Genomic DNA, 57671 nt, shown 5'->3' with positions numbered 1-57671 from the left:
GCTCGGAAAGCGGAGCTAATGTATACAAAAAGCTGAAAAAGCTGAAGAAAAGAGGCAAGATTAAGGTTAGAGGCAAGAGGTTCAAGCGACTTTTAGTTGCAGCCAAGAAGTATGGAAGCATGTTCCAGAGTTCTTTCTATATAGAGAAAGTTGCCTCTACATTCCAAAAGGACGAGCATCACGAACCAATATATGTATACAGATACAAGTGGGGCGAGAAGTCAGATGTGGTGGGCAAGACATATGCCAAGTACATCGGATCGGTGCATGGAATGGATGTAGATTGCCTTCTTGGAAGAAATGTTAAGGGCTATGGTTTCAGGATATATAGCAATAAGAATCTTCCTGGAAGAGAAAAGCTCACATATAGAATGCGACAGTATTTTAAAAATTTCTTCGAAGCCGGAAATCCTAATGGAATCGATAATAATGGATATACGCTTTACAATTGGACGCAGTGGACCAATAAGAAGAAATCTGCAAGGATCATGCATTTTACCGCGGATTCTGAAAATGCAATGACTTGGATGTCAAGACAGTATATTGATAGAAAGCGTTTGTTTAAATCATTCAAGAAGAATCTTTCTAAGACGCAGTATAAGATTCTTAGGTCCGAGGTTTTGAAGGATAAGTTTTACTATTAATACGGTATGGAGGAGGAACACATATGGTATTGAAGAAAATATTAGAAAAAGTAGAGTATTCGTTGATTTGCGGAAGTGTCGACATAGACATAGCTGACATTGCATATGATTCGAGAAAAGTAGTAGAATCAGGGATGTTTGTGGCACTTTACGGAAGTGTAGTCGACGGACATAAGTATATAGAAAGCGCCATCGATAAGGGGGCTGTCGCTGTTGTGGCAGAGAGAGATGTTGAGTCAACTCTTATCGAAAAGTGCAAGAAATCAGGAGTAACGCTTATCAGAGTAGAGGACGGAAGATATACTCTTGGAGTTATGTCTGCAGCATACTTTGATTATCCTGCCCAAAAACTGATTACTATTGGAATAACGGGAACTAAAGGTAAATCCTCTGTTGAGCATATGATCAAAGATATCATAGAGAAAAGCGGCGAGAAATGTGGAATCATAGGAACTATCGGTGCTTTTATAGATGGCGAATCCATACCTACGGAGAATACTACTCCGGAATCATATGAGCTTCACAAGATGTTTGCTCATATGGTAGAAAAAGGATGTAAGTATATGATTATGGAGGTTTCATCTCAGGGAATCAAGATGAATCGCGTTGCAGGAATATTCTATGATTATGGAGTATTTACCAATATTTCACCAGACCATATCGGTCCTAATGAACATGCTGATTTTGATGAATATTTGATGTATAAGTCAAAGTTGTTTGAGAATTGTAAGGTCGGAATATTTAACAAGGACGATGAGCACTTCGATGAGATTACGAAGAATGCAACTTGTGAGATTGTGACCTTTGGAAAAAGCGATGCGGACATGATAGCGACAGAAATAGAGCATGTTCAGGAGCAGGATTCTCTTGCGATGAAGTTTAAGGCCAGTGGAATTCTTCAGGGCGAGATTGTAGTTGGACTTCCGGGGTACTTTAATGTTTATAATGCTATGTGTGCAGCATGTGTAGGTGCCAAATTGGGAATCGATAAAGATGTAATATTACACGGGCTTGAGCATGTTAAGATTGCTGGTCGAGTTGAGAGTATTCCGACCGGCGGAAATTTTGCAGTTATCGTTGATTATGCACATAATGGAATTAGTACAGAGAGTGTCTTGAAGACACTTAGAGGGTATAACCCAAGAAGACTGGTTGCCATATTTGGATGTGGAGGCAATAGAAGTAAGCTCAGAAGATATGAGATGGGAGAGGCTGTAGGAAGATACGCCGATCTAGCTGTGATTACCAGTGACAATCCACGAACAGAAGATGTGAATAATATTGTTGAGGACATATTGGTTGGAATTGGTAAGACAGACGGGAAATATGAGATAATTATAGATAGAACTGAGGCGGTTAAGTATGCCATTGATAACGCTGAAGATGGAGATATCATCATTCTTCTCGGCAAGGGCCATGAGGATTATCAGGAGATAAATGGCGTGAAATACCATTACAGTGACAGAGAGGCCGTGCTTAGTGCCCTTGAGAACTAATAGATCGGAGAGATGATATGCCAAGGTTTTTTGTGGCGCAGGAGAGCGTATCTGCTGAAGATATCACTATCGTGGGAGATGATGTAAATCATATTAAAAATGTTCTTCGAATGCGCGAGGGCGAAAAACTTACCCTTACTTGTGGACGAGGTATTGATTATGAGTGCAGTATTCATCTGATTGGTGATGATTCTATCATATGTAAGATTGAGCAAGAAACTCCCGTTCAGACGGAACTTCCTGTGGAGATAGTGCTTTATCAGGCACTCCCCAAGGGCGACAAGATGGATCTGATAGTTCAAAAAGCTGTGGAACTAGGAGCTGCGAAGATTGTGCCGGTTAAGACCAAGAGATGTGTTGTCAAGTATGATGGCAAGAAATCTGCGAAGAAAGTAAGCAGATGGCAAGAAATCGCAAGGTCTGCAGCCAAGCAAAGTGGTCGGGGAATTATACCTGAAATTACGGATATAATGACATATGACATGGCACTTCAGTCAGCAGAAAAACTCGATATTGTTTTGTTCCCCTATGAGATGTGTGACATGACTCTTACTTCAGGGGCGATTATTAGGGATGCAACGGACAAAAGTTCGATAGGAATATTTATCGGACCCGAGGGGGGATTCGAGACTTCGGAAGTGGATCAGGCGACAGATGCTGGCGCTAGGACTATTTCACTTGGGAAAAGAATACTTAGAACTGAGACTGCGGGACTTGCTATATTGTCAATCCTCATGTTTATGATTGAAGATAAAAGTTTAGAAAGATAGATAAAGGTGATAGAATTGGAATGTTATTTGGATAATGCGGCTACTACTCAGGCGCTTCCTGAAGTTGCGGATGTAGTTAAAGATGTGATGTGCAATAGATATGGCAATCCGTCGTCTCTTCACAACAGAGGATTTGAGGCGGAGAAGATTATCAAGGATGCAAGGGAGAGTATAGCCAAAACTCTAAAGTGTAGTCCCGATAATATTATATTTACATCTGGGGGAACGGAAGGGAACAATATGGCCCTGGTTGGAGGAGCTTTGGCCAATCAGCGAGAGGGCAAACATATTATCACAACATGCTATGAGCATGCCTCAGTTTATCGCCCACTGATGTACCTTGAAGATAATATGGGCTTTGAAGTGACGTATCTTCCGGTTGATAAGAATGGAAGAGTTGAGTTAGATGCATTGAAGGATGCACTCAGGGAAGACACCATTATAGTTTCCATTATGCATGTCAACAATGAGATTGGCTCAGTAAATGATATATATGAGATTGGAAATATTGTCAAAGAGTATAACAAGAATATCATATATCATGTTGATGCGATTCAGAGCTACGGCAAGATTATGATTAATGCCAAGAGAAGTAAGGCTGATTTTATAACTGTTAGCGGACACAAGATTCACGGACCCAAGGGAACGGGCTTTGTGTTCAAATCTGACAATGTTAAGGTCCATCCGATTATCCACGGAGGTGGGCAGCAGAAGAACTTTAGGTCTGGTACGGAAAATGTTCCGGGGATTGCGGGACTTAAAGTAGCAGCAGATTTTATGTATGGCAATATGTCGGATCACGCGGAACATTTTTTCAAAATTAAGAAGATGTTGAAGGAAAAATGTGAATCCATTGAAGGGGTGACGGTGAATGCATGTGAGGAACTGGAGGCTACGGCTCCGCACGTCCTCAGCGTCAGTTTCGAAGGTGTGAGAAGCGAGGTGTTGCTCCACGCTCTCGAGGATAGAGGTGTGTTTGTGTCGTCGGGATCAGCATGCTCTTCTAACCATCCGGGAATTAGTCATGCGTTACAGGCGATAGGAGTGGACAAAAACTTGCTTGAATCCACAATTCGATTCAGCTTCTCTGTGTTTACTACAGCGGAAATGATAGACTATACTGTGGAGCAAATCGAGGATTTGCTGCCAATGTTGCGAAAATATGTCAAGAGATAGAATGGAGATTAAGATGATAAGTGCATTTTTGATAAAATATTCCGAGATTGGAATTAAGGGAAAGAATAGATACATTTTCGAGGATGCTCTGGTTAGAAGAATCAAGGAAAAGCTAGAGTATTGCGATGGAGAATTTGAAGTATCTAAGGAAAACGGAAGAGTATATATTGAGGCAAAGTCAGATTTTGACTACGATGAGGTTGTAGAGGAACTCCAAAAGTGCTTTGGAATTGCTCATATTTGTCCCGTTGTCTTGGTGGAAAACAAGGATTTTGACAATGTTTTGAAAGAACTTATCGATCACATGAAGGCGGAATTCGGTGATAGTGCGTTTACATTTAAGGTTTTTGCCAAGAGAAGTGATAAGAGCTATGCACTCAAAAGCCCGGATATATGCATGAAGGCAGGAGAAGTTATACTCAAGAACTTGCCTAATTCCAAGGTTGATGTTAAGAAACCTGAAGTAAGTGTAAATATAGAGATTAGACAGAAGGCATATGTCTATGTCAAGAGCTTTAAGGGACCGGGTGGTATGCCGGTTGGAACCAGCGGAAAGGCTATGCTTCTTCTCTCTGGTGGAATCGACAGTCCGGTTGCTGGATATATGATGGCCAAGAGAGGTGTCAAGATAGAGGCAGTTTACTTTCATGCGCCACCTTATACAAGTGAGCGCGCAAAGCAAAAGGTAGTTGATCTCGCTAGGATTATCAGTGATTATACAGGAGAGATTAACCTTCATGTGGTGAATTTTACGGATATTCAGATGGCTATATATGACAGATGCCCACATGACGAACTCACAATTATCATGAGACGATATATGATGAAAATTGCCGAGGATATAGCGAGAAAGACAGACTGCATGTCGCTTATTACGGGAGAGAGTGTTGGACAGGTTGCAAGTCAGACAATGCAGAGTTTGGTTGCTACCAATGCTGTCTGCACAATGCCTGTTTTCCGTCCGGTTATAGCATTTGACAAACAGGATATTATCGACATCTCTGAGAAAATCAATACTTTTGAGACGTCTATCCTTCCATACGAGGATTGCTGTACAACATTTGTTGCCAAGCATCCTGTGACAAAACCGGAAGTAAGCCAGATTGAGAGATCTGAGAGAAAGCTAGAAGATATAATTGATGACATGCTGGCGACAGCTATCGACAGTCGAGAGATTATAAATGTCAAGAAATAAATAAGGAAAGTAGACTTTTCTATAACAAAAAAGATGTGGGTTTAGCCCACATCTTCGTTATCAGAAACTCACACATATTGTCCTGTGCTTCGGCGCAGGACAACAAAAGTCAAACGGTTGAGTAATAACTACTCAACTATGAATGGCTGTATCTTCTCAAGGATTGTATCGATATCGCTATCACTATCACAATGAATGTTAAGGTCGATAGGCTTTGACAAATCCAAACTGAAAATACCCATAATCGACTTAGCATCGATAACATATCTTCCTGAAACTAAATCAAATTCGGCATCGAACTTAGTAACTTCGTTCACGAATGTTTTAACTTTATCAATGGAATTTAACGAAATTCTAACGGTTTTCATATAAAAACATCCTCCTTATTATTGCTAAAACTGTTTACAATAATATAGTATTATGGATTTCGCTTGTTGTCAATAGAAAAATTGAAAGGTGAGTAATTAAATGCGAGCAGCTTTTTTAACCCTTGGTTGCAAAGTAAACTATTATGAAACTGAAAAAATGATGAAACAATTCACAAAACTCGGTCACGATGTGGTGGAGTTTTCTGATGTTGCAGATGTTTACGTCATTAACACATGTACAGTTACCAATATAGCGGACAGAAAGTCCAGGCAGATGATTCACAGAGCTAAGAAAAATAGTCCGAATAGCATTATTGTTGCAACAGGATGTTATGTTGATGTGAATATGGACAATTTGCCCAAGGATTCCGGAGTTGACTTTTTCTTCTCCAATAAAGATAAAGCGAATATTGCAGAAAAGCTTATAGAGAGATTGCAAGAAGAGAGTAATCAAGACCAGAAAGTTGCAGAGATTATAAGTGTCGATTTTCAGGAACATGACGCACATACAGTTCAAGGGAGAGTGCGAAAGTATATCAAGGTTCAAGATGGATGCAACCAATTTTGTACATATTGCATGATTCCATTTGCCAGGGGACGAGGAGAGCTCGTTAGCACACCTGAGGACGTAGTTGTAAGTGAGATAGAAGAACTTGCCAATAATGGAACTAAGGAAGTTGTGGTGACGGGGATACATCTTTCCTCTTATGGTGTTGATTTTGTGGGTGCAAAAAACTTTGTAGAGCTCAAGGGCAAACCACTTTTGGAATTGTTAGAGAAGATAAATGCGATTAAAGGGATTGAGAGAATTCGATTGGGATCCTTGGAACCAAGAATTATATGTAAAGAGTTTTTAGAAGGCCTATCTAAGATTGATAAGATTTGCCCACACTTCCATCTGTCTTTGCAGAGCGGTTGTGATAGTGTGTTGAAGCGAATGAATAGACATTATACAACTGTAGAATACATGGAAAAGTGTTCTATGATTAGAGAATACTATGAGCATCCTGCCATTACAACTGATATTATAGTGGGCTTTCCGGGTGAGACAGACGAAGAGTTTTCTACAACTGTAAGATTCGTAGAAAACGTTGGTTTTGCCGATGTGCATGTATTCCCATATAGCATTAGAAAGGGAACCAGAGCTGCCAATATGCCAAACCAAGTTGATGGCAATATCAAAAAGGAGAGAACGGAGAAACTCATCAAGGTTGCATCTGACAAGAAAGTTGAATTCGAGGAATATTTTACAGGGAAAGAAGTAAGAGTTCTCCTTGAAGAAGTTCGCGAAGTCGACGGAGAAAAGTATATAGTGGGGCACAATGAAAGATATGTTATGTTTAGGATTCCTATTGCCAAGGCTGAGGAGAGTGGGTATGGAGTCAATGACATGATAAAAATAATTGTTTAGTTTTTGGCAGTGAAAATCTCATAATAAAAATGTTATGGATATTGGAAAAGATGCCAAAATTATCGGAAAAAGAAAAACTTTTTCGTCAATGTATACAACACGACCTATAAGTAAAAGGTTATATGATAGTGACTTATAACAAAAAAATTATTTGATATATTTTATTTTTTTTGTTAAAATATTATTATCAAATTTTTTATGTAGGAGGTCGTTAAAGTGAAGACAAATAGTAAAGTAGTCGCATTTGCCTTGGCGGGAGCCCTTGTGGTGGGAAATCTCGGAATGTCAGGCGCAGGTGTCGATGCAGCTAAGAAGGTAAAACTTAGCAAAAAAACAGTAAAAGTTGCCGCAGGCGCAAAAACATCTTTGAAGCTCAAGAATGTTAAGAAGAACAAGATCAAGAGCGTTAAAGTAAAGATGTCCAAGAAAGCAAAGAAGATTGCAAAAGTTTCTTGGAAGAAAAAGTCAGTTAAAGTAAACGTTAAGGGACTTAAGAAGGGTACAGCTAAGGTCACTCTTAAAGTAGCAGTTAAAGGAGTTAAGAAGGCTACAAACCTTAAGTTGAAAGTTAAGGTTTCAGCTAAGAAGGCTGCAAAGTCAAATACAGCAGCTACAAAGGCTCCAGCAGCTTCAGCAGCAGCTACTAAAGCTCCAGCAGCTTCAGCAGCAGCTACAAAGGCTCCTGTAGCTTCAGCAGCAGCAAGTGCAGCAGCAAGTGCAGCTCCTTCAGCAGCAGCAAGTGCAACTCCTTCAGCAGTAGCAAGCGTTGAGCCAACACCAGAGGGAAGCAAGCCGCCAGCCGTAACAGCTCCACCAAAGGTTGCAGTGGTACAGGATAATGTTGTTACATTTGGCCAGGAGACAACAGGTGAGTATGGACAGGTTACATTCAATGAGGATGGAACTGTTAACTTTAAGACAGATAAGCCAGCTGATGAAACAGGAACAGTTACAGGTTCTGTATTTAACAACGGATGTGTATTCTATCTTTCACCAGATAAGAAGAAAGTAAGCCTTGAGGGATATAAGTACGTCAAGTTTACACTTAAGCTCAGCGAGACTTCAGTTGACTCTGAAGGAAAACCTATGGAAGTATCTATGATTACTTTCTCAGGTGGAGAAGATCCAGGAAATTACTGGGATAAGCATGATACATGGGGAACAATGGTTGAGGCTAGACAGAATGCGGATGGCACAACAACATATATCTACCCAGTTAATGATGAGACTTTCTCAGCTCTTAAGAAAGCAACTGCAGTAGGATTCCTTATTAAGGCAACAGACTATGTTGGTGATTATACAGGAGAAGAGCCATATAAGCCGGCAGAGGCTACAGTATATGGATTCTCATTCAGCAATACACTCGAGGATGAGCCAGAGGAGACAGTTGCTCCAACAGAAAGTCCAGAGGTAGAGACTGGTGATCCAGTAAAGGTTGAAGATATTGACATTAAAATGGAGAGTTTGACAACAAATTTCCCAAGTGGTCCAATAGCTATCAACTTTGCTTCACAGCTTCCAGAGAAATTCGATCTCAAGTATTTCTCTTCTTGCAAGATTGATTTCGAGTGCAAGATTAAAGATGGTGAAGATGCATCAATCATGACTGGTGGAAAGCTTGCTCTTGCTAAGGAGAACGATCTTTCAGGATATAGTGATGGTTTGGCACTTACTTATGGATTGTCTGCAACAGGAACAAGCGCTACGATTGACCTTGCTGGAAAGAGCGGAAAAGCTGCTGGATTAAATGTTCAGCCATTTGATGCTTCATATGGATGGCCATCATGCCTTGAATCTGTAACGATCAAAGGAATTAAGTTTATTGCTAAAGAAGATACATTCTATCCAGTAGGAGATGAGCCAACAGCGGCTCCAACTCCAACACCTCTCGTGGCTACAAAATTTGTATACGAAGGTCTTGATACAAGCTGGATTGATTCAAACAAAAAGCTTGTAGCATTTACATTTGATGATGGTCCTGTAGGAACAAAAGAAGGTTCATCTTCAATGACAATTCAGAAAATCTTGAAAGAGAACAAAGTTCATGCAACATTCTTCTACATCGGAAGCAGAATTTCTGGTGAGCAAGGTGGAATGGATGAAGTTAAGCAGGCAGTGGCAAATGGTTTTGAAATCGGAAACCATGGTCCAGATTGGGATTCAGTATCAAAATATGAGACTAAGGAAGATCTCGAGGAAGCAGTAGGTGTTACTAATGCACTTCTTAAAGAGGCTTCAGGATACAGCAAGTTCCTCTTTAGAGCACCAAACCTTTCATATAGCCAGGTAATGTACAATTACATTGATATGCCTATGATTAACTGTGCAATTGATAGTAAGGATTGGGCTAATGCTACAAAAGATGAGATTATCACTAATGTTACAAAAGCACAGGACGGAGATGTAGTCCTCATGCATGCAACACAAGCTAATACAGTTGAAGCACTTCCAGAACTTATCAAGTACTTCCATGATAACGATTATGAAATCGTATCTGTTTCAGAGCTCTTTGCTATGAAGAACAAGGATTTGATGACAAATCACAAGTATGATTCAACAAGAGCTGCAGGCGTAAGACAGTAATATTTTATTAAATTTTCTAGTATATGAGGCGCAGTCTAATACGTTAGATTGCGCCTTGTCACAATTATAACACTTTTTAAGTGTATTATTTAAGAGAAATATACAAAAGACTAGCAATAGTCAAAAGTAGGAGGTAAAATGAAAATGAGAAGAAGTAACAAAGTATTGTCACTTGTGCTTGCAAGTGCTTTGGCAGTAGGATTGCTCGGAGCAGTGGATTCTGATGCGGCAAAAAAAGTTGCACTTAGTACCAAGAAACTGACTTTGAAAGTTGGAAAGAGCAAAAAGCTTAAGATTAAAAATTCCAAAAAGACAAAGTGGACAGTCAAATCAGGCAAGGGTAAAGTTGTACTTTCTAAGAAAACCAAGAAGAGTGTTGTGGTTAAAGGAAAGAAAGCTGGTAAGGCTGTAGTAGCTGCAAAGGCTTCAAATGGTAAAACTTACAAGTGTAACGTTGTCGTGAAGAAAGTGTCTGCGGCTAGCAAGTCAGTGAATGAAGCACCAACAACAGCGCCTGCAGTTAAGACAGCAGCGCCAACAACAGCTGCAAGTTCTGCGCCAACAGCAGTTGCCACAGAGGCACCTACAGTTGCACCGACAGAAACTCCAACAGTGGCTCCAACACAGACTCCACTTTTGGAAGGACAGTTTGTATTTGAGGGACTCGACACAAGCTGGATTGATCCAAGCAAAAAACTCGTGGCATTTACATTTGACGATGGCCCTATTGGAACAGCTGATGATAGAACAAGTATGATTATTCAGAAAGCTCTTCATGATAACGGCTGCCATGCAACATTCTTCTATATCGGAGGAAGAATCAAAGAAGGCGAGACAACAGACGAGATTAAGCAGGCTGTTAAGTACGGATTTGAGCCGGGAAATCACTCATGGGATACCAAATCTGTATCTGTATATGAGGATGAAGATGAAGTAGAAAAAATGGAGAAAATCCTTGGAGATACAAGTGCTAAACTCACAGAGGTTACCGGCTACAGCAAATTCCTCTTCAGAGCTCCAAATCTTTCATACAATAAGTTGATGATGGATCACGTTGGAATGCCTATGATCAATTGCGCAGTGGATAGCAAAGATTGGGATAAGGCAACAACAGAGCAGATTATCGAGAATGTTAAGAAAGCTCAGGACGGCGATATCGTACTTATGCACGAGACAGAGAGGAATACAGCAGAAGCTTTACCAGAGCTTATCAAGTACTTCCACGAGAATGGATTTGAGATTGTATCTGTATCTGAGTTGTTCGCAATGAAGAATAAGCCTTTGATTGAGAATTACGTATATGATTCTACAACCAAGGAAGGCGACAAGAGAGGTTGATCGTTGCTTAATCAGAACGATATGAATTCGTTAGATAAGTAAGAAGTTATGTTCAAGCGCAGATGCGTGCATCTGCGCTTGATGCTTAGAGAGGGCCATGTCGCATTCCGTGGCAGGTTGATACGGATGTTGATACGGATGAAATATCAAAAAGGCAAGAAACATCCGTATTGTGAGAAACCCGCGTCGCCAACTCGCATGCCGCCCCGCGCCATGCTCGTTACGCGCTGTCGCACTGAACCGTGCGCCACTCCGCGTCGCCAACTCGCATGCCGCCTCGCGCCATGCTCGTTACGCGCTGTCGCGCTATATACCATATCCCCCCAATCTAGCATCAAGAAAACAAGTTTTCTTTCGCTAGTTTGGAGGAATATGGTATGCAACGCTTGTAGAAACGCGAAAAAACTCTTGCGTAATCGGTACAGATATATTAAAATAAATACAGATGAAGAGTTCGATGTTAAGTAATTTTGAATACTAGGGAGGATGGAAATGCAAAACAACACAAATACACAACTATTCAATGTGGAAGTAGAGAAGGAATTAGATGTAAGCGATGTTATTGCATCTGTTTATGAAGCCCTTACAGAAAAGGGATATAATCCTGTTAATCAGATTGTTGGTTATCTTATGAGTGGTGATCCAACATATATAACAAGCCACAAAGGTGCTAGGAGTCTTATCATGCGTGCTGAGCGAGATGAGATAATCGAGCTTTTTTTAGAAGATTATATTGAAAATAATCTCAAGAAGTAAGGCGATAGACGGGTGAGATAATTGAGAATTATGGGACTTGATTATGGTTCGGTGACAGTTGGCGTTGCAGTAAGTGACGGATTGATGCTGACGGCCCAACCAGTTGAAACAATAAAAAGAAAAAGCGAGACTAAGTTGCGTCAGACTCTTGCGAGAATCTGTGAGATTATCGAAGAGTACGGGGTTGACAAGATTGTGGTGGGAAATCCAAAAAATATGAATAATACGTCGGGAGAACGTGTTGAACGGACGGCAGAGTTTTGCGAGAAATTAAGTCACAGGACCGGATTAGAAATTGTTATGTGGGATGAGAGGTTGACAACTGTGTCTGCGATGAATGTCTTAAAGGACGGAAAGGTCAGGAGAGAAGACAGAAAAGAATTCGTAGATAAGTTGGCAGCATCTATCATATTGCAAGGATATCTGGACTATCTAAAAAATCAAGAGATTAAGGAGTGAAGTGAACATTGGCTGAGAGAGAAGATAAGGTTGTTCTCATTGCTGATGATGGCAGCGAGGATGCTTTTTTTGTTGTGGAAAAAGCAGAGATTGCTGGGAGAACCTATTTGCTTGTGAGCGATAAGCCATCAGATTCAGAAGAGGATTCAGAGTGCCTTATTTTAAAAGAAGAGTTTGTCGATGACAATTCAGGGGAAATTGTATATGATATTGTGGACGACGAGAATGAATTGAGTATTATATCTAAATATTTTGAGGAATTGATTGAAGACATAGATATAACAGAATGAGATAGATCTAAGAGGTGAAAATTTGAAGAAGAATAAGAATAATGAAAACGCGAAGGTAAAGATAATTCCATTAGGGGGACTTGAGCAAATTGGAATGAACATTACCGCCTTCGAGACGGAAGATAGCATTATCGTTGTGGACTGCGGTCTAGCTTTCCCGGAAGACGACATGTTGGGAGTGGATCTTGTAATCCCCGATGTAACCTATCTTTTGGACAATAAAGACAAAGTAAAGGGCTTCGTAATTACACATGGACACGAAGATCATATAGGCGCACTTCCTTACATATTGCGCCAGATAAATGTTCCGATTTATGCAACAAAGCTGACAATGGCTATTATAGATCATAAGCTTGAGGAACATAATTTAGTAAATTGCGTTAGAAGAAAGGTTGTCACATATGGACAATATATCAATTTGGGAGATTTCCGAATTGAGTTTATCAGAACCAACCATAGCATCGCAGATTCTGCTGCGCTTGCGATTTACACACCGGCGGGAGTTATTGTACATACCGGAGACTTTAAAGTTGATTATACACCGGTATTTGGCGAAAGTATAGATCTTGCCAGATTCGGAGAATTGGGCAAGAAGGGTGTTCTTGCACTTTTGGCGGATAGTACCAATGTCTTGAAACCTGGTTTTACCATGTCTGAGAGGACGGTTGGAAAGACTTTTGATACTATATTTGATGAAAACGCCGGGCGAAGAATTATAGTTGCTACATTTGCATCCAACGTGGATAGAGTTCAACAGATTATTAATTCGGCTCATAAACACAAGCGAAAAGTTGTTATAGAAGGCCGAAGTATGGTAAATATTATCAATACGGCTATTGAGATTGGTTATATCAAAGCTCCGGATAATATTATGATTTCCGTGGAGGAGATGGCCAATTATACAGATGATCAGCTGGTGTTGATTACTACAGGAAGTCAGGGAGAGTCTATGGCGGCCCTTTCTAGAATTGCTGCTTCAATTCATAGAAAGATTACTATTAAGCCAACTGACCTGGTTATATTTAGCTCAACGCCAATTCCGGGAAATGAGAAAAGTGTTTCGCGTGTGATTAATGAGATTTCCATGAAGGGGGCTCGCGTGATTTTTCAGGATACTCATGTTTCAGGACATGCTTGCCAAGAGGAACTTAAGCTGATTTATTCCCTTGTCAGACCAAAATACGCCATTCCTGTTCACGGTGAGTACAGACACTTGATTAGGCACAGCGAGTTGGCGCAGGAGATGGGTGTCGAGAAAGACCATGTGGTTATTATGCACTCTGGAAATGTACTTGAAATCTGTGAGGAAAGTGCCAAAGTTGTTGATCAAGTACAAGCTCAGGGAATCATGGTAGATGGATTGGGAATTGGAGACGTAGGTAATATCGTACTTAGAGATAGACAGCATCTCTCGGAAAATGGTCTGATGGTGATTGCCATTGCACTTGAGAGAGGATCTAATCAGATCGTTTCAGGTCCGGATATAGTATCTAGAGGTTTTGTATATGTCCGTGAGGCCGAGAATCTCATGGATGAGTGTAGAGAAATTGTAAATATTTCTCTAGATAGAATTGCTGAACGCGGCATAACTGACTGGGGAAGTATGAAGTCAGAGATTAAGGATTCCCTCAATGATTTCTTGTGGAGAAAGATGAAGAGAAATCCTATGATTTTGCCGATTATTATGGAGGTTGACTGATAACCATGGAAAATGCTGGCAAGAAAAGCACCACGATGCTGTGGATATTCAAGGGACTTTTAGTGCTCTTGTTAAATGTTATATTTTATGCAATCGTTGTGCTTTGTGCTGTTGAAGTCTGCAAGTTCTCATATGAGTTTTCGCATGAGATATTTGGAGAAGTTATGTCTGAACCCGCTCCGGGTCGAGATATAGTATTCAAGATAGATAAGGATGAGGATGTGCTCAATATCTCCAAGCGTTTGGAATCACAACGTCTGATTAAGAGTGCATATCCATTCTACATCAAGATGAAACTTTCTATGAGTTCCACTACAGTTGTAGTTGCCGGTGAACACAGGCTTAATACGAGTATGACCAGCGATGAAATATGTGAGAAGATTTTGCGTGGAGTAGGACAATGAAAGAAGATAGAGCAGAGGTATACTTTGATACATTGCGTCCCAAGTATCCCGAATATATTAATAAGTTAGAGCTTGAGGCACTTCAGGATGAGGTGCCTATTATTCGCAGGGGGACAAGGGATATTTTGCGGTATTTATTGAGAACGCATAATTGCAAAAATATTCTTGAACTTGGAGCTGCCGTTGGATATTCGGCACTCGTGATGAGTGAACAAACCTCGAGAGATGCACATGTTACTACTGTAGAAAAGGTTCCGGCTAGAATAAAAAAGGCGAGAGAAAACTTTGCTAAGTATGATCGGGACAATAAGATTACCTTGTTAGAGGGTGACGTTTATGATGTGTTAGATAAGCTAGTAGAAGAAGGAAGAGAGTATGACTTTATCTTCCTTGATGCAGCTAAAGCACAATACCTTGGCTTTCTGCCCAACATCTTAAAACTCCTTAAAACCGGCGGTCTACTGGTGTCGGATAATGTGCTCCACGAAGGAGATGTGCTAGAATCTCGTTACTTCATCAGGAGGAGAGATAGAACTATACATGAGAGAATGAGAGAATATCTCAAAGTAATTACAAACCATCCGCAACTTGAGACTATTTGTCTGACAGAAGGCGATGGTACAACCATTAGTGTGAAAGGTGAATGATATGGATAAAAGACCAGAAATCCTTGCTCCGGCAAATAGCTTGGAGGTTCTTAAGACAGCTGTAGAATACGGTGCCGATGCAGTTTACATAGGTGGGGAGATGTATGGACTCCGCGCCAAGGCAACCAATTTTTCTCTTGAAGAAATGAAGCAAGGTGTCGAGTACGCCCATGCAAGGGGGAAAAAAGTATATGTTACAGCCAATATAACTGCGCATAACCGCGACCTTGAGGGAGTCAAGAAGTACTTTGAGGAGCTAAAGGAAGTGGGAAATGATGCACTTATCATCTCGGATCCGGGAGTATTTACCATTGCGAGAAGTGTTTGCCCTGAAATCGAGATTCATGTAAGTACACAAGCAAATAATGTCAATTACATGACATTTAATTTTTGGAAAGAGCAAGGGGCGACGCGTGTTGTGACAGCACGTGAGCTTTCTCTCAAGGAGATTGGAAATATTAGGGCCAATATTCCTGATGATTTGGAAATCGAGACATTTGTTCATGGGGCAATGTGTATTTCATATTCGGGAAGATGCCTTCTCAGCAATTATTTTACCGGTCGTGATGCAAACCTAGGCGCTTGCACACATCCATGCCGCTGGAAATACTATATTGTTGAAGAGAAGAGACCTGGCGAATACCTTCCAATCGAGGAAAACGAGCGCGGGACATATATATTCAATTCTAAGGATTTGTGCATGATCGAGCATATCCCGGAATTGATTGAAGCGGGCATAAATAGTTTTAAGATTGAGGGAAGAATGAAGACAGCACTCTACGTGGCCACTGTTGTGAGAACATATCGCATGGCGGTGGACGATTACTTGAAGGATCCGGAATTATATAAGAAAAATCTTCCGCTCTATAGGGAAGAAATCGCAAAGTGCACCTATAGACAGTTTACTACTGGATTTTTCTTCGGACCAACTACCCATGAAACCCAGATATATGATAGCAATACATATGTCAGAAGCTATATATACCTTGGCACTGTACATGGCGTGGAAGAGGATGGAACAGGCTGGATTCAGCAAAAGAATAAGTTTTCAGTGGGCGATACAGTAGAACTGATGAAGCCAGATGGTACCAATACTACATCAAAGGTTTTAGAGATGTGGGATGAGTGGGGTGCGAATGTGGAATCATGTCCGCATCCACAGCAAAGAATTCGTGTCAAGCTTGAAGCACCATTAAATGAGTTTGACATTATTAGAAAAAAGGATGAAATTTCAGAGGAGTAGGTGTGATATGATAAAACTTGACAAGGCTATAATTCAGCAAGGTATTAAAAATAATGCCGGAGTTATAGTCCTAGATGAGATTGACTCTACAAACGTAGAATTAATGAGAATGGCCCGTGAGGGCGTAAAACCGGGAAGTTTTTTGTTGGCAGAATCTCAGACCAATGGAAAAGGACGCATGGGAAGGGAATTTTTTAGTCCCTATGGCACCGGTCTTTATATGAGTTTTTTGGTGAAAGCGCCAGAAGATACAATGGACATATTGTCCATCACAACGGCAACATCAGTGGCGGTATCTCGTGCTATAGACGAATGCTTGGGTATTTCTACTCAGATAAAGTGGGTTAACGACATCTACTACAAAAGTAGAAAGGTGTGCGGAATCCTAGCAGAAGCAGTGGTTGTGGAAAATGACATCGATTCCATAGTGGTTGGAATTGGGATAAATACATCCACGGAATATTTTCCTTCGGAACTTGAGGGATATGCCGGAGCCCTGGGAGTTTCGGAAATCGACAGAAATCAATTAGCTGTGTCGGTTTATAATAATTTTTTCGATATTTTGGATAAATTTCCGGCCAGAGATTATATGGATGAGTATCGTGAAAAATCACTTGTCATCGGGAAAAATGTGAGATTTTTAGAAGATGACAAGTGGAAAGATGGTTTTGTAGTTGATGTTGATGACATTGGAGGACTTGTGCTTCAGGTAGATGATGGCGGAGTCAGAAGGCGGAGAGTTATAAGAACCGGTGAAGTCAGTGTAAGAATCAAAGAATAAATGTAAAGGAGCTGAGTACCAGCATGTTTGCCGGTATATCAGCTCCTTTTAAGGAAGTTAACAAATATATATAATAATTCTAGTAAGCTTGATTAACCCATAATAATTGTAACATCAACCTTCTTCTTAGAAGGATCATATGGTATTACATTAGTTCCGCTATAGGTCTTGCCATCTACGACTATTTCCTTAACACCTTTCTGAACATTATCTGGGTTCTTGACCTGGATGCTATATTCAACATCGCGGTACTTTCTTGTAATCTCAAAATCTCCAAAGTTTGATGGTACACAAGGATTGATACTTAGACCATCGAGAGTTGGAGCTACTCCGAGAATATAGTAAGATACGTTCATGAATGTCCAAGCAGCTGTTCCGGTGAGCCAACTATTCTTGGCCTGTCCGAAGTGCTTGGCATCTTTTCCTGCAATCATCTGAGAGTAAACATATGGCTCAGTGCAGTGAATCTCACTGATTTCTTCCAGATAAGCAGGACATGTTTTCTTATATATTTCAAATGCTCTGTCGCCACGGCCAATCTGAGTTTCCGCCGCTGATACCCAAGGGTTGTTATGGCAGAAGATTCCGGCATTTTCCTTATATCCAGGTGGATAAGAAGAAATCTCGCCGAGGTTTTCATAGTATCTGGTATATGCCGGTTGCAACAAAACAATACCATATTTGGTGTCGAGTTTTTCTTTGACAGAATCAAGAGCTTTTTCAGCTTTTCCGTTGTCTACGCCGATTCCGGCAAGTACACAGAATCCCTGTGGCTCGATATAAATCTGTCCTTCTTCGCATTCCTTGGAACCAACTTTTTGTCCAAATGCATCATAGGCTCTTACGAACCATTCTCCATCCCAACCGTCTTTTTCTACGGCCTCTATCATCTTGTCTATCTCACCAAGAGCACGATTTGCTTCATCCTCTTTGCCGATTGCTTTGCATATATCGGCATACTCTCTTCCGTACTTGACAAACATTCCTGCGATAAATACAGATTCAGCTACAGGCCCTTCACTTGGTCCGAAGGTCTGGAAGGACTCGCCCGGCTCCTTGGAGAAGCAGTTGAGATTTAGACAGTCATTCCAATCGGCTCTTCCGATAAGTGGAAGATTGTGTGGGCCTTTGTGGTTTACGATATAGTCAAACGATCTGGTTAAATGTTCGAACAATGATGTAGCAACCGTGCTATCATTGTCATAATCAACCATCTCATCGAGAATACTATAGTCTCCGGTTTCTTTTAGGTATGCTGAAACACCGGCAATTAGCCAAAGTGGATCGTCGTTGAAGCCACTTCCGATATCGCTGTTGCCCTTTTTGGTAAGTGGCTGATATTGATGATAAGCACTACCGTCCTGGAACTGGGTTGAAGCGATGTCGATGATACGCTGTCTGGCTCTATCAGGAATGAGATGAACGAAACCGAAGAGATCCTGACAAGAATCTCTAAATCCCATACCACGGCCTATGCCTGATTCGTAGTATGAAGCGGATCTAGACATATTGAAAGTTACCATGCATTGGTATTGGTTCCAAATATTTACCATTCGGTTGAGTTTCTCATCCTTGGACTTGACAGAGAAGCGGGAGAGAAGCTGTTCCCAGTGATCACATAATTCTTGAAGAGCTTTATCTACCTGCTCGGTTGTCTGGTACTTGCTAAGCATCTCCTTGGCCGGTTTCTTATTTATGACATCGGGTGCTTCAAATTTGTCATCAACAGGATTCTCGCAGTATCCCAAAACAAATACAAAAGTCTTGCTCTCGCCCGGAGCGAGTGTGACATTTAACTGATGTGATCCAATCGGATACCATCCGCTGGTAATGGAATTGTTGGCGGAACCTTTTTCTATCACTTCCGGAGAGTCAGGTCCACGATATGCACCGATAAACTCGTCGCGACTTGTATCGAATCCATCAATATCCGCGTTTACAGAGAATATTGCATAGTGATTTCTTCGCTCGCGGTACTCTGTCTTGTGATAAATTGTGGAGCCGACAACCTCAACTTCTCCAATATTAAGATTTCTCTGGAAGTTGGTCATGTCGTCCATTGCATTCCAAAGACAGAATTCAACATAAGAGTAGAGCTGAAAATTCTTGGTGTTATCCGACTTGTTTGTCAACGTAACTTTGTTGATTTCACAATTATCGTTAACGGGAACAAATGCGGTCACATTGGCCCTAAGACCATTTTTCTCGGAATTGAACTTGCTATAACCCATTCCGTGTCGACACTCATAGGAGTCGAGTGGAGTCTTGGTAGGCATCCATCCCGGGTTCCAAATCGTATCACCATCTTTTACATAAAAGTAATGACCGTTATTGTCATATGGCATACTATTGTAACGATATCTCGTCACTCTTAGCAACTTTGCATCTTTGTAAAAGCTGTATCCACCGCATGTATTCGAGATGAGTGAGAAAAATTCATTGCTACCCAAGTAGTTAATCCAAGGTAATGGAGTCTTGGGTGTTGTAATTACATATTCCTTATTAGCGTCATCAAAATAACCATATTTCATAGTAAAATATTCCTCCTAAATCTCTTAAAAGTAAAGAATAGCTTGTTTTTTTCTTTCTCAACAATCCGAAAACGATTTCGTAATACGTACATTATATCGGATATATTGGATAAAATCAAGACCTTTTTGTGCGATTCACACAAAAAATTTAAAAAATCTGTTGACTATGTGTGCAAAGTGTGATAAAGTTAAACTACGAAAACGATTAAGAAGTTAGCGATACGACATGTTGTCTAACTTGTAAAAAATGTTTAGAATGAGGATTTAAGATGGTATCATTAAAAGATATTTCATCGGAGTGCGGCGTATCTGTTGCGACTGTGAGTAAGGCACTTAACAATCGCGGTGATATAAGCGAGGCCACGAAGGAAAGAGTATGTGAGGTAGCTAAGAGACTTGGGTATTTACCTAATTCGTCAGCGAGAGCTCTGAAGACAAAGCACACTTACAATCTCGGAGTGCTTTTCGTTGATCAGGCTAATTGTGGATTGACACATGCATATTTCTCTCATGTTTTAGACAGTTTCAAGAGAGGAGCTGAACGCGAGGGATATGATATTACGTTTATAACCCAGCGAACGGGTAAGTCCACATTATCCTATTATGAACACAGTAAATATCGCGGAGTCGACGGTGTAGTTATAGCTTGTGTCGATTTTACAGACGAAGCTATCATTGAATTGGCCAACAGTGATATTCCTGTTGTGACAATTGACTATACGTTCCCTAATCGGACAAGCATATTATCAGATAATCGAAGTGGAATGAGAAAGATTATTGATTTTGTTGTTCGAAAAGGGCACAGAGATATTGCATTTATTCATGCTGCAGATTCTTTTGTTGCTCAGGAAAGACTTAAGACTTTTTACGGAGCAATGGAGGAAGCACATATCCCTATAAGGGAAGAATTGGTGCGCGAGGGAGTGTTTCACGACCCCGTTAATTCAGCACAAATCACGAATGAATTATTGGCGCTTGATAACAGGCCGACCTGTATCATTTATCCCGATGATTTTTCTTGTGTTGGTGGGTTTAATACTATTAAGAACAGTGGGTTGTCTGTACCTGACGATATTTCGATTGTCGGATATGATGGTCAGAGAATCGCTGAGCTCATTGAACCACGCTTGACGACATACAAGCAGAACACAGAAGAAATCGGTATGCAAGCTGCAAGACGATTGATTGAGACTATAGAAAAACCAGGTGATGTCGCAGTTAATAGTATTGTAGTGCAAGGGGAATTTGTAGAGGGAAGCACAGTTGGAGAGCTTCGGTAATTACATAGAAAACAAATTTTTTAAATTAGGAGGAACAGTTCTTATGAGAAAGAAATGGTTAGCATTGGCTTTGTCAATGACAATGGTTGCAGGATGTGTAGCAGGATGTGGAAATAATGCATCAAATAACACATCTACGAATTCAGGAAATGACAGTTCAAAGTCATCTGATAGCGCAGAAGTGAGCTTGCTCGAAGATGGAGGTGGAAAGGTTCTTAATGTCTGGAGTTGGAACGGAGATTTCCAAAAGATGTTGGAAGATCACTATCCAGATCTTAAGGATGGAAAAATTGGAGATGTAAAAGTTAATTTTGTAGTTAACCCGGATGAGTATCAGTCAAAGCTTGACAAAGCTCTTGAAGGAAACGCAGATGCATCAGCAGAAGATAAGGTTGATCTCTTCTGTGCTGAGGGTGACTATGTAGCTCGTTATAAATCAGCTGCACGTGACGTAGCAGTAACCAATGAAGAACTTGGAATCACATCTGATGATACCAAAAACATGTATGAGTATACACTCAAGACTGTAACAGACGAGAACGGCAAGGTTCGTGGACTTTGTAACCAGTCTAACCCATCAGGAATTGCATATCGTCGCTCAATTGCCAAAGATGTATTTGGAACAGATGATCCAGATGAAATCGGCAAAAAACTTACAACTTGGGATGATGTAAAGAAAGTAGGAGATGAATTAAAGAAGAAGGGTTACTTCTTATTTGCGACTCCAGATGATATGCAGAGAGCATTTATTGAAAGTGATGAAACCTTGTTTGGCGAGGGAGACAAACTTACTGTAACTCCAGGTATGGACAAGTGGCTTACATTTGCTAAAGAGTGTGTAGATGCAGGATATATTCAGTACCCAGGCAAGTTACAGTGGGGTGATGAGTATGTATCTGGATACGGAAAGAAAGGTAAAGTATTTGCATACAATGCAACTGCTTGGTTCCCAGGATGGCCTATGGGAGATGCTACAAAGGATACAGTTGGAGATTGGGGACTTTGTGCAGGACCTGAGTCATATGCTTGGGGTGGAACATGGTACATCGGTGCTAGAGGAACAGACAATGCTAAACTTGTAGCGGATATTTTGAAGAAAGTGACATGTGATACAGACACAGCATTTGAAATTGCTGAAAAGGATCAGACTTTTGTTAACAATAAAGAGGCTATCAAGAAGATGATCGATGAAAAGAAGACATCAGAAATGTTTGGTGGACAGGACCTCAACTCATTCTGGACAAAGTTTGCAGACAATATTACAATTGCCAACAAGTCAGCTTATGATAAAGAGTGTGTAGAGTTCGCATGGCCTCCATTTGCAGATTTCTTCACAGGTAAGAAGTCCAAAGAAGAAGCTACAAAGGTATGGGCTGACGAGGTAATGAAGTCATTCCCTAACCTTAAAGCAGAATAATACTAGAAAATTTCGCAAGCCTATAGATGATATAAGGTTAGCAAAAAGTGGGACAGGGCGTCCTGTCCCACTTTTATATTAAAGGCTATTTTCTTGTTCGTGAGAGGAATAGCGAAAAATAGATGAGAAGGGAGCTTGTTACAATGGCAAAAAGTAACGGGTCTAAGGTTGTAGTTAGACAAAAAAAGAACAAGCTTAAATATGGAAAGTGGGGATTGATTTTTATACTCCCTTTTTTTATAGCTTATTTTATCTTTCAACTATATCCGCTGATTATGACTTTTTATAAAAGTTTCTTTAGAGAATATAAAGATCCTATGACCTATAAGCTTATTCAGGAGTTTATACAATTTGATAATTACAAGGATTTGTTTAAGGCAGATGGAACATTTCTCAAATACTTGGGAAATACATTTTCACTGTGGTTGTTAGGATTTATTCCTCAGATTCTTGTTTCTTTGTTATTTGCCTCATGGTTTACAGACTTGAGACTTAAACTTAGAGGAACTGGTGCAATGAAGGTTATTCTCTACTTGCCTAATATGTTGATGGCATCTTCTATTGCCGTACTTTTCGCTAAGTTGTTCGCAACGTCAGGTCCAATTAATATGATAATGCACAGCAATATTGATTTTTTGAGTTCTGAATGGGGACTTAGAGGGGTAATAGCGCTGGTCAATTTCATAATGTGGACAGGTAATACGACAATCTTACTTATGGCAGGTATCATGGGAATTGATCCGGCATTGTACGAAGCTTCATCTATTGATGGTGCGTCGGCAAATCAGCAATTTACCAAGATTACACTACCAATGCTAAAACCTATTATGCTTTATGTATTGGTAACGTCTATGATTGGTGGTTTGCAGATGTTTGATATTCCAAATCTTATTGTAAGAGACGGTGGTACAAATCAAGCAGCTTACACGGTTGTAATGGATATTAGTAAAGGTATTAGCGGCTCGGGAGACATAGGTAAAGCTGGTGCAGAATCAGTAGTACTTTTCCTTATTGCGGGACTTATAGGATTAGTGCTGTTTAAATCTATGGAAAGTGATGAGGCCAAGGAAAAAAGAGCAAATAAAAAGCGTCTGAAGGCTGCGGCAAAAAAAGCTAAGGGGGTGAGCTGATATGAGTAGTATATCAAATACTGGAAATCTTACAGCAGTTGAAAAACGTGGACATACACTTCTTATATTTAGAAGGATACTGGCATACATCGTATTGATTTTTGTATGTATCATGGCATTGTTTCCATTCGTTGTAGCTATTGTTAATACATCTAGATCATCAGCTCAGATCATGACGGAGTTTAGCTTGTTGCCGGGGGCGAGCTTTATTACAAACCTAAAGAACGTGATTGGTGATTCAACACTTCCTATCATTACAGGAATGTTGAACTCACTTATAGTAGCAGCGTGCTCATGTGTATTGTCAGTTTATGTTTCGGCATTAACTGCATATGGTATATATGCTTATGATTTCAAATTGAAGAAAGTTGCCAATACATTTATCATGGTAATTTTGATGGTGCCACTTCAAGTGTCAGCATTGGGATATGTAGATCTCATGTCGAATTGGGGATTTACTAATAATAATGCTCTTCCAGCACTTATATTTCAATCAATTGCAGCACCAGGTGTATTCTTCTTTATGAGACAGTACATGGAAAGTGCGTTGCCTTTGGAAATAGTTGAAGCGGGAAGAATAGACGGAGGTCATGAATTCTTCATATTCAACAGAGTAGTACTTCCAATCCTTAAGCCAGCTATAGCAGTTCAGGCAATCTTTTCATTTGTCGCATCATGGAACAACTACTTCCTTCCAAACTTGTTGACAAATGCCAATGCTAAGACTGCTACATTGCCACTTATCGTAGCGGCGATGCAGAAGATGGATAGACTTATTGATTATGGAAAGATTTACATGGTGCTTGGAATGGCTATTATTCCATTGATTGTTGTATATCTTTGCTTATCAAAGTATATTATTCGTGGAATAGCTTTGGGATCAGTAAAAGGATGATAGGGTAATCTCCTAATTATATTTGTCAGGTGCTGTTGCGCAAGCAACAGTGCCTTTTTTTGGCTACAATTATATTAATTTGTGTTAAGACTTGCTTTTTTATCATACTTTACTTATAATAGAAAGTGAGTTGTTGTGGGCTGTTGAGGATACAAAAGTATGGTAAAGCCTATAAATGCTCGATTATATGGAAAAATTTAAAGGAGGAAGACATGGATCTTAAATTAAAATCAAAAGATGAATGTAAATTTGATGCAGTATCTCTTGGAGAGGTTATGCTCAGACTTGATCCAGGCGAAGGAAGGATTAGAACAGCTAGGAGTTTCAGAGCTTGGGAAGGCGGCGGAGAGTATAATGTAGTACGCGGTCTTAGAAGATGCTTTGGAATGAAGACAGGAGTTATTACTGCGTTCGCAGACAATGAAGTCGGAAAACTTATGGAGGACTTCATATTGCAGGGAGGAGTAGATACTTCTCTTATTTATTGGAAGAAGACAGATGGAATCGGAAGAGTGTGTAGGAACGGAATCAACTTCACTGAGAGAGGATTCGGTATCAGGGGAGCCGTAGGATGTTCTGATAGAGCTAATACAGCTATCTCACAGGCCACACCGGAAGATTTTGACTTTGAATATATCTTTGGAGAGCTGGGAGCTCGTTGGTTACACACAGGTGGAATCTATGCAGCTCTCTCAGAGCAATCATGCCAAACTGTAATAGAAGCTATTAAGACTGCTAAGAAGTACGGCACAATCGTGTCTTATGACTTGAATTATAGACCTTCTATGTGGAGTGCTATTGGCGGATTGGAGAAAGCTCAGGAGGTCAACAAGGAAATCGCAAAGTATGTTGACGTAATGATAGGAAATGAGGAAGATTTTACAGCTTGCCTAGGTTTTGAAATCGAGGGAAATGATGAAAATCTTCAGACACTTAATCTTGATGGATACAAGAAGATGATCAATGAAGCAGCAAAAGCATATCCTAACTTTAAGGCAGTTGCCACAACTCTTAGAGAGGTTAAGACTGCTACAGTTAATGATTGGAGTGCGATTTGTTGGGCTGACGGAGAAATCTTTAAGGCCTCAGATTACAAGGGATTAGAGATTATGGACCGAGTAGGTGGAGGAGATTCATTTGCATCAGGTCTTATCTATGGTCTTATGACAACAGGTGATGCCGAGAAGGCAGTTAACTATGGTGCGGCTCACGGAGCACTTGCTATGACTACACCTGGTGATACCACTATGGCCAGTGTGAACGAAGTTGAAGCCATTATGAGTGGAGCGGGAGCACGCGTTAAGAGATAAGGGCAAAAGGTGAGAATTTGTTTGACACAAATGAAGTGGAAGAGAAAGTCATATTAGTGGCAGTGGATGTAGATGACGGAAGTGATGTTGAGAGTTCCCTCGATGAGTTGGAGGAACTCTCACAAACTGCTGGTGCTGTCTGTGTAGGCAGATTGATTCAGAGCCGTGATCGCATCCATGTGGCTACTTATATTGGAAAAGGCAAGGTTGAAGAGCTGCGTGAACTTGTGCACATATGGGGCGCAGATACGGTGATATGCGACGATGAATTATCTCCGGCGCAGCTGGGTAACCTTCAGGATGAACTTGGATGCAAGGTTATTGATAGAACAGTTCTTATACTAGATATATTTGCTGCTCATGCGGCAACTAATGAGGGAAAACTTCAAGTAGAGCTTGCGCAACTTAGATATAGAGCCTCCAGGCTTACCGGTCTCGGAAAGTCTCTTTCGAGGATTGGAGGAAGTGCAGCAGGAGGTGGAGTTGGAGGAATAGGAACGAGAGGTCCCGGTGAGAAAAAGTTGGAGATGGATCGTCGACTTATACATGACAGGATTTCTTTTATCAACAAGCAACTAAAGTCCGTTGTCAGCAATCGAGATACTATGCGCAAACAGCGCGAAAAGGGATCGATTCAGACTGTGGCCATAGTTGGTTATACCAATGCCGGCAAATCCACTCTTCTAAACAAGTTAACAGATGCATCTGTTCTCGAAGAAGACATGCTTTTTGCCACGCTAGATCCAACTACAAGGCAGTATGAGTATGAGAATGGCAAAAAGATTCTTATGACAGATACTGTTGGATTCATCAATAAGTTGCCTCATCAGCTCATACGAGCATTCAGAAGTACTTTGGAGGAAGCTAAGTATGCGGATCTCATATTACATGTGGTTGATGCAAGCAATCCGAACTACGAAACTCAGATGGATGTGGTTTATGATACTCTTGATGAGTTGGAAGTTAGGAACAAGCCTATAGTCACGGCGTTTAATAAGATGGATGCAGAGATTAGCGAGAAACCTCGAAAAGACACAAGAAGCGAGTCTTCGCATTACATATCAGCCAAGCAGGGATTTGGCCTTGATGAGATGCTTGATGGCATAAGAGAGATTCTCGATCAATCATATATTGAGATAGAAAAAGTTTTTGATTATAGCGATGCCGGAAAGATTCAGGTTATTCGCAAATACGGAAACTTGGAGATAGAAGAGTATAGGGAGGACGGAATATTTGTCAAGGGAACATTACCTTCCGAGTATGAAAGCTATTGTCTCGGTAGATAAAAACTGGGGAATTGGCTATCAGGGAGAATTATTATATCATCTCAGAAAAGATATGGATAATTTCAAAGAGCAAACCATGGGAAATATCATTATAATGGGGAGAAAAACCCTAGAGAGTTTTCCCGGTGGCAAGCCCCTTCCCGGAAGGCTCAATATAGTATTAACACAGGAAAATGTTCCGCGTCTCAGAAAAGAGTGCGATTATCCCAATTTGCTAATATTTGAAAACAAAGAAAAGGTTATCGAATATTTAGCTGCTAATGCAAGGGGACGTAAAATATTTGTTATTGGCGGGGAAAGTATATATAAGTTATTTGATGATTGTATAGATGAGATTATTATTACGATTGTGGATGGTTTGAGACCTGCTGATGCATTCTTTGTCAAGGGACGCGAGATGGATAGATGGAGTCTAATCAGTGAGAGTGAAAAAATAGTTGAGGATGGAATCAGTTACGTGATTAGAGATTATAGTGTGAAAAATAGTATTAACAGCATTTTGGTGACGGGTGCGTCAGGGATGATAGGTCGTGCGTTGTTGAGGTTTCTCTGTGAGAGAGGAATTCAGACCTTTGCAGTTGTCAGAGAAGGCGGAGCGAGAGATGTAATTCCTGAGAACGCTGAAAATGCGAAGGTTATAGAGTGTAATATAGATAGTTATAGCAAACTCCCCCGTTTGATTGAACAGAGCGTTGATGCTGTAGTGCATTTGGCTTGGGATGGAACATATGGAGGATCACGCAATAATTTATATGGGCAGTTGGAAAATGTCAGATATACGCTAGATTTAGTAGAAGCTGCCCGCAAGATGAATTGCAAGGTCTTTCTCGGTGCCGGTTCGCAAGCGGAGTGCGGTAGACTTCCGGAGGGAACTAAGATTTCTGCTGATATGCCGGCAAATCCTGAGACGGGATATGGAATTACCAAGTCCTGTGCCATGTCTATGAGCAGAGCAATGTGTAATGAGTATAATATAAGACATATATGGACTAGAATTCTCAGCGTATATGGTCCATATGACAAGGATAGAACTATGGTTATGTCGGGGATTGTGTCCATGCTTTCCGGCGAGTCGCCTAGGTATACCAAGGCGGAACAACTATGGGATTATATATATTGTGACGATGTTGCGAGAGCCATCTTCTTGCTTCTTGAAAATGGGAAGAATGGGCGAGTTTATCCTATTGGTGGCGGCAAGGAACGCAGGCTGAGCGAGTATATAGAGGACATCAGAGATGCAGTTTCTCCTGATATGGAGATTAGATTTGGGGAAGTTGAGTATTATGATAAACAAGTCATGTATCTTTGTGCTGATATAAGCGAGTTGACCGAAGATACCGGTTTTGTGCCGGAAATCAGCTTCGAAGAGGGGATAAGAAGGACTGTGGAGTGGAAGAAGAAACAGCTTTCTAAGTAATTTGTTGAAAAAGGATGGTAATATTGATGCTTTCAAAGTACGTTAAAAAGGAATATGGAAAAAAGTTAGAAAAATGCAGCGACAAAGAGATTTATTATGCCCTGTTAAAGATGACCTCGGAGATGGGGGCCGAGAAGGAAAGCAATAATGGAAAGAAGAAGTTGTATTATATATCTGCAGAGTTTTTGATCGGTAAATTGTTAGGTAATAACATGATAAATCTAGGGATTTATGATGAAGTCAAGCAAGAATTACAAGATGTCGGAAAAAATATAGAAGACATCGAGGAGATTGAAAATGAGCCATCTCTCGGGAATGGTGGACTTGGCCGACTTGCTGCTTGTTTTTTGGATTCCATTGCGACTCTGGGATTGCCTGGAGATGGAATAGGTTTAAATTATCATTGCGGACTATTTCACCAGGTATTTAAGAAGAGGCTACAGAGGGAAATCCCTGATGTATGGCTTACTAAGAAGAGTTGCCTGATTGATATGAATAAGTATTATACGGTGAAATTTGCTGATTTTAAGGTTAAGGCACATATGTATGATATTTTAATAACCGGATACAATAATAGAACTAATAGGTTACATCTTTTTGATTTGGATAGTGTGAAAGAGAGTCTTATTAGCAAAAAAATTGATTTTGATAAGACCAATATTAAAAAGAATTTAACGCTCTTTTTGTATCCTGATGATAGCGATGATGAAGGAAGACTGTTGAGAGTTTATCAGCAGTATTTCATGGTGAGCGCGGGTGCAAAGTTAATTCTTGACGAGGCGAAAGAGAGGGGAAGCAACCTCCGGGATTTGGCCGATTATGTGGCGATACAGATTAATGATACACATCCGTCAATGGTTATACCGGAGTTGATTAGGCTCCTCATGAAAGAAGGTATAGAGTTTGATGAGGCGGCTAAGATTGTGACGGAGGTTTGTGCATATACAAATCATACGATACTTGCAGAAGCCCTGGAAAAGTGGCCAATACACTTTATTGAGAGAGTGGCACCACAGCTTTTGCCTATTATAAGGCGATTGGATCAGCTTGTTAAGGAAAAGTATGACAATGAGGAAGTGGCTATTATAGATGCCAATGATACAATTCATATGGCGAGGATGGATATTCACTATTCACACAGCGTTAACGGCGTTGCTTACCTTCATACAGAGATTTTGAAGAATAACGAATTAAAGGATTTTTACAAGTTATATCCGGAAAAATTTAACAATAAAACCAATGGTATAACTTTTAGAAGATGGTTGATTCACTGCAATCCTGAACTGACTCGGTTGATTACTGATAAGATCGGAGAGGGATTTAAGAGTGATGCAGATGAGTTGGAGAAGCTTCTTAAGTATGTAGACAATGAGAAGTTTTTGACTAAACTCTTGAAGATTAAAAAGCGCAAGAAAGTTGAACTTGCCATGTATCTTCAGGAAAAGCAAGGCGTTTATGTCAACTCAAAGTCGATTTTTGATATTCAGAGTAAGCGACTTCATGAGTATAAGCGCCAACAGCTGAATGCGCTCTATGCGATACATAAGTACCTAGAGATTAAGAGTGGAAATATTCCGAAAACTCCTATTACAATGTTTTTTGGTGCCAAAGCAGCACCTGCTTATACCATTGCAAAGGATATAATACATCTTATTCTATGCCTTCAGAAGTTGATAGAAAAGGATGAAGAAGTGGGAAAATATTTCCGAGTTATTATGGTAGAAAATTACAATGTCACATTGGCTGAGAAGATGATACCTGCTTGCGATATATCGGAGCAGATTTCCCTAGCATCAAAGGAGGCCAGTGGAACCGGTAATATGAAATTTATGCTCAATGGAGCTGTGACGTTAGGTACAGACGATGGAGCTAATGTGGAAATTCATGAGCTGGTTGGCGATGAGAATATTTACATCTTTGGAGAGAAGAGTGATGTCGTCATCAAGAGATATGAAGATGGAAGCTATTGCTCCAAGGATTACTACGATAAGGATCCGGATCTGAAGAGAGCTGTAGACTTTATCGTGAGCAAAAAAATGCTCAAAATCGGCAAGAAGAAGTGCCTAGAGAGGCTTTATAACGAGCTACTTACTAAGGATTGGTTTATGACATTCCCGGATTATAGTGAGTTTGTAGCCAAAAAAGAAGAGGCCTATAGGGACTATGAAAACCGTCAGGACTGGGCGAAGAAGATGCTTGTTAATATTGCCAAGGCAGGCTTTTTCTCCTCAGACAGAACTATAAAACAATATAATGAAGACATATGGAGACTATATGAATAATAATGATTTGAATAACAAAAAGTTTAACTCAAAAAAGAGTTTGATTGAGCGTTTGTTAGAAGAAAGATATGCATATTTCTTTGTGGTAGTAACGTTTTTATCATTTATAGTATGGGCTATTTTGCTTTTTGCCGAGGGAAAAGGCGGAACGCAGTTTGACATTTTTTTTCAAAAATGCAGTGATTTTATGGCCGATGCGTTTAATGTAGCCGGCTACAGTAGCGGGCGAGATGTATATCACAATACAGTATACTCGGGATTGGGCGAAAAATCCTATCCACCGCTTACTTACATGTTGATGTATTTCATGTCTCGTCTTGTAGATATTAAAGCATATGAGAAGATTAATTCATTTAAAACTATGTATGCAGACCCTAGTTTTATGATAATTCTCATCATTGCAACTATAATAGTATTATTGTTGTTATATGAGCTGATTCGAACTGTAAAGCAGGGTGAGAATCATATCAAGGCACTTACTGCCTTTGCCATCATATTATCTGCGCCTGTTTTATATGCAATTGAGCGAGGAAATACAATACTATTTACTTCAATTCTCGTAATATTTTTCTTATATTACAATGACAGCGAGAATAAGGTGTTGAGGGAAATGGCTCTCATTGCTTTGGCCATGGCGGCGGCATTTAAGATAACGCCTGCATTTCTCGGAATCGTTCTTTTGTACAAGAAAAGGTGGATTGATTGCGTAAAAGTATGCCTGTATTTTATAGTTGTGGGAATATTACCATTCTTGTTTTTTAAGGGTGGATTCGCAAATATTCTGCAGATGATAAGCAATATACAGTTAAATATGAGTAGATATGCGTTATTAGATGGCTGTACAAACAAAAGTTTTCTACTACACTATGCCGTTATGATTAAAGGAGCTGATGGCATACAATCATTAGATATGCTATTGATAGTTGCCAGGATAATGACATTTATTGTTTGCGCCGTTCTCATTGTCGCTCCTTTATTCTGGGAGGAAAAGTGGAAGAAGATAATGAGTGTCTGTGTTGTATTGATTATCCTTCCGGGTCACTCTGAATACTATTGTCTGCTCTATATGATTCCAGCTATCATAGCTTTTCTCAATGCAAAAGAGAGAGGAAGATATGATTGGATAATGATGATCGGAATATTTTTCATAACATATTCTGTTCAAGGTATTCTGAATGATATATTTGGATATCATCTTGGGCTTATTATAATACAGCTATGGCTGTTTGTGTCTGGTATAATAGCGATTGTAAAGCACATAAAAACCAGAAAAATTGAAACTGAATTGGAGGTATAACATATGAAAGCAGTATTGTTGGCGGGTGGATTTGGAACAAGAATATCAGAGGAGAGTGTCCTCAAACCCAAACCTATGATTGAGATCGGTGAGAAACCTATTTTATGGCATATTATGAAGGTGTTTTCACATTATGGAATCAATGAATTTATCATATGTGCGGGGTATAAGCAGCACGTAATAAAGGAGTGGTTTGCGGACTATTATCTTCATAATAGTGATATAACTTTTGACTATACCAAAGGTGGAGAGATGGTTGTTCATAATAACATCGCAGAACCTTGGAAGGTGACTATCGTGGACACAGGCCTCAAGACTATGACGGGAGGCCGCGTCAAGAGAATCAAGAAATACGTTGGAGACGAGACATTCCTTCTCACATATGGAGATGGAATCAGCAATATTAATATCAATGATTTGATCGACTTTCACAAAAAGCACGGCAAGATTGCTACCATGAGTTCTTACAATGTGGGACAGCAATTTGGCGTATTGGATGTGAGAGAAGATGACATCGTCACTGCATTTAGAGAGAAGTCCAATGATGACGGTGGTCTTATAAACATAGGTTTTCTCGTCTTGGAACCTCAGATTTTTGATTATATCGACGGGGACGATACTGTGTTTGAGAAGGCTCCGCTTGAGCGACTTGCTTCAGAATCACAGCTTGTTGCCAGAAAACACCAAGGATTCTGGCAGTGCATGGACACGCAGCGCGATAGGATGAAGCTGGAAGAAATGTGGGAGTCAGGAAATGCTCCTTGGAAGCTTTGGAAATAATTCTTTGAAAGGTTGGATATAATGATTGACTTAAGTTTTTTTAAAGACAAAAATATTCTGATAACCGGACATACAGGTTTTAAGGGAACTTGGATGTGCAGAACTCTGGTTATGGCAGGGGCGAAGGTGACAGGTTACTCTCTTGAGGCGCCGACTAATCCCAATCTCTTCTCTATGGCAGGAGTAGAAGACAAGATGAATTCTATAATCGGAGATATAAGAGACAGAGATAAACTCATGAAAGTTTTTGAGGAAGTTCAGCCGGAGATCGTGATTCATCTTGCTGCACAGCCTATTGTACGTGACTCTTACAAAGATCCGGTTTATACATATGAGACCAATGTAATGGGAACAGTGAATATATGCGAATGCGTTCGCCTTACCCAGTCGGTTAAGAGTTTTCTCAATGTCACAACAGATAAGGTATATGAGAACAAAGAATGGGAGTGGGGATATAGAGAAAATGAGCCGCTAGATGGCTATGACCCATATTCCAACAGTAAATCCTGTTCGGAACTTGTGACACACAGCTATAAAAATTCATTCTTCACAGATGACAGAGTGGCTGTTTCAACTGCGAGAGCGGGGAATGTTATTGGTGGTGGAGACTTTGCAAACGATAGGATTATACCTGATTGTGTTAGAGCCGCTGAGGCTAAGCGGGATATTATCATTAGAAATCCATTTTCCACTAGACCATACCAGCACGTGCTTGAGCCGGTTGTTGCCTATCTCATGATTGTCAAAGAACAGTATGAAAACCATGAATTACAGGGATATTATAATGTGGGTCCAGACGAGGTGGATTGCGTAACTACAGGTGATCTTGTTGATATGTTTGTGGAGAAGTTTGGACAGGGAATGAAGTGGGTAAACCAGTATGATGGTGGCCCTCACGAGGCAAATTTCCTTAAGTTGGATTGTTCAAAACTCAAAACAACATTTGGTTGGAGACCGAGATGGTCAGTGTCTGAAGCACTTGACAAAACGGTGGAGTGGACCAAAGTATACTTTGACAATGGAAATATTCCAGAGATTATGGATAAACAGATAAATGAATTTTTAGGAGGAAGATAAAATGTTTGAGAATATGACAGAAGACCAGGCAAGACAGCAGATTTTGGAGGAAGTAAAGGCTTATCATGACAAGTTTCACAATCAGGAGAAGCCATTCAAAGAAGGAGATAGAATCCCTTATGCTTCTCGCTATTATGGACATGAGGAGATGGTAAATCTCGTAGATAGTTCCCTCGAGTTTTGGCTCACATCGGGAAGATATACAGATAAATTCGAGGCAGATTTTTCTAAATACTTGGGAGTTAAGTATTGTTCACTTGTGAACTCGGGTTCATCGGCGAACTTGTTGGCATTTATGGCTTTGACTTCCCATCTCTTGGGCGATAGAAGAATCATGCCGGGTGACGAGGTTATAACAGTAGCAGCTGGTTTCCCAACCACAATCGCTCCGATTATCCAGTACGGTGCTGTTCCGGTATTTGTGGATATGACTATTCCACAGTATAACATTGATGTCAATGCGTTGGAAGAAGCTGTATCTGACAAAACAAAGGCGGTTATGATTGCCCATACACTTGGAAATCCATGGGATCTTGGAGCAATCAAGGAGTTTTGTGACAAGCATGAATTGTGGCTTGTTGAGGATAACTGCGATGCTCTCGGATCAACATATACTATAAACGGTGAAGAAAAATTGACTGGAACAATCGGAGATGTTGGAACATCAAGTTTCTATCCTCCACACCACATGACTATGGGTGAGGGTGGAGCAGTATATACTGACAATCCAATTATTCATAAGGCAGTTCGATCTCTCAGAGATTGGGGAAGAGATTGCGTTTGCCCATCGGGAAGAGACAATCTATGTGGTCATAGATTTGATAAGCAGTACGGTGAGCTTCCACTGGGATATGATCACAAATACGTATATAGTCATTTTGGATATAATTTGAAAGCAACTGATATGCAGGCCGCTGTGGGTTGTGCACAGTTGGAGAAATTCCCAACATTTGTTGAGAGAAGAAGACATAATTTTGATAGATTGTTGGCGGCGCTCAAGGGAACAGAGGACAAACTTATCCTCCCTGAGCCATGTCCAAACTCTAAACCATCATGGTTCGGATTCCTTATCACATGCAAGGAAGGCGTTGATAAGAATAAGGTTGTTCAGTATATCGAGAACCACGGAGTTCAGACACGTATGCTGTTCGCGGGAAATATTGTTAAGCAGCCTTGCTTCGATGAGTACAGAGGAGACAGCTCCAAGTACAGAGTTGTAGGAAATCTTGAAGTGACAGATAGAATTATGAATAACACATTCTGGATTGGTGTATATCCTGGAATGACAGATGAAAAACTTGACTATATGGCCAAAATAATCAAGGAAGCTGTAGAGCAGTAAAACCAAGATTATTAAAAGGAGAATAATATGAAAACGAGATTAGCTGACTATGTTGCAGACTTTCTTGTGAGTCATGGAATCACAGACCTCTTTACAGTTGTTGGGGGAGGTGCCATGCATCTCAATGATGCTTTTGGACACAAGGATGGATTGCATTGTACATATACTCATCATGAGCAGGGAGCTGCTATAGCTGCCGAGAGTTATGCCAGAGTGGAGAATAAGATGGCAGCTCTGTGTGTAACTACAGGCCCCGGCGGAACTAATGCCATAACCGGAGTTGTAGGGGGATGGCTTGATAGTATACCTATGTTTGTTATTTCCGGACAGGTGCGATATGACACAACAAGTAGATATGAGGAGAAGGCTACGGGTGCGAAACTCAGAGCTCTTGGTGATCAGGAGTATGACATTGTGAAGTCCGTAGATAATATGTGCAAATATGCTGTTATGATAGAAGATCCAGAGGATATCAGATACGCACTTGAGAAAGCCTATTATCTTGCCAAAGCGGGAAGACCAGGTCCTGTTTGGCTGGATATCCCTGTTAATTTCCAGGGAGCTACCATAGAGACAGATAATCTCAGAGGATATGATCCAGAAGAAGATAAAGAAGAAAATCCTACACCTGTAGAACGATCTGTAATCAAAGATGTAATTGATGAGATTAAGAAAGCTAGTAGACCTGTTATTTACGCAGGTTATGGTATTCATTTGGCAGGAGCCAGAGAGGATTTTCTGGAGTTAGTAAAGCTGTTAAATGTTCCGGTAGTGACATATTGGAACTCTATCGATCTCATAGAGACAGATAATCCTCTATATGTGGGAAGAGGCGGCAATATGGGGGATAGACCGGGAAATTTTGCTGTTCAAAACTCTGATTTATTGATAACGATAGGTACAAGAATTTCCATTAGACAGGTTGGATACGACTGGGGAACTTGGGCTAGAGAAGCCAAGGTTATTATGGTGGATATTGACAGAGAAGAGATGAAGAAGCATACGATTCATGTTGATATGCCTATCCATGCTGATGCAGGTGATTTTATAAGGAAGATGATTGAGGAGGCGAAGAAGGAAGGTGCTCCGATATTCCAGAATAAGGACTTGGAGTGGACCAAGATTTGTCAGGATTGGAAGAGAGATTATCCTGCAGTTTTGCCTAGACATTGGGAGGAAAATGGTGAGACAGCCAATGTATTTGCCTTTGTTAATTATCTTAGTAGCTCCCTTCCTGAGAGCAGTTTAACAGCCGTATCAAACGGAGCTTGTTGCGTTGTTGGACACCAAAATTATGTCATAAAAAAAGACACAAAATTCATTATTAATAGCGCGATAGCCAGCATGGGATATGGCCTACCGGCTGCAGTTGGAGTATGTGTTGCCGGCGGAAATAAAGATACAATTTGTTTGGAGGGAGATGGTTCCATCATGATGAATTTGCAGGAACTCCAGACTATTGTGACTAATAAGCTGCCTGTTAAGATATTTCTGATTAATAATCAGGGATATCATTCGATTAGAATTACACAAAATAATCTTTTTAGCAATCATAGCAAGGTGGGAATCGGACCGGAATCGGGGGATTTGTCATTCCCAAGCTTTGAAAAGATTGCAGCGGCGTTTGGATATCCATATTACTCTGCTCATTCCAACAAGGAGATGAAGGAGGCAGTTGATAAAACGTTAGCAGAAAAAGGCTATGCTTTTTGTGAGATTTTCACGGATACAGAGCAGGTTTGGGAACCTAAGAGCAGTGCGAAAAGGTTACCGGACGGAACTATTGTGAGCCCACCGCTTGAGGACTTAGCTCCATTTCTTCCTAGGGAGGAACTTGCAAAGAATATGTATATTGATATGCTTGAACAAATATAAATTTATTAGAAAGTGATGAATTATGAAAACTATTTCAATTATGATTCCTTGTTTTAATGAGGAAGAGAATGTAATACCAATCAGCGAAGCTGTTGTAGCTATGTTTGAGAAGGATTTGCCTAATTATGACTATGAGATACTATTTATAGACAACGCCTCTACTGATTCAACAAGAGATAAGTTGAGATATATTTGCAGTAAGAATAAAAAGATTAAGGCTATATTTAATACCAAGAATTTTGGACAGTTTAACTCGCCTTACTATGGTATGTGTCAGACTACGGGAGATTGTACCATTAACCTTTGCTGCGATTTCCAGGATCCTATAGATATGATTCCTAAGTTTGTTGAGGAATGGGAAAATGGCTATAAAATCGTTATTGGAGTTAAGACAAGTAGCAAGGAAAATCCTATCATGTACTTCCTGCGCTCTGTATACTACAAGATGATTAAGAAAATGTCTTCTGTTGAACAGATAGAGCATTTTACCGGATTTGGCTTATATGACAAGTCATTTATGGATGTGTTGAGAGACTTAGATGATCCGGCACCATTTCTTCGAGGAATCGTTGCTGAGCTTGGACCGGAGAGAAAAGAAATCCCTTATCAGCAGGAGAAGAGAAGAGCGGGAAAAACTCACAATAACTGGTATACCCTCTATGATGCGGCAATGCTTAGTTTCACATCATATACCAAAGTGGGGATGAGAATCGCTTCATTCCTTGGCTTTATCTTATCTGGAATAAGTATAGTGATAGCTCTTGTATACTTGGTATTGAAAATCATTTATTGGGACCGCTTTGTAGCCGGTATGGCACCGGTTTTGTTGGGAATTCTGATATTTGGTTCCATCCAGTTGTTCTTCATAGGACTTCTGGGCGAGTATATAATGAATGTGAGCACCAAGGTCACCAGACGACCGCTGGTTGTGGAAGAAGAGAGAATAAACTTTTAACGGATGGTTTAAGTCATGAACGAAGAGAAGAAATCAATAGGAACATTTTTGTGGGAAATAATAGAAAAGATTGTCCGAGGAGTTTTTGGATTAATATTCAAGATTTTCCACATCGATTTTAGTGAGGAAAAGTGGGAGGCGCTTCTGCAATTTGTGCGATTTGGAATTGTGGGTGTGTGGAATACTATTTTTTCTTTTTTGATTAACTTGGGATGTCTAAAGCTTTTTCAGCGAACAGGGATACTCGCGGATGTTGTATTTGGGACACCAATGAGAGTATATGTGGCAAATATTATTGCTTGGATTATCAGTGTATTTGTATCATTTATTCTGAACAATAAATTCGTATTTACCGTGGAAGAAGGGCAGCAGAGAAGCTTCTTCAAGTCGCTTATGAAGAGTTATGTTTCATATGGATTTACCGGTTTAATACTTAACAATTTACTTGCTATTCTATGGGTTGGCGTATGTGGAATTCCGGAGGAGATTGCGCCACTGCTCAGCTTGATAATTTCAATTCCTGTCAATTTTATTCTCAATAAGCTTTGGGCATTTAAGACAGAATAGTGGATATATGATAAATAGGGAGATATGCCATGAGAAAACTCTTAAGATTTATTAGACCCTACAAAAAGGAATCTATAATAGCCCCCCTTTTTAAGCTGTTTGAGGCGACGCTAGAGCTCTTTGTCCCTCTTGTAATCGCGTCTCTTATTGATGTGGGCATAGCAAACAAAGACATTAGTTATGTCTGGAAAATGGGCGGCATATTGCTTGCCCTTGCGGCAATTGGGTTGACAGCTAGCCTAACAGCCCAGTACTTTGCGGCGAAGGCGGCGGTGGGTTTTGCTGCGGACATTAAGTCCGCTCTTTTTAGACATATTGAGAAGCTTACGTATGCCGATATTACGGGAATAGGCACGGATAAGCTTATAACAAGGATGACGAGCGATGTAAATCAGGTTCAGTCAGGTGTAAATCTGGTGCTGAGACTATTTCTTCGGTCGCCATTTGTCGTGGTGGGGGCTATGGTTATGGCCTTTACCATTGATTTTAGGGAATCATTGATTTTTCTGATTGTGATTCTATGCCTTTCATTGGTGGTATTCGGTATCATGATGGTTGGAATTAAGAATTACAAAGCAGTACAGGAGAGTTTAGATGATATCTTGCGAAAGACAAGGGAGACTCTCTTGGGTGTTAGGGTTATAAAGGCGTTTAATAAGGAGCAAGAGGAGATAGAATCCTTTGTGAAAAAAAATGAGAGATATTATAATTTTCAGGTCAAAGCCGGACGAATGGCCAGTTTAATGAACCCAATGACATTTGCTATTGTAAATGGCGGTTTAGTGGTACTTCTGTGGACAGGGGCAGTTAAGGTTGACACAGGAGTTCTGACTCAGGGGCAAGTAGTAGCTTTGGTTAATTATATGGCAAGCATTCTTGTGGAGCTTGTAAAGCTTGCAAATCTCATTCTATCAATCACCAAGGCGATTGCTTCGGGAAACAGAATACAGGATGTATTTGATTATGAATTAATCAATAAAGATGCTGACAAGAATAATCAGAGTGAGATGTTGGTGTCAGCGAAAAATATGACATTTAGATATCAGGATGCAAGTGAGGACTCGCTACGGGATATTTCTTTTGAGATTATGAGAGGGAAAAAACTCGGAATAGTTGGTGGAACCGGCGCCGGAAAGACTACAATAGTCAACTTATTGGCGGGTTTCTACGATAATCCGGGGATAGAGATTAGCGGAAAGGTTAGTCTTGTCCCACAAAAAGCAGTTCTCTTCTATGGAACAGTTAGGAGTAATATGAAGCTTGCAAGGGAGAACGTCACAGATGAGGAGATATGGAAAGCTCTAGAGACAGCAGATGCAGCTGAGTTTGTCAGAGCAGCGGACGGGCTTGATACATTGGTTGAGAGAGGTGGAAATAATTTCTCGGGTGGTCAAAAGCAGAGACTCTCTATTGCAAGAGCATTGGTGGCAAAATCTGATATTTTGGTTTTAGATGACAGCTTTTCAGCTCTCGATTATCTGACTGAAGCCAGGATTAAAAATAATCTTTTTAATCAGTATAAAGATAAAAGTTTTGTTATAATATCACAGCGTACCGGCTCCCTGATTGATGTCGATAATATAATTGTCCTAGAAGATGGTCAGATGGTTGGCAGTGATAGTCACGAAGAACTCCTGAAAAATTGTGACATTTATAGGGAAATATTCGTTTCGCAGTACGGAGAGGAGGCACTTAATTATGAGTAGATCAATGATTATAAAGAAGCTTCTTTCCGTAATAAAAAAAGAGAGAATATATCTGATTATTTCTCTTATATTATCTATAGTAAATGTAGGGATAGCTCTGTATATTCCTATAATTACAGGTGAAATAATAGATAGAATTATAGGTGCAGGTAAAGTTGATTTTCAATCAATAAAGTATAAGATTTTATTGATTGTCATTGGAATTGCGATTTCTTTTGTTGCGCAGTGGATAGTTGGAATATGCAACAACAAGATGACTTATCAGGTTGTCAGGCGCTTGCGAGAGGAAACTTTTGTTAAACTTCAGAGGCTTCCGGTTAATTATATTGATAAGCATCCAACAGGTGATATTGTCAGCCGCATAATTGCTGATATAGATCAGATTGCGGAGGGACTTTTGATTGGATTTTCACAATTTTTCACAAGCCTTATAACCATAATTTGCACGCTGGTGCTGATGCTTACAATCAATGTCTCGGTTACTCTGATTGTAGTTTTGCTTACTCCTGTTTCCTTTGTGGCGGCAAGTTTCATCGCCAAGAGAACATATAAGCTGTTTTCAGAGCAATCCAAGATAAGGAGCGACCAGACAGTTATAGTGGAGGAGATAATAGCTAATCCCAAGGAAGTAAAGGTTTTTGGTTATGAGGACCGAGCTATAGAGAGATTTGACGAGACCAATGAGAAACTTAGGAATTGTTCTCTGAAAGGAATATTTTTCTCATCTATCACAAATCCGGCAACCAGATTTGTAAATAGTCTTGTATATGCGGGAGTTGGAATTGTTGGGGCGATTCTTGCTATTAATGGCGGAATAAGTGTGGGACAGTTGACATGTTTTCTGAGTTATGCCAATCAGTATACTAAGCCATTTAACGAGATTTCAGGAGTGTTTACGGAACTTCAGAATTCTCTTGCTTGTGCCGGAAGAGTTGTGGAGATTCTCGAAGAAGAAGAGGAGACAGATTTAGAGTCTGTAGGAGAAAAAGCCGACAATCAAAGTGGAAGTGTGGAATTTGAGGATGTGAGTTTCTCATATGACCCCCGCAAGAAGCTCATAGAAAACTTTTCGTTTAAAGCGGAGAAGGGGCAACATATCGCCATTGTTGGTCCAACAGGATGTGGAAAGACAACACTTATGAACCTTCTCATGAGATTCTACGATGTGGACAAAGGAGATATATTGATTGATGGGGAGAGCATATATAACAGTTCAAGACAGGATATAAGAAGCAAGTTTGGAATAGTTCTTCAGGAAACATGGCTTGTGGATGGAACTGTCAGGGATAATATCCTCTATGGAAATCCTGATGTCTCTGAAGAAGATATGATTGCTGCAGCTAAGAAGAGCCATGCCCACAGCTTTATCAAACGTCTTCCCAAGGGATATGATACTATAATTGGCGAGACCGGAGTCAAACTTTCGGAGGGGCAAAGACAGCTCTTAAGTATAGCCAGAATTATGGTCAAGATTCCGCCTATTCTGATACTCGATGAGGCCACATCCATGATAGATACCAGAACGGAGATGAAAATCCAGGGTGCGTTTATGGAACTTATGGCTGGAAGGACAAGCTTTATCGTGGCGCATAGGCTCTCAACAATTAAAAATGCTGATCAAATATTGGTCATGAGAGACGGAAATGTCATCGAGCAAGGAAAACATGAGGAATTGATAAAGAAAAATGGTTTCTATGCCGAAATATATAATAGTGGCACGAAAGGAATTATCAGTTAAAACGGGGTAAATAACATGAATAATAGTAACAGATTTATCCAACAAACAATTAAGAAATACATTATCCCAACAATACTGGGGATACTGGGATCGACGATAGTTGGATTTGTAAATACTCTGTTGGCAGGACAGTGTTTGGGAAAGGACGCCCTGACAGCGATGAATATCCTCACATCATTTACATTTCTATATGCGATGTTTGGCTGCTTGATCAATATAGGCGCATCGACTATTGCATCGGTAGCCATGGGAAGAGGAGATGATAAGACGGTAGGAGAATATGAGGCATTTGCTTTTGCAACATCAATAATTGTACCTATCGTTGTTTCTGTTGTCATAATAATCTTTTTAAGACCTATCTTATTCTTATTGGGGGCAGATGAGACATTATATGCTTTTATGAGAAGCTATGCATTGATAACTATAATATTTGGTTTTCTCACCACCCTTATGTATTTTCCGTTTAATTTTCTGAGAGTTGATGGAAGAGCCCAGGTTACCATGCTGATTTTTGGAGCCATGGCTTTGGTTGATATAGTTTTGCTGATCATTTTTTTGAAACTCGGTATGGGATTAAAGGGTGTGGCGATAGCCAATACACTTGGAACGGGGACGGCCAATATACTAGGAATAGGAATACTTTTCTTCGGCAAAAATCGACAGATAGTCCCACGAATTCCAAGTGCCGATAATATACTCCGATATGTAATTTATACTTGTCGAACAGGAGCACCTTCCGGACTCAACAATCTCTGCAATATGGCGAGAACCATGATGATTAACGCGACGGTGCTGTCAATTCTTGGAAGAGATGCAGCAAGTGAATTTGCCGTGGCATGTACAATCCTTAACTTTGCAAGCGCTGTTGTGTTTGGACCGGGACAAACCATCGTTCCTTTGATAGGTGTTTTCTATGGTGAAAAAGACTATTTGAGTATCAAGACAACTATGAGACAGGTGACGAAATATTCCCTGATACTAATTGTAAGTGTTGCAATACTAATAATGGCATTTGCATATCCACTACTCCACTTCTTCGGTATAAGGACAACTAATATATTTTCTGATGGAACAATTGCCATATGGTTTGCTGCGCTTAGCATGATACCATCCACGGTTCTGAATATTTATATATTCTATTACTCCACCGTCAGGGAAGTGGGAATTTCACTTGCATTGACATTCTGCAGAGCATTTTTATTTGTTGTAATGCTTGTAAATGTTCTGGTGGGGGTAGGCCTTGGAAAATGGTATATGTCCTCATTCGTACTTGGCGAGCTTTTGACCATCGCTGTGATGTTTGGTCTTGCAAATATGAAAAGAAAGAAGAATCCTGAGAAAAAAAGCGTGTTGTTGCTTGAGGAGATTGATGGAAATAAAGTAATAGCATTTTCTGTGCCCGGTGATAAGGATGGTGCAGTGGAAGCATCTAGGCAAGTTGAAGAGTTTTTTGAAGACAAAGATTTCTCTCCTAAGCTGGTGATGCAGTTAAGTCTTGCACTGGAGGAGTTGTTGGTTATTTGTGGTGAGAAATGTCTCGAGAATAACAACAAGATGTTTGAAGATGTGAGGATAATGATATATAATAATAGTAGTATTATTATTAGAATCAGATGTGGCGGAAAAATGTTCGATCCTATAGAGTGGTATCGTGAACGGGAGGCCAATATGACTCCGGAAGAAATGCTTGAGAACATGTCGATGGGGATCAGAATGATAGATAAAAAGAGCAAGGCTATATTATACAAGCGAACGCTTGGGGTTAATAACTTGATTGTGGAGCTTTAGATGGATTAGAGTATGGAAATGAGAAAGTGTGGTTAGCATGAAAAAGTTGATTGAGTTAGAGATTGATACAGAGAGAGTCGAACTGACGGAACGCAAAACTGGGAAAAAGCAAATTTTTATCATGAGACCTTTCCGATATGGTGATGAGGAAGGGGTTATGAATTGTGTGCGAGATGAGTACGGCGACAGCTACTTCAAGAAGTTTTTTTATGATAAAGAAAAACTTCGGGCAAAGGTTGAGTCCGGTGGGTGCGATATTTTTGTGGCGGAAGTGGAAGGTGGAATTGGAGGAATAGAGATTCTATCTTATTCTGATTGCGGGGATACATATATTGAGCCGGCATCTCAGATACTTAATCACAGATATAGAGGATATGGGTTATCCAAAGCATTGGTTGATTATACATTTAGAATTATAGAGTCGATGGAGCCCACATCGATATTTGTTCACGCAGTGACATTTCATGACATGACGCAGAAAACATGCCAGAAAAAGGGAATGATACCGGTGGGATTCAGAATTGGCAGTTTTCTTGCAGAAAATATGTTTAACAGTTATCAGAAGAAGAGATGTGAAAAGTATTCAGAGGGCATCCTTATCAAACCTGTTCAAAAAAAAGATGCGGGACTTGTATACTTGCCGGCGGAGATAATTCCATTTGGAAAGAAAGTATATGATAAACTCGGAGTACAATACAATATAGCATCGCCGGATGTTATTCGGAGTACAGTGGAGGCGGGAGAAGTAGTATCCGGTTGCAAAAAGCAAGGCAAATATATTACTTATGTGGATGAGATTCAGCTTTTTGTGAGAATTCAAGTTGAGGAAGATGGACTTGACTTAAAAGATTACCTAGAGAGTCTTGTAGATAAATATAAATGTGACGGTAAATGGAGTATTCAGGTGGCATTGTTTACAGATACTCCATTGATATATAAGCAATATGAGGAGTTGAGAAAATTAAAATTTTTCTTTACGGGAATCAAACCATTGTGCAGTGAGCGTGAACAGCTTTACATGCAGTGGGTAGGGGATTGGAAACTGTATATGGAAGATTATATCTTGACGGAGGAATTCCAGGTTATCCGTGAAGATATTCAGAGTTTTTATGAAAGAAGGTAAGTGGTATGGAAAAGGATAAAAAGATAAAAAAATCAATTCAGGACAGAACATCACGTGTTGCAGCATTGCTGACAGAGGGAGCTCTGCTTATAGTTGCAATTGTTATGTTGGTGATGATTTTTAATTTGAGAGAGACTTTTATTCAATCAAGTAATAATGCAGGAAAAGATGCTGAGAGTATTTCCTCAGATACTGTAATCGATCAGGTTAAAGACAATTTGTTGCAATCTGCGGAGAGCAAGGCAGATGCTGCAAGTGAAGCACTAGAGAAGTTTCAAAGTTCTGTAAAAGTAGTAGCTGATGGTGTTGGACGTATGTATGACAATCCATCGGAGTACTCAGCTCGAAAGGTTGATTTGCCGGATGCAAAGAAGGATGGCAAACTCTCTATGCAGCTTCTCTTTTCTGCGAAAACTGACCAAAAGTCAGCTGCGATTAAAAAAGAGCTTGATTTGATTGGAAATATTCAAGACACTCTTTTGGCAATAAATAAAAATGATCCGAATATGGTGTCGAATTATGTTGCCACAGAATCTGGAATTATGCTTCAAGCAGATTACATATCAGGCAAGAAGTTTGACAAGAAGGGCAAGATTTTGCCATATGAGGCAGCAGAGAGACCATGGTATCAGGGAGCCATGAAGACCAAGGCACCATTTTTTACATCTCTCTCAAGAGATGCACATACATCAGGAATTGGAATTATGTGTGGTGTTCCTATCTATAAAGACAAGAAGATTGTGGGAGTTTCCGGAGCTGGCATGTATCTTGATGAGCTCGAAAAGGCGGTTTTGAGCACTAAAGTTGGTAAAGATGGTTATGCATGTATGATCGACGATGGGGGACAGGTTATATTCTCATCAGGTAGTAGTGAAACTTTTTCAGATGAACTGGAAAAGGTATCAGATCTTAGAAAAAATAGTCAGGAAGAGGTTGCGAATCTAGTCAAAAAAGCAGTTAAGGGAGAGACGGGAGTTACACACTTTAGTGTTGATGGTATCCCAAGTTATGTGGCATATGCGCCTGTGGATGTTGTGGGATGGACATTTTTGACAATTATTCCTGAGTACGAGGTTTTGCAACCTACGGAACATTTGGTATCTACATTGTCAAAGTCAACAGAGTATACTATTAAATCTTCTAACAATCAGATTAGAGGGATGATAATTGTCCTTGTAATAATATTTATTATACTGTATATTATTACATTTATTATCTCCAAGAAGGCAGCAGCTATGCTTGTTCGCCAGTTGAAGACATTGACTCAAAAAGTTCAGAGTCTTGAAGGAAATGATCTTGATTTCGAGTGGAATGATGACACAGAAGACGAGATTCAAGTTTTGGCAGAATCCTTTTCTTCTATGACAGCCAGAATGAAGCAGTATATCAGTGATATTACGACCATTACAGCTGAGAAGGAGCGTATCGGTGCAGAACTTGAATTGGCAACTAAGATTCAGGCTGATATGTTGCCGAACATTTTCCCTCCATTCCCTGAGAGAAAAGACATTGATATATTTGCTTCCATGACACCTGCCAAGGAAGTCGGAGGAGACTTCTATGATTTCTTCCTGATTGATGATGATCACTTGGGACTTGTTATGGCGGATGTATCCGGAAAGGGAGTGCCTGCAGCTCTATTTATGATGATGTCTAAAATCTTAGTTAAGAATTATGCTACCATGGCGGGACCAGAGGCTTCGCCAGCCACGGTTTTGGAGCAGGTAAATGACACGATATGCAGTAATAATGAAGAGGAAATGTTCGTCACTGTATGGCTGGGTATTATGAAAATATCAACAGGTCATGTGATTGCGGCCAATGCAGGACATGAGTATCCGATTATCAAGAAAGCCGATGGTGGATTTGAGCTTTTGAAGGACAAGCATGGATTTGTTATCGGAGGTATGGAAGGCGTCAGATACAAAGATTATGAGTTTGACGTGGAGAAAGGTGGCGCATTGGTAGTTTACACAGATGGAGTTGCAGAGGCGACAAATGCTTCTGATGAACTTTTTGGAACAGATAGAACTCTTGAATCACTCAATAAGGTACAAGACGGAGATTCCAATCAATTGTTAACACATCTTAAGAGCGATGTGGATGAATTTGTAGGTGAGGCACCACAGTTTGACGACTTGACTATGCTGGCAGTGAGACGATAAAATTTGTTGTTGGCAAAGTGCCTTAATTGTGGTAGAATAGACATGTATATATAAGGATGAGTAGGTATGCCTTGCGGAATCATGAGACCGCAGCATATATATTGCAGAAAGTGTGAGGTGAATGACATGGCAGATATATTAGGAACTAATCAGAGTGTCGGAGAAGTGCAGATTGCTAATGATGTTATCGCAGGAATTGCCGGAATTGCTGCTGTAGAAGTAGAGGGAATCAAGGGAGTTACCGGTTCAAGTATTACCGGAATTACCGGAAGGTTTGGTAAGAAGGGTAGCTCGAAGGGTGTCAAGATGGAAGTTGTTGGTGACCAGGTTGTTATCGACTTGTCCGTGACAATCAGATTTGGATACAGTATTCCAAAGGTTTCCGGAAGAGTTCAGGATAAGATTTCAACAACAATCAAGAGCATGACTGGACTTGATGTTAAGACAGTTAATGTTAAGGTTGCAGAGATCGCTCCTGCAGAAGATTAATAACATATACGGTGGATGACATGACAAGAAGAGAGATTAGAGAGAGATTGTTCGAGTTGTTATTTTTAGTAGAGTTCTACAAGAAAGACCAAGGAACAGTCGAGGAGATAGAGACATTCTTTGAGGAACATGAGATGTCTGAGAAGGATGAGAAAGAGCTCAGAGATAAGGTAGCTATTATCACTGAGAAGTTACCTGAAATTGATGAGATTATTGCTAATAATTCCAAAGGATGGAAGATTAACAGAATTGGTAAAGAGGAGTTGGCTATATTGCGACTTGCTCTTTATGAGATAAGATATGATGAGGAAGTTCCTGATGGTGTCGCAATTAATGAAGCGGTAGAGCTTGGGAAGAAATACGGCGCTGAAGGCGGGGCTTCGTTTATCAACGGATTGTTGGGGAATGTTGTAAATGGATAATAGACAAAAAGTTTATTCGGTTACAGACATCAATAAGTATATAAAGAACATGTTTATAGAGGAATATGCCCTGTCAGTTGTTTTTGTAAAAGGAGAAGTTTCCAATTGCAAATATCACAGTTCCGGGCATATTTATTTTACTGTTAAGGATTCTATGTCATCTATGCCCTGTGTCATGTTTGCAGGGGATAGGAGAGCAGGACTGAACTTCAAGATGAATAACGGAGATGAGGTAATCATCGGTGGTTCAATAAGTGTTTATGAGCGAGATGGCAGATATCAGCTCTACGCCAAGAGGATAGTCCTAGACGGAACCGGTGTCCTATATGAAAAATATGAGAAGTTGAAGAAACAACTGCTTGCAGAAGGACTTTTTGATGAGGCTAAGAAAAAACCTATTCCAAGGTATGTTAAGAAGGTAGGAATTGTCACGGCAGAGACGGGTGCGGCTATCCAAGATATCATCAACATATCAACTAGGAGAAATCCCTACGTGCAGCTTTATCTCAGACCTGCGTTGGTCCAAGGAGAAGGTGCAGCGAGTTCTGTGGCAGCTGGGATAAGATTTCTTGATGAATACGGTGTAGATGTGATTATAGTCGGTCGAGGTGGAGGCTCCATAGAAGACTTGTGGGCCTTTAATGAAGAGGAAGTTGCAAGAGCTATATATGAGTGTGAGACTCCGATTATCTCAGCAGTAGGTCATGAGACAGATACTACTATTGCCGATTACGTATCTGATAGGAGAGCGCCTACACCTTCGGCGGCAGCTGAGATTGCTGTATATGATGTCAATCAAGTGCTGGATCAGATATCCTTTTATGATGGTAGAATTAAGCGAAGTATGCTTGACATAATAGATATAGAGCGTCAGAAAGTTGATATGAATCTGAAAAAATTGATGCTTCTGAATCCGTCTGCACAGATTGCGGAGAAACAACAAACTGTGGAGAATATTAAGTTTCGCATGATTACGGCGATGGATAGAATACTCGAACAGAACAAGCAGAGAGTGATGGTTCTTGCCAAGCAGTTAGATGGGCTTTCGCCGTTAAAGAGATTGGAAAGTGGTTATTCTTTCTGTTCGGATATGGATGGTAGATGTATTGATAGTATCAATCTTGTAAAGCCAGGAGATAAGATGAAAATTGAAGTCAAAGATGGAACGATATATACCAATGTAGAGAACGTGGAGGAAATCTATGGAGCTGGAACAGATAATGGAACAGCTGACTGAGACAGTCGGCAAGATGGAAAATGAAAAGATGTCCTTAGAGGAGTCCTTTGAGGAGTTTTCCAAGGGAATGAAGCTTGTGGAAGAAGCTGGTAAAGCTATTGACACAGTAGAGAAGAAAATCAAAGTTTTGATGGAAGAGGCCAAGGAAGATAATGAATAGATTTGAAGATAGATTAAATAATAAAATAGAAGAAGTAAATGAGATTATAGGACAGTATATACCAGCGGAAGAGGGATATGCTGCGACTATTTTTTCAGCTATGAATTATAGCATTAGCGCCGGAGGCAAGAGAATTCGTCCGATTATCATGAAAGCGGTTTATGAGATGCTAGGCGGTGAGGACGAGGCGCTTATCGGACCATTTATGACTGCTATAGAAATGATACACACATATTCGCTGGTTCACGATGATTTGCCTGCGATGGATGACGACGATTACAGACGCGGTAAACTTACAACTCACAAGAAGTATGGTCATGCAATGGGAATCTTGGCCGGAGATGCGCTATTGAACTATGCCTATGAGGTTGTGCTTAACAATTGTAAGCTAGATGACGGCAGAGTGTTGGATGCCATGAAGGTTCTGGCTGGCAAAGCCGGTGTCTATGGAATGGTAGGCGGTCAGGTTGTAGATGTGGAGAACAACGGCAAATTTGTGGATGAAGATATGTTGATATATGTCTATGAAAACAAGACATCTGCTTTACTTCAGGCGTCACTCATGGTTGGAGGAATCTTGGCAGGTGCGGATGATGCCGTGATAGAAGGGCTTTCCGAAGTTGGAAGAATGCTTGGAATGGCATTTCAGATTCAAGATGACATCCTGGATGAGACAGGTGATGAAGAGAAGATAGGTAAACCGGTTCACTCAGATGAGAAGAACAACAAATCAACTTTTGTGGCTATTTATGGAATGGAGATTTCCAAAAATAAAGTTGAGGAATATACGACTAAGGCGATTGAGATGACGAAGAAAATATCAGGCGATTCGGAGTTTTTGGTTAGTCTTATGTCTTGGATGATAAATAGAGAGTATTAAAGGAGCATTGTTTTGGAGAAATTGTTAAAGAGGATCCAAGGTCCCAATGATATAAAAAATATTCCGCCCGAGGAATATAGAAAGTTGGCCAAAGAGATTCGAGTTCGCTTGGTGAGAAGTGTGAGTCGAACAGGGGGTCATCTGGCATCTAATCTAGGAGCAGTAGAGCTTACTATGGCGCTACATCTCTTCTTGGATTTTCCCAAGGATAAACTTATATGGGATGTAGGACATCAGGCTTATGTTCATAAGATTTTGACGGGTAGAAATTCGAGATTTGGCAGTCTCAGGCAGAAAGATGGAATTAGTGGATTTCCACGAACCAATGAAAGTGAAGTGGATTTATTTAATACGGGGCACTCATCTACATCTATATCCACGGCTCTTGGTCTTGCAAAGGCGAGAGATATCAAGGGAACTGATGAGAAGATTGTCGCAGTGATTGGAGATGGGGCGCTTACCAGTGGTTTGGCATTTGAGGCACTCAACAATGCGGAACCTCTAAAGTCCAACCTAATGATTGTAATTAATGACAATAGAATGTCTATAGCGAAAAATGTTGGTGGGATGTCTACATATCTCGGCAAATTGAGAACTAATCGCAAGTATAATAACCTGAAAGTAAACATAGAAGAACTTTTGGATAGGATTCCCAGCGTTGGAACTTCCATGAGTGGCACTATCAAAAATGCTAAGAATTCCTTGAAGCATCTTTTTGTGCCGGGAATGCTCTTTGAAGAGATGGGAATTATCTATATGGGGCCAATCGACGGCCATGATATAAACCAGATGACCCAGGCTTTTCAAGATGCTTCAAGAATAAAGAACAGACCTGTAATTGTTCATGTTATAACTAAGAAGGGTAAGGGCTATGGACCCGCAGAGAAGAACCCTTCGGTTTTCCATGGGATTGGAAGATTTGACATTAGATCTGGTAAGAGTATAGAAAAAAAGACAAGAACATATACAGATGTATTTAGTGATTGGCTTGTAAAAAAGGGAAGAGAGCGAGAAGACTTGGTATCTATATGTGCCGCTATGCCGGACGGAACCGGAACTACCAGGTTTTCCAAGGTTTTCCCCAAGAGATTTTTCGATGTGGGAATTGCGGAGGAGCACGCGGTTACGTTCTCAGCGGGAATAGCTAAGGGAGGACTTAGACCGGTTGTTTCGATTTACTCGACCTTTTTCCAAAGGGCATATGATGAAATACTTCACGATGTAGCTCTTAACAATCTACCGGTTGTATTCGCAGTGGATAGAAGTGGTATAGTGGGTCGTGATGGTGATACACATCAGGGTGTATTTGATATTTCATATTTTTCAAGTATTCCCAATATAACAATTATCTCGCCTATGGATGAAACAGAGCTAGAGATGGCTTTGGATTATGCGATAGAGTTGGGGACACCTGTTGCAGTCAGGTATCCAAGAGGAACTGCTGTCAAACTTCGCGAGGGTGATTATAAACCAATGGAAATTGGAAAGTCGGACGTAGTTATGATAGATGGTGAAATTGCAGATAGTGAGAAACTCGAGAGAGTTTGTGAGGAGAATCAAATCTCAGGCTCTAACAAGAGAGATGTTCTCATACTTGCTGTCGGCAACATGGTTGAAAATGCTATGAAGACATCAAAGAGACTTCAGAAAGAAGGTGTAACTACAACTGTAGTAAACATGAGGTTTGTCAAGCCATATGACACAGAGTTAGTTCTCAAGTATGCGCCTAAGCACCGAATGGTAGTTACAATAGAGGACAACGAGAAAATTGGAGGTTTTGGTCAGCAAGTATTGTCATTCCTTGAAGAAAAATCTGTAGCTGTGGAAAGAGCTATAAATTATTCCTTTGATGACTTCTTTGTTGAGCACGGTGCTCCTCGCGAATTATATGAGAAATATGGATTTGACGACCGAAGTATGTCAAGGGTTATATCTCTATGCATAAGTAAGATGAAAAAAATGTCAGGTGATAAATAATGGAAAAAGAGAGATTAGATGTAATATTAGTCAACAAGGGGATTGCCGAGTCCAGAGAGAAGGCCAAGGCACTCATCATGACCGGAAATGTTTTTGTCAACAACCAAAGAGAAGACAAGGCCGGTCAGAAAATTCCGCTTGATGCCTATATTGAGATCAAAGGGAAGAAAATGAAATACGTGAGTCGTGGAGGTTATAAACTTGAGAAGGCAATCGAGAGTTTTGATATTGACCTCACCGATAAGTATTGCATGGACGTGGGGGCATCAACAGGGGGATTTACGGATTGTATGCTTCAGAATGGTGCCAGTCACGTGTATTCAGTGGATGTGGGAACCAATCAGCTCGCATGGAAACTCAGAAATGACGAGCGAGTGACATCGATGGAGAAGACCAATGCGAGATATATGGAGCCAGCGATGTTTGACAAGAAAATAGAATTCGTATCTGTTGATGTGGCATTTATATCTCTTAAAAAGATTCTTTTGCCGATAAAAGGAATTATGGAGCCTGGCGCTAAAGCAGTCTGCTTGATTAAACCTCAGTTTGAAGTTGGAAGAGAGAAAGTTGGCAAAAAGGGTGTGGTAAGAGAACCGGAGCTTCATAAAGAAGTTATTAGAGATATAATAGAATATTCGTTAAGCGGAACATTTTCCGTATTAAATCTTGACTACTCGCCAATCAAGGGGCCTGAGGGGAATATTGAATATCTTATTTATCTTGAAAATTCGAACCAAGAATTGGATGAAGAGCAGGTGGCAGCGGAGGCTATGCGCTGGGATGAAAAAGTAGAGGAAGTTGTAAGTGAGGCGCATCAAAGCGCAGTAAAGCATGTCGAAGAGGTGTAGACCATGAAGAAGATTTGCATTATTGTAAACAAAGAAAAGGATACCGGTGGAACAGTTGCCGGGGTGATTCAGTCATATCTGGAGCAAACCGGAGAGAAGTACGGCGGTGTCGAGGTTGAAGTTGTAGGACATGAGGATGATTTTAGTTACGGCGATGAGGATTTGGCGATAGTTTTGGGGGGAGATGGAACTGTTATCACGGCAGCTAAGAAGATTGCCGGAAATGATATTCCTATGCTGGGAATCAATCTGGGAACCCTCGGTTTTTTGACCGAAGTTGAACGTCCTAGAATCTATCAAGCGTTGGATATGATTCTTGAGAATAAGTATTCCAAAGAGAGCAGGATGGTTCTCAGAGGCAATATCGAGGGATCAGATGAATCTTGGCTTGCCGTCAATGAGATTATTGTCAGCAAGGCCGATATGGGAAGAATGATAACAATTAGTGTTTGGGTAAATGATCAGCTGATGGACACATATGTGGCAGATGGGGTGCTGGTTGCCACACCTACAGGGTCAACAGCATATAATCTCTCATCAGGTGGGCCGGTGCTTTCGCCCAATATGGAAGCGTTTGTTATCACTCCGATTTGCCCTCATTCGCTCAACAAGCGAAGTATCGTTGTTTCGTCGAATGAAAATATTCGTATTCAAGTTGAGAGAACAAGAGAAGTTTACATTGATGAAGCGGCTATACGCTGTGACGGCGAGGTTTCCGGTCAGGCAAAGACAGGTGATATAATCAATATCAGGAAAGCAGATGAGACATTTGAGATTGCAAACCTCGGAGATGTGGGATTTTTCGACAAGATGAGAAGTAAGCTCAACAGGACAATTAAGTAAAAGAGGCGAAGATCAGTGAGAAAAAGAAGACAAGAAAGAATTCTTCATATAATCGCGGAGCGCGAGGTGGAGACGCAAGATGAATTGGTGAAAATCCTAAACGAAGAGGGCTTTGAGGTTACTCAAGCTACGGTTTCAAGAGATATAAGAGCTCTTGAGTTGACCAAGGTTCCGGGGGTAAACGTTAGACAGAAGTACTATTATGGAGAACCGGTGGAAAAGAACAGTTCCAATGTGGGAAGGCAGTACCAGAGTGTTCTCATGGATGGAATCATATCCATGGAACAGGCGGGAAATCTTCTTGTAATCAAGACAGTCAGCGGAATGGCTATGGCTGTTGCGGCAGCTGTTGATGAAATGGAGATAGAAGGTATTGTGGGCTCTATTGCTGGAGATGATACAATTCTCTGTGCTATAAAACTAGAGAATCAAGTTGGGAGTGTAATCAGGTATATTCAAGAAAAGATTGACTTGATGTCGTCAATGAAGTAAACTAATTAATGGGACTGCTTGCACAAAGTCAAGCGGAACATTTTATCAAAGAATAATAATAAATTTTTATAGGAGGCTATTATGTCAGGACATTCAAAATTTGCTAATATTAAGCATAAGAAGGAAAAGAATGATGCGAAGAGGGGAAAAATCTTTACTGTAATAGGTAGAGAAATTGCGGTTGCTGTTAAAGAAGGCGGCCCAGACCCTAATAACAACAGTAAGTTGAGGGATGTTATCGCAAAGGCAAAGGCAAATAACATGCCAAACGATACTATTGAAAGAGGAATCAAGAAGGCTGCAGGAAACGTTGATGCGGTTAATTATGTAAGCATTACATATGAAGGATATGGTCCAAATGGAACAGCTATCATCGTTGAGGCTCTTACAGATAACAAGAATAGAACAGCTTCTAACGTCCGCAATGCCTTTACAAAGGGAAATGGAAACGTTGGAACACCGGGTTGCGTGTCCTTTATGTTTGATACCAAGGGACAGATTATCGTTGCCAAGGAAGAGTATGAAACAGATAGTGATGAATTTATGCTAATGGCACTTGATGCAGGAGCAGAAGATTTTAATGAGGAAGATGAGTGCTATGAGATTCTCACAACTCCAGAAGATTTCAGCGCTGTTAGAGAGGCGTTAGAGAAGGAAAATGTTCCGATGGCTCAAGCTGAGGTGACAATGATTCCACAGACATATGTTGAACTCACATCTGAAGATGACAAGAAGAGCTTCCAGAAAATCATGGATTTGCTCGATGAGGATGACGATGTACAGAACGTATATCATAATGTCGAAAATGACGAGGAGTAGTAGATGGCTACATGGAATAGTAGAGGATTACGAGGGTCATATCTTGAGGAATTAATTAATTTGACCAATGAAAAGTATCAGCGACAAAATTTGGCACTGATACAGAAAATTCCTACACCTATTAAACCGATAAATATTGACCAGAAATCAAGGCATATTACATTAGCATACTTTGAACAGAAAAGTACGGTCGATTATATAGGAGCAGTTCAGGGGATACCGGTATGTTTTGATGCTAAAGAGTGCAACGAAGCAAGGTTTCCCCTTGCTAATGTGCATGAACATCAGATTGAATTTATGAAAGGTTTTGAAAGGCAGCAGGGAGTAGCATTTTTGCTAATATATTTTAAGAGCATAGACATATTCTATTATTTGCCATTGAGGACATTGCTTGTATTTTGGGAAAGAATGCAAAACGGAGGAAGAAAGAGTTTTCTGTATGAGGAACTAGATCCGAGTTATGAGATATCCCAGTATTCAGGAACATTTGTGCATTATTTGGAGATGATATCAAAGGATATGGAGGAACGAGAACAATCAAATGATTAATTTATACTTGATTGACACTAAATTGACACTAAAGTTGTATACAATATCATACGGTCAAGAAATAAAAAGGAGGAGACCAATGATATGTATAAAATAATGATATTTGTAAGTGTGTTCATATTTTCTTTGGGAATTTCAAATTATGCAAGTGCAGAGACCAAGGGGAGTTGCGGAAAAAATGCAACTTATATTGATGACGGCAAAGGCACTTTGACTATTACCGGAACAGGTAGTGTAGATTCGATACCGAGTGACGGCAATAAAGTTGTAGGTGCAAGTACTGGTATAAAAAAACTTATAATCGGTGAAGGAATCACTTCAATTAACTGCAATTTTACTTATGAGTATATGAATGCAATTGAGGAAGTTAAGCTTCCATCAACAATTGTAGATATAAATAAGACTTTTAATATGACAAAACTTAAGTCAATTACAATTCCAGGATCGGTTAAAGTGATTGAAAAATCAGCTTTTGAAAACTGTTCTAATTTGACAAGTGTTGTTTTAGAAAATGGTATCTCTGAGATAGAAGACAAAGCATTTTTGGCGTGTACTAAGTTGAAGGAGATTACTATACCAAAGTCTGTGACTAGGATAGGTAAAAGTATTATTGAGAATACAAATAGTCTTATGAAGGTTGATAATAAATCAAACCAAGTCTGCCCGTTGCCTACAAAGAGGCTTGGAGCGTTAAAGCTGTATCAAACATTTTTTGTGGATGACAAAAAGGTTACAGCTGTTCCAGCATGTAAAATGGCAATAGGAAAATGGAATTCGTACAAAGTGACTCTAAAACTTTCTGGTGGTAAGTTAGTTGGAAAAAAATCACTAAACACACATACAATACATCAGAGAAACTGCCTAAAGCAAAGAAAAAAGGTTATGTTTTCTTTGGATGGGAAGAAAAGAATAGCGGATATTATGTTACTTGCGATAGAATATACAAGGAATTATCGCGAAATGTTACATTCAAAGCTGTGTTCAAAAAGGTTAAGAAAGTGAATGGTAAAAAGAAAAGAATTATTACTTTAGAGAAACCGAAGATAAGCGGGGTTGCATCAAATATTCATATCAAGGTTGCTCGATCTAAAAAGAGTAAGTCATTCATAATGTTCAAATTTAGCCTTTCAAAAAAATATAAGAAATCTGTAAAAGGTATTTCTTGTAAATATTCAACAAGAGCTAATGAAATAGTAATCAAGATTCCAAAAGGAAAGGGAAACAGCATTAAAGTTTCCTGGTCTGATTCTGGCGATAATGAAAGTAGTCTTGAATCGCCTGAATATTACATAGTACGGTAAATAGTTTGGAATACTGCTGGTCTTACAAGTAAAGCTTGTAAGACTATTTTAATTGACAATTGACAACAGGAGAACCTTAGATATGAAAACATTTTTTTATTCCTTAAAACTTTTTTTTAAGACACCAAGTGATGTAATATAATAATAGTTGGCACTTTTCTTAGGAAGTTTGTAGTGATATAATACAACCCAAAGGAGGTGCCACATGGCAACAAAAAAACAACGTAAATACGACATGGAATTTAAAATCCAAGCAGTTAAACTTGGTAAGGAAATTGGCGTTCAACGTGCTGCAAAAGAGCTCGGCATACCCGCACATACCATTTATAACTGGAATAAACAAGTCAAAGATGGAAGTCTTGACATCGGCGAAGGTGCTCATTCGCCCTCTAATGCCCGTACACTTAACGCAGAAATGATTGAACTGCGTAAG

52 protein-coding genes (1 of these 52 running past the window's edge) are annotated in these 57671 nt (G+C 40.1%); 50 read left to right on the top strand and 2 right to left on the bottom strand.

From position 1 onward, the window contains the following. The 5 genes in view from L877_RS0104865 to thiI are tightly spaced (at most 23 nt apart) and all read left to right on the top strand, a layout consistent with a single transcriptional unit that may run on beyond the window. Positions 1 to 644: the 3' portion of a carboxylesterase family protein gene (locus tag L877_RS0104865; protein WP_026835139.1), read on the top strand. It extends 1408 nt beyond the left edge of the window; 644 of the gene's 2052 nt are visible here — the last part of the coding sequence; its start codon lies beyond the left edge, outside the window; its stop codon occupies positions 642 to 644. Between the two features lie 23 nt (positions 645 to 667). Next, positions 668 to 2140 carry a UDP-N-acetylmuramoyl-L-alanyl-D-glutamate--2,6-diaminopimelate ligase gene (locus L877_RS0104860; protein ID WP_026835138.1) on the top strand — a complete coding sequence of 491 codons (1473 nt, stop codon included), beginning with the start codon at positions 668 to 670 and terminating at the stop codon, positions 2138 to 2140. Positions 2141 to 2157: 17 nt separating this feature from the next. Continuing rightward, positions 2158 to 2910 (top strand): 16S rRNA (uracil(1498)-N(3))-methyltransferase, encoded by a 753-nt coding sequence (locus L877_RS0104855; RefSeq protein WP_026835137.1) that lies wholly within the window; start codon positions 2158 to 2160, stop codon positions 2908 to 2910. 6 nt (positions 2911 to 2916) lie between these two features. Next, positions 2917 to 4086: a cysteine desulfurase family protein gene (locus tag L877_RS0104850; RefSeq protein WP_341349132.1), complete on the top strand. Its 1170-nt coding sequence runs from the start codon at positions 2917 to 2919 to the stop codon at positions 4084 to 4086. After that, on the top strand, positions 4073 to 5281 hold the full coding sequence (thiI, locus tag L877_RS0104845) for a tRNA uracil 4-sulfurtransferase ThiI (RefSeq protein WP_341349131.1): 1209 nt from the start codon (positions 4073 to 4075) through the stop codon (positions 5279 to 5281). Before L877_RS0104850 ends, thiI begins: the two co-directional genes overlap by 14 nt. Before the next feature lie 128 nt (positions 5282 to 5409). Here thiI and L877_RS0104840 read toward each other — a convergent pair whose 3' ends face one another. Then, on the bottom strand, positions 5410 to 5649 hold the full coding sequence (locus tag L877_RS0104840) for an HPr family phosphocarrier protein (RefSeq protein ID WP_026835134.1): 240 nt from the start codon (positions 5647 to 5649) through the stop codon (positions 5410 to 5412). A gap of 100 nt (positions 5650 to 5749) precedes the next feature. Between L877_RS0104840 and mtaB the strand changes: the two genes are divergently transcribed. The 11 genes from mtaB (at position 5750) to L877_RS12180 (ending at position 17260) form a co-directional block, all read left to right on the top strand. Next, positions 5750 to 7060 (top strand): tRNA (N(6)-L-threonylcarbamoyladenosine(37)-C(2))-methylthiotransferase MtaB, encoded by a 1311-nt coding sequence (gene mtaB, locus L877_RS0104835; RefSeq protein WP_026835133.1) that lies wholly within the window; start codon positions 5750 to 5752, stop codon positions 7058 to 7060. Positions 7061 to 7276: 216 nt separating this feature from the next. After that, positions 7277 to 9643, top strand: a complete 2367-nt coding sequence (locus L877_RS12185) for a polysaccharide deacetylase family protein (RefSeq protein WP_026835132.1) — start codon at positions 7277 to 7279, stop codon at positions 9641 to 9643. A 144-nt stretch (positions 9644 to 9787) separates the two neighbouring features. Beyond that, a complete protein-coding gene (locus L877_RS0104825) occupies positions 9788 to 10981 on the top strand; it encodes a polysaccharide deacetylase family protein (RefSeq protein ID WP_026835131.1) in 1194 nt (397 codons plus the stop codon). 492 nt (positions 10982 to 11473) lie between these two features. After that, the gene (locus L877_RS0104820) at positions 11474 to 11737 is read left to right on the top strand and encodes an IreB family regulatory phosphoprotein (RefSeq protein ID WP_341349130.1); all 264 of its coding nucleotides are present in this window, start codon (positions 11474 to 11476) and stop codon (positions 11735 to 11737) included. 21 nt (positions 11738 to 11758) lie between these two features. Beyond that, positions 11759 to 12196 carry a Holliday junction resolvase RuvX gene (gene ruvX / locus L877_RS0104815; RefSeq protein ID WP_026835129.1) on the top strand — a complete coding sequence of 146 codons (438 nt, stop codon included), beginning with the start codon at positions 11759 to 11761 and terminating at the stop codon, positions 12194 to 12196. Positions 12197 to 12204: 8 nt separating this feature from the next. Continuing rightward, entirely contained in the window at positions 12205 to 12486 is a 282-nt protein-coding gene (locus tag L877_RS0104810; RefSeq protein WP_026835128.1) for a DUF1292 domain-containing protein, read from the top strand. 22 nt (positions 12487 to 12508) lie between these two features. Next, positions 12509 to 14185 carry an RNase J family beta-CASP ribonuclease gene (locus L877_RS0104805; protein WP_026835127.1) on the top strand — a complete coding sequence of 559 codons (1677 nt, stop codon included), beginning with the start codon at positions 12509 to 12511 and terminating at the stop codon, positions 14183 to 14185. Between the two features lie 35 nt (positions 14186 to 14220). Then, positions 14221 to 14589, top strand: a complete 369-nt coding sequence (locus L877_RS0104800) for a hypothetical protein (protein WP_207637229.1) — start codon at positions 14221 to 14223, stop codon at positions 14587 to 14589. Further along, on the top strand, positions 14586 to 15236 hold the full coding sequence (locus L877_RS0104795; RefSeq protein ID WP_026835125.1) for an O-methyltransferase: 651 nt from the start codon (positions 14586 to 14588) through the stop codon (positions 15234 to 15236). Before L877_RS0104800 ends, L877_RS0104795 begins: the two co-directional genes overlap by 4 nt. A 1-nt stretch (position 15237) precedes the next feature. Then, positions 15238 to 16479, top strand: coding sequence for a peptidase U32 family protein (locus L877_RS0104790; RefSeq protein ID WP_026835124.1), 1242 nt, complete (start codon positions 15238 to 15240; stop codon positions 16477 to 16479). Between the two features lie 7 nt (positions 16480 to 16486). Beyond that, entirely contained in the window at positions 16487 to 17260 is a 774-nt protein-coding gene (locus tag L877_RS12180; protein ID WP_051437682.1) for a biotin--[acetyl-CoA-carboxylase] ligase, read from the top strand. Positions 17261 to 17352: 92 nt separating this feature from the next. On the opposite strand, the gene L877_RS0104780 is transcribed toward L877_RS12180, so the two are convergent. Beyond that, complete coding sequence (locus L877_RS0104780; RefSeq protein ID WP_026835123.1) at positions 17353 to 19791, bottom strand: glycoside hydrolase family 94 protein; 2439 nt, start codon at positions 19789 to 19791, stop codon at positions 17353 to 17355. A gap of 269 nt (positions 19792 to 20060) precedes the next feature. Between L877_RS0104780 and L877_RS0104775 the strand changes: the two genes are divergently transcribed. The 34 genes from L877_RS0104775 to L877_RS0104610 form a co-directional block, all read left to right on the top strand. Next, a complete protein-coding gene (locus L877_RS0104775; protein ID WP_026835122.1) occupies positions 20061 to 21071 on the top strand; it encodes a LacI family DNA-binding transcriptional regulator in 1011 nt (336 codons plus the stop codon). A 43-nt stretch (positions 21072 to 21114) separates the two neighbouring features. Next, complete coding sequence (locus tag L877_RS0104770) at positions 21115 to 22488, top strand: ABC transporter substrate-binding protein (RefSeq protein ID WP_026835121.1); 1374 nt, start codon at positions 21115 to 21117, stop codon at positions 22486 to 22488. 143 nt (positions 22489 to 22631) lie between these two features. Then, positions 22632 to 23618 carry a carbohydrate ABC transporter permease gene (locus tag L877_RS0104765; RefSeq protein WP_026835120.1) on the top strand — a complete coding sequence of 329 codons (987 nt, stop codon included), beginning with the start codon at positions 22632 to 22634 and terminating at the stop codon, positions 23616 to 23618. A gap of 1 nt (position 23619) precedes the next feature. After that, on the top strand, positions 23620 to 24513 hold the full coding sequence (locus L877_RS0104760; RefSeq protein WP_084554773.1) for a carbohydrate ABC transporter permease: 894 nt from the start codon (positions 23620 to 23622) through the stop codon (positions 24511 to 24513). A 212-nt stretch (positions 24514 to 24725) separates the two neighbouring features. Beyond that, complete coding sequence (locus tag L877_RS0104755; protein WP_026835118.1) at positions 24726 to 25823, top strand: sugar kinase; 1098 nt, start codon at positions 24726 to 24728, stop codon at positions 25821 to 25823. Between the two features lie 17 nt (positions 25824 to 25840). Further along, positions 25841 to 27109, top strand: coding sequence for a GTPase HflX (gene hflX, locus L877_RS0104750; protein ID WP_026835117.1), 1269 nt, complete (start codon positions 25841 to 25843; stop codon positions 27107 to 27109). Beyond that, on the top strand, positions 27084 to 28526 hold the full coding sequence (locus tag L877_RS0104745) for a dihydrofolate reductase (protein WP_242837118.1): 1443 nt from the start codon (positions 27084 to 27086) through the stop codon (positions 28524 to 28526). The genes hflX and L877_RS0104745 overlap by 26 nt, the downstream gene beginning before the upstream one ends. A 14-nt stretch (positions 28527 to 28540) precedes the next feature. Then, positions 28541 to 30808: a glycogen/starch/alpha-glucan family phosphorylase gene (locus tag L877_RS0104740; protein ID WP_207637228.1), complete on the top strand. Its 2268-nt coding sequence runs from the start codon at positions 28541 to 28543 to the stop codon at positions 30806 to 30808. Then, positions 30801 to 32105, top strand: coding sequence for a glycosyltransferase 87 family protein (locus tag L877_RS0104735; RefSeq protein WP_026835114.1), 1305 nt, complete (start codon positions 30801 to 30803; stop codon positions 32103 to 32105). Before L877_RS0104740 ends, L877_RS0104735 begins: the two co-directional genes overlap by 8 nt. A gap of 3 nt (positions 32106 to 32108) precedes the next feature. Further along, positions 32109 to 32885: a glucose-1-phosphate cytidylyltransferase gene (rfbF, locus tag L877_RS0104730; protein WP_026835113.1), complete on the top strand. Its 777-nt coding sequence runs from the start codon at positions 32109 to 32111 to the stop codon at positions 32883 to 32885. A gap of 21 nt (positions 32886 to 32906) precedes the next feature. Continuing rightward, entirely contained in the window at positions 32907 to 33962 is a 1056-nt protein-coding gene (gene rfbG, locus L877_RS0104725) for a CDP-glucose 4,6-dehydratase (RefSeq protein ID WP_026835112.1), read from the top strand. Between the two features lies 1 nt (position 33963). Next, entirely contained in the window at positions 33964 to 35304 is a 1341-nt protein-coding gene (gene rfbH / locus L877_RS0104720; RefSeq protein WP_026835111.1) for a lipopolysaccharide biosynthesis protein RfbH, read from the top strand. A gap of 27 nt (positions 35305 to 35331) precedes the next feature. Beyond that, the gene (locus tag L877_RS0104715; protein WP_026835110.1) at positions 35332 to 37179 is read left to right on the top strand and encodes a thiamine pyrophosphate-binding protein; all 1848 of its coding nucleotides are present in this window, start codon (positions 35332 to 35334) and stop codon (positions 37177 to 37179) included. 22 nt (positions 37180 to 37201) lie between these two features. After that, entirely contained in the window at positions 37202 to 38134 is a 933-nt protein-coding gene (locus tag L877_RS0104710; RefSeq protein ID WP_026835109.1) for a glycosyltransferase, read from the top strand. A 15-nt stretch (positions 38135 to 38149) separates the two neighbouring features. After that, a complete protein-coding gene (locus L877_RS0104705) occupies positions 38150 to 38701 on the top strand; it encodes a GtrA family protein (RefSeq protein WP_026835108.1) in 552 nt (183 codons plus the stop codon). Between the two features lie 29 nt (positions 38702 to 38730). Next, a complete protein-coding gene (locus L877_RS0104700) occupies positions 38731 to 40407 on the top strand; it encodes an ABC transporter ATP-binding protein (RefSeq protein WP_026835107.1) in 1677 nt (558 codons plus the stop codon). Next, positions 40400 to 42145, top strand: coding sequence for an ABC transporter ATP-binding protein (locus L877_RS0104695; RefSeq protein ID WP_026835106.1), 1746 nt, complete (start codon positions 40400 to 40402; stop codon positions 42143 to 42145). The genes L877_RS0104700 and L877_RS0104695 overlap by 8 nt, the downstream gene beginning before the upstream one ends. 15 nt (positions 42146 to 42160) lie before the next feature. Then, on the top strand, positions 42161 to 43933 hold the full coding sequence (locus L877_RS0104690; RefSeq protein ID WP_026835105.1) for an MATE family efflux transporter: 1773 nt from the start codon (positions 42161 to 42163) through the stop codon (positions 43931 to 43933). 37 nt (positions 43934 to 43970) lie between these two features. Next, entirely contained in the window at positions 43971 to 45056 is a 1086-nt protein-coding gene (locus L877_RS0104685) for a hypothetical protein (RefSeq protein ID WP_026835104.1), read from the top strand. 5 nt (positions 45057 to 45061) lie between these two features. Further along, on the top strand, positions 45062 to 47221 hold the full coding sequence (locus L877_RS13410) for a SpoIIE family protein phosphatase (protein WP_051437681.1): 2160 nt from the start codon (positions 45062 to 45064) through the stop codon (positions 47219 to 47221). 126 nt (positions 47222 to 47347) lie between these two features. Next, positions 47348 to 47710, top strand: coding sequence for an Asp23/Gls24 family envelope stress response protein (locus L877_RS0104675; protein ID WP_026835103.1), 363 nt, complete (start codon positions 47348 to 47350; stop codon positions 47708 to 47710). 20 nt (positions 47711 to 47730) lie between these two features. Continuing rightward, the gene (gene nusB / locus L877_RS0104670) at positions 47731 to 48132 is read left to right on the top strand and encodes a transcription antitermination factor NusB (RefSeq protein ID WP_026835102.1); all 402 of its coding nucleotides are present in this window, start codon (positions 47731 to 47733) and stop codon (positions 48130 to 48132) included. Beyond that, complete coding sequence (xseA, locus tag L877_RS0104665; RefSeq protein WP_026835101.1) at positions 48125 to 49369, top strand: exodeoxyribonuclease VII large subunit; 1245 nt, start codon at positions 48125 to 48127, stop codon at positions 49367 to 49369. The genes nusB and xseA overlap by 8 nt, the downstream gene beginning before the upstream one ends. Continuing rightward, on the top strand, positions 49335 to 49529 hold the full coding sequence (xseB, locus tag L877_RS0104660) for an exodeoxyribonuclease VII small subunit (RefSeq protein ID WP_034785105.1): 195 nt from the start codon (positions 49335 to 49337) through the stop codon (positions 49527 to 49529). Before xseA ends, xseB begins: the two co-directional genes overlap by 35 nt. Beyond that, a complete protein-coding gene (locus L877_RS0104655; RefSeq protein WP_026835099.1) occupies positions 49522 to 50409 on the top strand; it encodes a polyprenyl synthetase family protein in 888 nt (295 codons plus the stop codon). Before xseB ends, L877_RS0104655 begins: the two co-directional genes overlap by 8 nt. Before the next feature lie 12 nt (positions 50410 to 50421). Then, the gene (gene dxs, locus L877_RS0104650) at positions 50422 to 52386 is read left to right on the top strand and encodes a 1-deoxy-D-xylulose-5-phosphate synthase (protein WP_026835098.1); all 1965 of its coding nucleotides are present in this window, start codon (positions 50422 to 50424) and stop codon (positions 52384 to 52386) included. Further along, on the top strand, positions 52386 to 53234 hold the full coding sequence (locus tag L877_RS0104645; RefSeq protein WP_026835097.1) for a TlyA family RNA methyltransferase: 849 nt from the start codon (positions 52386 to 52388) through the stop codon (positions 53232 to 53234). Before dxs ends, L877_RS0104645 begins: the two co-directional genes overlap by 1 nt. 3 nt (positions 53235 to 53237) lie before the next feature. Beyond that, entirely contained in the window at positions 53238 to 54077 is an 840-nt protein-coding gene (locus tag L877_RS0104640) for an NAD(+)/NADH kinase (RefSeq protein WP_026835096.1), read from the top strand. A gap of 15 nt (positions 54078 to 54092) precedes the next feature. Beyond that, positions 54093 to 54569, top strand: a complete 477-nt coding sequence (locus tag L877_RS0104635) for an arginine repressor (protein ID WP_026835095.1) — start codon at positions 54093 to 54095, stop codon at positions 54567 to 54569. Positions 54570 to 54650: 81 nt separating this feature from the next. Further along, complete coding sequence (locus L877_RS0104630; RefSeq protein ID WP_026835094.1) at positions 54651 to 55388, top strand: YebC/PmpR family DNA-binding transcriptional regulator; 738 nt, start codon at positions 54651 to 54653, stop codon at positions 55386 to 55388. Positions 55389 to 55391: 3 nt separating this feature from the next. Continuing rightward, positions 55392 to 55937 (top strand): Holliday junction resolvase RecU, encoded by a 546-nt coding sequence (locus L877_RS0104625; RefSeq protein ID WP_026835093.1) that lies wholly within the window; start codon positions 55392 to 55394, stop codon positions 55935 to 55937. Between the two features lie 84 nt (positions 55938 to 56021). Further along, positions 56022 to 56939 (top strand): leucine-rich repeat domain-containing protein, encoded by a 918-nt coding sequence (locus tag L877_RS0104620; RefSeq protein WP_026835092.1) that lies wholly within the window; start codon positions 56022 to 56024, stop codon positions 56937 to 56939. After that, a complete protein-coding gene (locus tag L877_RS0104615) occupies positions 56936 to 57238 on the top strand; it encodes a hypothetical protein (protein WP_026835091.1) in 303 nt (100 codons plus the stop codon). Before L877_RS0104620 ends, L877_RS0104615 begins: the two co-directional genes overlap by 4 nt. A 205-nt stretch (positions 57239 to 57443) precedes the next feature. Continuing rightward, positions 57444 to 57671: transposase (locus L877_RS0104610; protein WP_026835090.1), on the top strand; the 228-nt coding region annotated here is incomplete at its 3' end.

Origin of the sequence: Eubacterium xylanophilum ATCC 35991 (assembly GCF_000518685.1) — a bacterium.
Taxonomy (GTDB): Bacteria; Bacillota; Clostridia; order Lachnospirales; family Lachnospiraceae; genus Eubacterium_F; species Eubacterium_F xylanophilum.
The sequence above is the reverse complement of the archived record's forward strand: the minus strand, read 5'-3'. Positions and strand labels throughout refer to the sequence as shown.

Excerpts from the sequence above, each read along its gene's own strand:
- L877_RS0104630 (WP_026835094.1), top strand. The coding sequence starts at position 54,651 with ATGTCAGGACATTCAAAATTTGCTAATATTAAGCATAAGAAGGAAAAG.
- L877_RS0104695 (WP_026835106.1), top strand. The coding sequence starts at position 40,400 with ATGAGTAGATCAATGATTATAAAGAAGCTTCTTTCCGTAATAAAAAAA.
- rfbF (WP_026835113.1), top strand. The coding sequence starts at position 32,109 with ATGAAAGCAGTATTGTTGGCGGGTGGATTTGGAACAAGAATATCAGAG.
- L877_RS0104620 (WP_026835092.1), top strand. The coding sequence starts at position 56,022 with ATGTATAAAATAATGATATTTGTAAGTGTGTTCATATTTTCTTTGGGA.
- L877_RS0104655 (WP_026835099.1), top strand. The coding sequence starts at position 49,522 with ATGAATAGATTTGAAGATAGATTAAATAATAAAATAGAAGAAGTAAAT.
- L877_RS0104855 (WP_026835137.1), top strand. The coding sequence starts at position 2,158 with ATGCCAAGGTTTTTTGTGGCGCAGGAGAGCGTATCTGCTGAAGATATC.
- L877_RS0104825 (WP_026835131.1), top strand. The coding sequence starts at position 9,788 with ATGAGAAGAAGTAACAAAGTATTGTCACTTGTGCTTGCAAGTGCTTTG.
- L877_RS0104640 (WP_026835096.1), top strand. The coding sequence starts at position 53,238 with ATGAAGAAGATTTGCATTATTGTAAACAAAGAAAAGGATACCGGTGGA.
- L877_RS0104645 (WP_026835097.1), top strand. The coding sequence starts at position 52,386 with ATGGAAAAAGAGAGATTAGATGTAATATTAGTCAACAAGGGGATTGCC.
- thiI (WP_341349131.1), top strand. The coding sequence starts at position 4,073 with ATGTCAAGAGATAGAATGGAGATTAAGATGATAAGTGCATTTTTGATA.
- L877_RS0104860 (WP_026835138.1), top strand. The coding sequence starts at position 668 with ATGGTATTGAAGAAAATATTAGAAAAAGTAGAGTATTCGTTGATTTGC.
- xseB (WP_034785105.1), top strand. The coding sequence starts at position 49,335 with ATGGAGCTGGAACAGATAATGGAACAGCTGACTGAGACAGTCGGCAAG.
- L877_RS0104685 (WP_026835104.1), top strand. The coding sequence starts at position 43,971 with ATGAAAAAGTTGATTGAGTTAGAGATTGATACAGAGAGAGTCGAACTG.
- L877_RS0104675 (WP_026835103.1), top strand. The coding sequence starts at position 47,348 with ATGGCAGATATATTAGGAACTAATCAGAGTGTCGGAGAAGTGCAGATT.
- L877_RS0104625 (WP_026835093.1), top strand. The coding sequence starts at position 55,392 with ATGGCTACATGGAATAGTAGAGGATTACGAGGGTCATATCTTGAGGAA.
- xseA (WP_026835101.1), top strand. The coding sequence starts at position 48,125 with ATGGATAATAGACAAAAAGTTTATTCGGTTACAGACATCAATAAGTAT.
- L877_RS0104775 (WP_026835122.1), top strand. The coding sequence starts at position 20,061 with ATGGTATCATTAAAAGATATTTCATCGGAGTGCGGCGTATCTGTTGCG.
- L877_RS0104770 (WP_026835121.1), top strand. The coding sequence starts at position 21,115 with ATGAGAAAGAAATGGTTAGCATTGGCTTTGTCAATGACAATGGTTGCA.
- L877_RS0104715 (WP_026835110.1), top strand. The coding sequence starts at position 35,332 with ATGAAAACGAGATTAGCTGACTATGTTGCAGACTTTCTTGTGAGTCAT.
- L877_RS0104765 (WP_026835120.1), top strand. The coding sequence starts at position 22,632 with ATGGCAAAAAGTAACGGGTCTAAGGTTGTAGTTAGACAAAAAAAGAAC.
- rfbG (WP_026835112.1), top strand. The coding sequence starts at position 32,907 with ATGATTGACTTAAGTTTTTTTAAAGACAAAAATATTCTGATAACCGGA.
- L877_RS0104740 (WP_207637228.1), top strand. The coding sequence starts at position 28,541 with ATGGTAATATTGATGCTTTCAAAGTACGTTAAAAAGGAATATGGAAAA.
- L877_RS0104700 (WP_026835107.1), top strand. The coding sequence starts at position 38,731 with ATGAGAAAACTCTTAAGATTTATTAGACCCTACAAAAAGGAATCTATA.
- L877_RS0104840 (WP_026835134.1), bottom strand. The coding sequence starts at position 5,649 with ATGAAAACCGTTAGAATTTCGTTAAATTCCATTGATAAAGTTAAAACA.
- rfbH (WP_026835111.1), top strand. The coding sequence starts at position 33,964 with ATGTTTGAGAATATGACAGAAGACCAGGCAAGACAGCAGATTTTGGAG.
- L877_RS0104705 (WP_026835108.1), top strand. The coding sequence starts at position 38,150 with ATGAACGAAGAGAAGAAATCAATAGGAACATTTTTGTGGGAAATAATA.
- L877_RS0104735 (WP_026835114.1), top strand. The coding sequence starts at position 30,801 with ATGAATAATAATGATTTGAATAACAAAAAGTTTAACTCAAAAAAGAGT.
- L877_RS13410 (WP_051437681.1), top strand. The coding sequence starts at position 45,062 with ATGGAAAAGGATAAAAAGATAAAAAAATCAATTCAGGACAGAACATCA.
- L877_RS0104795 (WP_026835125.1), top strand. The coding sequence starts at position 14,586 with ATGAAAGAAGATAGAGCAGAGGTATACTTTGATACATTGCGTCCCAAG.
- mtaB (WP_026835133.1), top strand. The coding sequence starts at position 5,750 with ATGCGAGCAGCTTTTTTAACCCTTGGTTGCAAAGTAAACTATTATGAA.
- L877_RS0104760 (WP_084554773.1), top strand. The coding sequence starts at position 23,620 with ATGAGTAGTATATCAAATACTGGAAATCTTACAGCAGTTGAAAAACGT.
- nusB (WP_026835102.1), top strand. The coding sequence starts at position 47,731 with ATGACAAGAAGAGAGATTAGAGAGAGATTGTTCGAGTTGTTATTTTTA.
- L877_RS0104780 (WP_026835123.1), bottom strand. The coding sequence starts at position 19,791 with ATGAAATATGGTTATTTTGATGACGCTAATAAGGAATATGTAATTACA.
- L877_RS12180 (WP_051437682.1), top strand. The coding sequence starts at position 16,487 with ATGATAAAACTTGACAAGGCTATAATTCAGCAAGGTATTAAAAATAAT.
- L877_RS0104755 (WP_026835118.1), top strand. The coding sequence starts at position 24,726 with ATGGATCTTAAATTAAAATCAAAAGATGAATGTAAATTTGATGCAGTA.
- L877_RS0104745 (WP_242837118.1), top strand. The coding sequence starts at position 27,084 with ATGAAAGCTATTGTCTCGGTAGATAAAAACTGGGGAATTGGCTATCAG.
- L877_RS0104790 (WP_026835124.1), top strand. The coding sequence starts at position 15,238 with ATGGATAAAAGACCAGAAATCCTTGCTCCGGCAAATAGCTTGGAGGTT.
- L877_RS0104800 (WP_207637229.1), top strand. The coding sequence starts at position 14,221 with ATGCTGTGGATATTCAAGGGACTTTTAGTGCTCTTGTTAAATGTTATA.
- L877_RS0104690 (WP_026835105.1), top strand. The coding sequence starts at position 42,161 with ATGAATAATAGTAACAGATTTATCCAACAAACAATTAAGAAATACATT.
- L877_RS0104820 (WP_341349130.1), top strand. The coding sequence starts at position 11,474 with ATGCAAAACAACACAAATACACAACTATTCAATGTGGAAGTAGAGAAG.
- L877_RS0104710 (WP_026835109.1), top strand. The coding sequence starts at position 37,202 with ATGAAAACTATTTCAATTATGATTCCTTGTTTTAATGAGGAAGAGAAT.